This is a genomic window from Streptococcus infantis (genome assembly GCF_047463635.1).
In the GTDB taxonomy this organism is placed as follows: Bacteria; Bacillota; Bacilli; order Lactobacillales; family Streptococcaceae; genus Streptococcus; species Streptococcus infantis_W.
Genome location: NZ_JASHDL010000012.1, coordinates 1 through 57671, shown reverse-complemented (window position 1 = coordinate 57671; position 57671 = coordinate 1). Strand labels below are relative to the sequence as shown.

Annotated in this window: 51 protein-coding genes and 2 pseudogenes; 42 read left to right on the top strand and 11 right to left on the bottom strand. The window is 40.0% G+C overall.

Annotated elements, in window-relative coordinates:
• Nucleotides 1-56 precede the first annotated feature (56 nt).
• From QM867_RS07750 to dtd, 21 genes and pseudogenes are all read left to right on the top strand, one after another.
• Nucleotides 57-3119 carry a type I restriction endonuclease subunit R gene (locus QM867_RS07750; protein WP_414315492.1) on the top strand — a complete coding sequence of 1021 codons (3063 nt, stop codon included), beginning with the start codon at nucleotides 57-59 and terminating at the stop codon, nucleotides 3117-3119.
• Nucleotides 3119-4729: an HsdM family class I SAM-dependent methyltransferase gene (locus tag QM867_RS07745; RefSeq protein WP_414315491.1), complete on the top strand. Its 1611-nt coding sequence runs from the start codon at nucleotides 3119-3121 to the stop codon at nucleotides 4727-4729. Before QM867_RS07750 ends, QM867_RS07745 begins: the two co-directional genes overlap by 1 nt.
• On the top strand, nucleotides 4716-5954 hold the full coding sequence (locus QM867_RS07740; RefSeq protein ID WP_414315490.1) for a restriction endonuclease subunit S: 1239 nt from the start codon (nucleotides 4716-4718) through the stop codon (nucleotides 5952-5954). The genes QM867_RS07745 and QM867_RS07740 overlap by 14 nt, the downstream gene beginning before the upstream one ends.
• A 49-nt stretch (nucleotides 5955-6003) precedes the next feature.
• The gene (locus tag QM867_RS07735; RefSeq protein WP_414315489.1) at nucleotides 6004-6618 is read left to right on the top strand and encodes a hypothetical protein; all 615 of its coding nucleotides are present in this window, start codon (nucleotides 6004-6006) and stop codon (nucleotides 6616-6618) included.
• 145 nt (nucleotides 6619-6763) lie between these two features.
• Nucleotides 6764-7813, top strand: a complete 1050-nt coding sequence (locus QM867_RS07730; RefSeq protein ID WP_414315488.1) for a hypothetical protein — start codon at nucleotides 6764-6766, stop codon at nucleotides 7811-7813.
• Nucleotides 7794-8063: pseudogene (locus QM867_RS07725) on the top strand (HigA family addiction module antitoxin); the annotation flags it as partial. The gene QM867_RS07730 and the pseudogene QM867_RS07725, both read left to right, overlap by 20 nt.
• A 22-nt stretch (nucleotides 8064-8085) precedes the next feature.
• On the top strand, nucleotides 8086-8490 hold the full coding sequence (locus QM867_RS07720; protein ID WP_414315497.1) for a YbgA family protein: 405 nt from the start codon (nucleotides 8086-8088) through the stop codon (nucleotides 8488-8490).
• Complete coding sequence (locus QM867_RS07715; RefSeq protein WP_414315487.1) at nucleotides 8474-8839, top strand: TIGR02328 family protein; 366 nt, start codon at nucleotides 8474-8476, stop codon at nucleotides 8837-8839. The genes QM867_RS07720 and QM867_RS07715 overlap by 17 nt, the downstream gene beginning before the upstream one ends.
• A 155-nt stretch (nucleotides 8840-8994) precedes the next feature.
• Nucleotides 8995-9363: a type II toxin-antitoxin system RelE/ParE family toxin gene (locus QM867_RS07710; RefSeq protein WP_414315486.1), complete on the top strand. Its 369-nt coding sequence runs from the start codon at nucleotides 8995-8997 to the stop codon at nucleotides 9361-9363.
• Nucleotides 9353-9646: a helix-turn-helix domain-containing protein gene (locus QM867_RS07705; protein ID WP_125411667.1), complete on the top strand. Its 294-nt coding sequence runs from the start codon at nucleotides 9353-9355 to the stop codon at nucleotides 9644-9646. Before QM867_RS07710 ends, QM867_RS07705 begins: the two co-directional genes overlap by 11 nt.
• A 258-nt stretch (nucleotides 9647-9904) precedes the next feature.
• Nucleotides 9905-12154: a 5-methyltetrahydropteroyltriglutamate--homocysteine S-methyltransferase gene (metE, locus tag QM867_RS07700; protein WP_414315485.1), complete on the top strand. Its 2250-nt coding sequence runs from the start codon at nucleotides 9905-9907 to the stop codon at nucleotides 12152-12154.
• A 62-nt stretch (nucleotides 12155-12216) separates the two neighbouring features.
• Nucleotides 12217-13083, top strand: a complete 867-nt coding sequence (gene metF, locus QM867_RS07695; protein ID WP_414315484.1) for a methylenetetrahydrofolate reductase [NAD(P)H] — start codon at nucleotides 12217-12219, stop codon at nucleotides 13081-13083.
• A 374-nt stretch (nucleotides 13084-13457) separates the two neighbouring features.
• Complete coding sequence (gene pnp, locus QM867_RS07690; RefSeq protein ID WP_414315483.1) at nucleotides 13458-15671, top strand: polyribonucleotide nucleotidyltransferase; 2214 nt, start codon at nucleotides 13458-13460, stop codon at nucleotides 15669-15671.
• 15 nt (nucleotides 15672-15686) lie between these two features.
• Nucleotides 15687-16304, top strand: a complete 618-nt coding sequence (cysE, locus tag QM867_RS07685) for a serine O-acetyltransferase (RefSeq protein ID WP_414315482.1) — start codon at nucleotides 15687-15689, stop codon at nucleotides 16302-16304.
• A gap of 79 nt (nucleotides 16305-16383) precedes the next feature.
• Nucleotides 16384-17145, top strand: coding sequence for a nucleoside phosphorylase (locus QM867_RS07680; protein ID WP_414315481.1), 762 nt, complete (start codon nucleotides 16384-16386; stop codon nucleotides 17143-17145).
• A gap of 228 nt (nucleotides 17146-17373) precedes the next feature.
• Nucleotides 17374-18717, top strand: a complete 1344-nt coding sequence (gene cysS / locus QM867_RS07675; RefSeq protein WP_414315496.1) for a cysteine--tRNA ligase — start codon at nucleotides 17374-17376, stop codon at nucleotides 18715-18717.
• Nucleotides 18710-19096 carry a Mini-ribonuclease 3 gene (locus QM867_RS07670; RefSeq protein WP_414315480.1) on the top strand — a complete coding sequence of 129 codons (387 nt, stop codon included), beginning with the start codon at nucleotides 18710-18712 and terminating at the stop codon, nucleotides 19094-19096. The genes cysS and QM867_RS07670 overlap by 8 nt, the downstream gene beginning before the upstream one ends.
• Before the next feature lie 3 nt (nucleotides 19097-19099).
• Nucleotides 19100-19969, top strand: a complete 870-nt coding sequence (locus tag QM867_RS07665) for a helix-turn-helix domain-containing protein (RefSeq protein WP_414315479.1) — start codon at nucleotides 19100-19102, stop codon at nucleotides 19967-19969.
• Between the two features lie 113 nt (nucleotides 19970-20082).
• A complete protein-coding gene (locus tag QM867_RS07660; RefSeq protein WP_414315478.1) occupies nucleotides 20083-21213 on the top strand; it encodes an ABC transporter ATP-binding protein in 1131 nt (376 codons plus the stop codon).
• 144 nt (nucleotides 21214-21357) lie between these two features.
• On the top strand, nucleotides 21358-23574 hold the full coding sequence (locus QM867_RS07655; RefSeq protein ID WP_414315477.1) for a RelA/SpoT family protein: 2217 nt from the start codon (nucleotides 21358-21360) through the stop codon (nucleotides 23572-23574).
• Between the two features lie 29 nt (nucleotides 23575-23603).
• Nucleotides 23604-24047 carry a D-aminoacyl-tRNA deacylase gene (dtd, locus tag QM867_RS07650; protein WP_060955480.1) on the top strand — a complete coding sequence of 148 codons (444 nt, stop codon included), beginning with the start codon at nucleotides 23604-23606 and terminating at the stop codon, nucleotides 24045-24047.
• 563 nt (nucleotides 24048-24610) lie between these two features.
• Here dtd and QM867_RS07645 read toward each other — a convergent pair.
• The 7 genes from QM867_RS07645 to QM867_RS07615 form a co-directional block, all read right to left on the bottom strand.
• Entirely contained in the window at nucleotides 24611-25024 is a 414-nt protein-coding gene (locus tag QM867_RS07645) for a hypothetical protein (RefSeq protein WP_049503995.1), read from the bottom strand.
• 119 nt (nucleotides 25025-25143) lie between these two features.
• The gene (locus QM867_RS07640) at nucleotides 25144-25854 is read right to left on the bottom strand and encodes a nicotinamide mononucleotide transporter (RefSeq protein WP_281334652.1); all 711 of its coding nucleotides are present in this window, start codon (nucleotides 25852-25854) and stop codon (nucleotides 25144-25146) included.
• A 118-nt stretch (nucleotides 25855-25972) separates the two neighbouring features.
• Nucleotides 25973-26623: a metal-dependent transcriptional regulator gene (locus QM867_RS07635; protein ID WP_281334651.1), complete on the bottom strand. Its 651-nt coding sequence runs from the start codon at nucleotides 26621-26623 to the stop codon at nucleotides 25973-25975.
• A gap of 89 nt (nucleotides 26624-26712) precedes the next feature.
• Nucleotides 26713-27207 carry a thiol peroxidase gene (gene tpx, locus QM867_RS07630; RefSeq protein WP_414315476.1) on the bottom strand — a complete coding sequence of 165 codons (495 nt, stop codon included), beginning with the start codon at nucleotides 27205-27207 and terminating at the stop codon, nucleotides 26713-26715.
• Nucleotides 27208-27329: 122 nt separating this feature from the next.
• Nucleotides 27330-28259, bottom strand: coding sequence for a metal ABC transporter substrate-binding lipoprotein/adhesin PsaA (gene psaA / locus QM867_RS07625; protein ID WP_000733076.1), 930 nt, complete (start codon nucleotides 28257-28259; stop codon nucleotides 27330-27332).
• A 31-nt stretch (nucleotides 28260-28290) separates the two neighbouring features.
• Nucleotides 28291-29139 (bottom strand): metal ABC transporter permease, encoded by an 849-nt coding sequence (locus QM867_RS07620; protein ID WP_075231207.1) that lies wholly within the window; start codon nucleotides 29137-29139, stop codon nucleotides 28291-28293.
• On the bottom strand, nucleotides 29136-29858 hold the full coding sequence (locus tag QM867_RS07615) for a metal ABC transporter ATP-binding protein (RefSeq protein WP_075231208.1): 723 nt from the start codon (nucleotides 29856-29858) through the stop codon (nucleotides 29136-29138). Before QM867_RS07615 ends, QM867_RS07620 begins: the two co-directional genes overlap by 4 nt.
• 179 nt (nucleotides 29859-30037) lie before the next feature.
• On the opposite strand from QM867_RS07615, the gene QM867_RS07610 reads away from it, so the two are divergent.
• From QM867_RS07610 to QM867_RS07595, 4 genes are all read left to right on the top strand, one after another.
• The gene (locus QM867_RS07610; RefSeq protein ID WP_414315475.1) at nucleotides 30038-31930 is read left to right on the top strand and encodes a M13 family metallopeptidase; all 1893 of its coding nucleotides are present in this window, start codon (nucleotides 30038-30040) and stop codon (nucleotides 31928-31930) included.
• An 87-nt stretch (nucleotides 31931-32017) separates the two neighbouring features.
• Nucleotides 32018-32782: a hypothetical protein gene (locus QM867_RS07605; RefSeq protein ID WP_414315474.1), complete on the top strand. Its 765-nt coding sequence runs from the start codon at nucleotides 32018-32020 to the stop codon at nucleotides 32780-32782.
• Between the two features lie 247 nt (nucleotides 32783-33029).
• Nucleotides 33030-33653: a recombinase family protein gene (locus QM867_RS07600; RefSeq protein ID WP_248035941.1), complete on the top strand. Its 624-nt coding sequence runs from the start codon at nucleotides 33030-33032 to the stop codon at nucleotides 33651-33653.
• 302 nt (nucleotides 33654-33955) lie between these two features.
• Nucleotides 33956-37132: an LPXTG cell wall anchor domain-containing protein gene (locus QM867_RS07595; RefSeq protein WP_414315473.1), complete on the top strand. Its 3177-nt coding sequence runs from the start codon at nucleotides 33956-33958 to the stop codon at nucleotides 37130-37132.
• Nucleotides 37133-37280: 148 nt separating this feature from the next.
• Here the strand turns inward: QM867_RS07595 and QM867_RS07590 are convergent, their stop codons facing one another.
• Together QM867_RS07590 and QM867_RS07585 are read right to left on the bottom strand one after the other, a co-directional pair.
• Entirely contained in the window at nucleotides 37281-37910 is a 630-nt protein-coding gene (locus QM867_RS07590) for an MBL fold metallo-hydrolase (protein WP_414315472.1), read from the bottom strand.
• Between the two features lie 104 nt (nucleotides 37911-38014).
• Nucleotides 38015-39091, bottom strand: a complete 1077-nt coding sequence (locus tag QM867_RS07585) for a DUF2974 domain-containing protein (RefSeq protein WP_414315471.1) — start codon at nucleotides 39089-39091, stop codon at nucleotides 38015-38017.
• A 95-nt stretch (nucleotides 39092-39186) separates the two neighbouring features.
• On the opposite strand from QM867_RS07585, the gene QM867_RS07580 reads away from it, so the two are divergent.
• The 9 genes from QM867_RS07580 to QM867_RS07540 all read left to right on the top strand — a co-directional run bounded on the left by QM867_RS07580 (nucleotide 39187) and on the right by QM867_RS07540 (nucleotide 48185).
• On the top strand, nucleotides 39187-39864 hold the full coding sequence (locus QM867_RS07580; protein ID WP_000548968.1) for a response regulator transcription factor: 678 nt from the start codon (nucleotides 39187-39189) through the stop codon (nucleotides 39862-39864).
• Nucleotides 39857-40831, top strand: coding sequence for a sensor histidine kinase (locus QM867_RS07575; RefSeq protein WP_414315470.1), 975 nt, complete (start codon nucleotides 39857-39859; stop codon nucleotides 40829-40831). Before QM867_RS07580 ends, QM867_RS07575 begins: the two co-directional genes overlap by 8 nt.
• A gap of 327 nt (nucleotides 40832-41158) precedes the next feature.
• Complete coding sequence (locus QM867_RS07570) at nucleotides 41159-41917, top strand: ABC transporter ATP-binding protein (protein WP_070459777.1); 759 nt, start codon at nucleotides 41159-41161, stop codon at nucleotides 41915-41917.
• A gap of 1 nt (nucleotide 41918) precedes the next feature.
• Nucleotides 41919-43910, top strand: coding sequence for an ABC transporter permease (locus tag QM867_RS07565; protein ID WP_414315469.1), 1992 nt, complete (start codon nucleotides 41919-41921; stop codon nucleotides 43908-43910).
• 556 nt (nucleotides 43911-44466) lie between these two features.
• On the top strand, nucleotides 44467-45516 hold the full coding sequence (locus QM867_RS07560) for a DUF389 domain-containing protein (RefSeq protein WP_414315468.1): 1050 nt from the start codon (nucleotides 44467-44469) through the stop codon (nucleotides 45514-45516).
• Between the two features lie 717 nt (nucleotides 45517-46233).
• Nucleotides 46234-46536, top strand: coding sequence for a TMEM175 family protein (locus QM867_RS07555; protein ID WP_075231213.1), 303 nt, complete (start codon nucleotides 46234-46236; stop codon nucleotides 46534-46536).
• Nucleotides 46461-46802 carry a hypothetical protein gene (locus QM867_RS07550; RefSeq protein WP_000397556.1) on the top strand — a complete coding sequence of 114 codons (342 nt, stop codon included), beginning with the start codon at nucleotides 46461-46463 and terminating at the stop codon, nucleotides 46800-46802. Before QM867_RS07555 ends, QM867_RS07550 begins: the two co-directional genes overlap by 76 nt.
• A 13-nt stretch (nucleotides 46803-46815) precedes the next feature.
• Nucleotides 46816-47139: a potassium channel family protein gene (locus tag QM867_RS07545; protein WP_001253404.1), complete on the top strand. Its 324-nt coding sequence runs from the start codon at nucleotides 46816-46818 to the stop codon at nucleotides 47137-47139.
• Nucleotides 47136-48185 (top strand): DUF389 domain-containing protein, encoded by a 1050-nt coding sequence (locus QM867_RS07540; RefSeq protein WP_414315467.1) that lies wholly within the window; start codon nucleotides 47136-47138, stop codon nucleotides 48183-48185. The genes QM867_RS07545 and QM867_RS07540 overlap by 4 nt, the downstream gene beginning before the upstream one ends.
• Nucleotides 48186-48331: 146 nt before the next feature.
• On the opposite strand, the gene thrS is transcribed toward QM867_RS07540, so the two are convergent.
• Nucleotides 48332-50275, bottom strand: coding sequence for a threonine--tRNA ligase (gene thrS, locus QM867_RS07535; protein WP_414315466.1), 1944 nt, complete (start codon nucleotides 50273-50275; stop codon nucleotides 48332-48334).
• A gap of 318 nt (nucleotides 50276-50593) precedes the next feature.
• Nucleotides 50594-50968: a hypothetical protein gene (locus tag QM867_RS07530; RefSeq protein ID WP_414276336.1), complete on the bottom strand. Its 375-nt coding sequence runs from the start codon at nucleotides 50966-50968 to the stop codon at nucleotides 50594-50596.
• A gap of 205 nt (nucleotides 50969-51173) precedes the next feature.
• Here QM867_RS07530 and rpsO point away from each other — a divergent pair, with 205 nt between their 5' ends.
• The 8 genes and pseudogenes from rpsO to QM867_RS07490 all read left to right on the top strand — a co-directional run.
• Nucleotides 51174-51443, top strand: a complete 270-nt coding sequence (gene rpsO / locus QM867_RS07525) for a 30S ribosomal protein S15 (RefSeq protein WP_001018251.1) — start codon at nucleotides 51174-51176, stop codon at nucleotides 51441-51443.
• 415 nt (nucleotides 51444-51858) lie between these two features.
• The gene (locus QM867_RS07520; protein WP_414315465.1) at nucleotides 51859-52905 is read left to right on the top strand and encodes a FecCD family ABC transporter permease; all 1047 of its coding nucleotides are present in this window, start codon (nucleotides 51859-51861) and stop codon (nucleotides 52903-52905) included.
• 1 nt (nucleotide 52906) lies between these two features.
• Nucleotides 52907-53662, top strand: a complete 756-nt coding sequence (locus QM867_RS07515) for an ABC transporter ATP-binding protein (RefSeq protein ID WP_414315464.1) — start codon at nucleotides 52907-52909, stop codon at nucleotides 53660-53662.
• A 22-nt stretch (nucleotides 53663-53684) separates the two neighbouring features.
• Nucleotides 53685-54695 (top strand): ABC transporter substrate-binding protein, encoded by a 1011-nt coding sequence (locus QM867_RS07510; RefSeq protein WP_414315463.1) that lies wholly within the window; start codon nucleotides 53685-53687, stop codon nucleotides 54693-54695.
• Nucleotides 54676-55371 carry an alpha/beta hydrolase gene (locus tag QM867_RS07505; RefSeq protein ID WP_414315462.1) on the top strand — a complete coding sequence of 232 codons (696 nt, stop codon included), beginning with the start codon at nucleotides 54676-54678 and terminating at the stop codon, nucleotides 55369-55371. Before QM867_RS07510 ends, QM867_RS07505 begins: the two co-directional genes overlap by 20 nt.
• A 156-nt stretch (nucleotides 55372-55527) precedes the next feature.
• Nucleotides 55528-56871: a DEAD/DEAH box helicase gene (locus tag QM867_RS07500; RefSeq protein ID WP_414315461.1), complete on the top strand. Its 1344-nt coding sequence runs from the start codon at nucleotides 55528-55530 to the stop codon at nucleotides 56869-56871.
• 174 nt (nucleotides 56872-57045) lie between these two features.
• Nucleotides 57046-57303, top strand: coding sequence for a hypothetical protein (locus tag QM867_RS07495; protein WP_414315460.1), 258 nt, complete (start codon nucleotides 57046-57048; stop codon nucleotides 57301-57303).
• 33 nt (nucleotides 57304-57336) lie between these two features.
• Nucleotides 57337-57531: pseudogene (locus QM867_RS07490) on the top strand (IS3 family transposase); the annotation flags it as partial.
• Nucleotides 57532-57671: the final 140 nt, after the last annotated feature.

The window sequence follows — 57671 nt, the reverse complement described above, 5'->3', positions numbered from 1 at the left end:
TCTGAAAGATACTATTGGTAAATCTATACAGTTCAGACTAGCAAAAGGAAGTTTTTATGGCAAAGAGAAAAGATTTTTCTGAATTAACCAGAGTACAAATCCCAGCAGCCCTGCACCTCATACGCTTGGGCTATACTTATCTTTCTCGGAATGGGAAGGAGATTGCAGAAAGAGATCCAGATACCAACATCCTTGTATCTGTTTTTAGAGAGCAATTTCTAAAATTTAATAACTACTTGACAGAGGAAGACTTCGAGAGAGAACTTGCTAACATCAAGCTAGAGTTGGATCAAAATGATTTGGGACGGGCTTTTTACAAACGAATCAGTGGAGAAACAAGCACGACCTATATTGACTGGGAAAATCCTGAAGCTAATACCTTCCATCTAGCCCTTGAAGTTACTTGCCAAAATGGTCAGGATGAATTCCGTCCAGATATTGTTATTTTTATCAATGGTTTGCCTCTTTCTTATATCGAAGTCAAACAGCCAAATGCTGTCCGAGATGGGAAGACTGGAATCCAGTCTGAGCAAGACAGAACCAGATACCGTTTTGAAAATCGTAAGTTCCGTCGCTTCAACAATATCACCCAGTTGATAGCCCTCTCTGATAACTTGCCTTACATCAGTGGCCAAGGACAACAAAAACAGGGGTCTTACTACGGTTCAAACGCCTATTCAAAAACCAAGTTTAATGCCTTCAAGGAAGAAAGAGAAGAAGACTTCCTTCATTCCTTTACCACGCTAACTGAGGACCAAATCGATTTCGTTTTAGAAGACATGAAGCGTTTTGCCCTCAAATCCCAGCCAGAATTCACAACAAACCTAAACCCTGATACTCCTTGCAATACTTTCTTATCTTCTTTGTATCAAAAAGAACGCCTGCTCTTTATGCTTCGTTTTGGTCTGGTCTATGTCGAAGAAGAAAGCAAGGGTGGGCAGATGCAACTGCAAAAGCACGTCATGCGCTATCCTCAGTATTTTGCGACACGTGCTATCGAAGAAACGATCTCAAAAGGAGTCAAGAAGGGCGTTATCTGGCATACACAGGGTTCAGGTAAGACAGCCTTAGCTTTCTTCAATATCCGCTATCTGACCAATTATTTCTCAAAAGAGGGAATCGTTCCTCAGTTTTACTTTGTCATTGATCGCCTGGATTTAGCAGACCAGGCCTTTAAGGAATTTACCAAGAGAGGTCTAAAAGTTAAGCGTATCAACAATCCTCGAGAACTCAATCAAAAACAAGACGGTTATGATGTGGCTGTGGTCAATATCCAGAAGTTTAAGGATGATTCAGACCTGACTGACCGCTCTGGCTATGACCTCAATCGTCAAAATGTCTATTTTATTGATGAAGCCCACCGTTCTTATAATGAACGTGGTTCCTACCTGCCAAATCTCTATCAGGCTGATACCAAGGCTATTAAAATTGCCTTGACTGGAACTCCCTTGATCACATATAAGAAAGATGGTAAGACCAAGGAAAGTCATGCGACGACGCGTGATATCTTTGGGGACTACATCCATAAATATTACTACAACCAGTCTATCGATGACGGCTTCACTCTACGCCTGATGCGAGAGGATATCGAGACTTCGTATAAAGACAATCTCAGATCTATCAACGAAGAAATCCAACGTGGAGACCTATCCAAGGAAGACATCTTTGCCCATCCCCACTATGTAGAGCCTATGCTAGACTTTATCATCGAAGACTTCAATCGTGCGCGTGATCTGGTCTTTGATGACCAGACCATCGGTGGCATGATTGTTTGTGATTCGTCCAAGCAGGCGCGTGAGCTTGAAAAGCAATTAGAAGAACGTCGTCAAGCTGGCTCAACCAAGTTGACTTCTGCTCTTATCCTTCATGACGAGGGAGACAAAGAAGAGAAGAAGAACAAGGTAGACGCCTACAAGGAAGGCAAGATTGACCTCGTCATCGTCTACTCTATGCTCCTGACAGGTTTTGATGCACCTCGTCTCAAGCGCCTCTACCTAGGGCGCAAGATCAAGGCACATAATCTTTTGCAAACTCTAACACGTGTCAATCGTCCATACAAGGACTATCTCTTTGGCTATGTCATCGACTTTGCGGATATTTCTAAGGAGTTTGACAAGACCAATCGTGCCTATCTGGAAGAACTCAACCAAGAGTATGATACGGCTCTGACTGGGGAAAATGGCGAGGATGTCTTTGGTTCGCTCTTTGTGTCAGCAGATGAGATTTCTCAAGAGTTGAGCAAGACCGAGCATATCCTCATAGACTATCCAACGGACAATCTAGAGTACTTCTCCCAAGCTATCAATGACATCAAGGATAAGAAGCAGTTAATCGATCTTCGTAAGGCCTTGGAGTCTATCAAGCAGTACTACAATATCGCCCGTCTCCTAGGCTACGATCACCTGCTCCAGCAGATTGACATTGCTCAGATTGCAACCCTGCTCAATGTCCTCTCTAGACGCATGCTGACACTGTCTCTGATCGATAAACCAGATGACTTCTCTAGTCGGACTCTTTTAAATCTTGCCATGTCTGAGACCAGTTTTAGTTTTGTCAAGATTGCTGAAGAAGAACTCCGTCTAGCAGCTAATGACTTGGAAGATTTGAAACGTCGAGTTGCAAGTGGTATTAAAAACCAACGTGATGAAAAGGATCCGGAGTGGGTCTCTCTCTACGAAGAATTCCAGCGCATCATGAAAAAACATTACATCCATGGGCAAGAAGGATTCACCATGGAGAATATCAAGGAAACCCAAAAAGACTATGAGGAACTCTTTAAGTCCGTGGAGGACTATCATACTCGTATGAGACGTCTAACAATGAACTTTAATGGAGATGAGATGGCAGCTCGTTCCTACAAGCACGTGACCAACTCAACCACGGTCAGCGAGTTTCCTGCTATCTACCATGTCATTAAGGGTTCTAAAGTTAGACTAGACCGTAAAATCGGTCAAAATCAAGGAGTACTCGATAACGAGGACTTTCTTAAGAAGATGATTCGAGAAGAAGCTCGGATTGAAATGAAAACCAACCAATCTGCACGTAGTTTGACAAGAGAGGATTTTAATTATATCGTCGAGTCACTATTTGAAGGATATGAAGAGGAATACCAACACTAATGAATGAAACATACAAAGTTCAAGTCCAAGACTTGGTAGATGATTTGAAAGCTGTCTTTACCCACGCGGGACTAGGAGGAGAAGCGGGTGAATACAAACTCCTAACCCAGTCCTTCCTCTACAAATTTTTAAACGACAAGTTTTTGTATCAAGCCAAGGTCCTAGATGAGTCCAACACCTATGAAAATTTGCTAGCTATGAGTGAAGAAGACTATGACTGGCTCTTAGAGGATATCGGTACCAGCACAGCCTGGCTCAAGCCTGACCAGTTAATCGAAACGCTCCACCGTCAGCAAAATGAGCCGACTTTCTATGAGACTTTTGAGAATACTCTCAACCAAATCGCTATTGATAATAACGATATCTTCTCAGTACATACGGATGGAGATACGGCTATTCGTCTCTTTGATGAACGTTTGATTACTGATACTATCTCAGATAGCAGTAAACGGAACGAGGTCGCAAAGGCCATCATCAATCTCCTTGCACGAGTTAAGTTTGATGAAACTATCTTTTCACAAGGCTTTGACTTTTTCTCAACTCTCTTTGAGTACATGATCAAGGACTACAACAAAGACGGTGGTGGCAAGTACGCTGAGTACTATACGCCTCACTCTGTGGCTAAGATTATCGCTGATATCTTGGTGGGAAATGACCAACCATCAAACGTGCGCATCTATGACCCTTCGGCTGGTTCGGGTACCTTGCTTATGAACCTGGCTAGTCGTATCGGTGTGGATAAAACTACAGTCTATAGTCAGGATATCTCGCAAAAATCGTCTAATCTCCTCCGTCTCAATCTGATCTTGAATGGACTTCAACACTCCATTCACAATATCGTACAGGGAAATACCATCATCGCCAATCGTCATCCTGAAAAGATGGACTATATCGTGTCTAACCCTCCTTTCAAGCTGGACTTTTCAGAGTGGCGTGACCAAGTGGAGACTTTGCCAGAAGCTAGTGAGCGTTTCTTTGCAGGTGTGCCAAAGGTTCCAGCCAAGTCTAAAGATAAGATGGCGATTTACGAGCTCTTTGTTCAGCATATCATCTACTCCTTGAAACCAGATGGTCAAGCAGCTGTTGTCTTGCCGACAGGCTTTATCACGGCCCAGTCAGGAATTGACAAGACTATTCGTCAACACTTGGTGGACAATCAAATGCTGGCAGGTGTCGTTTCCATGCCGTCCAATATTTTTGCGACGACAGGTACCAACGTCTCCATCCTCTTTATCGATAAGAAAAACAAGGGTGATGTTGTCCTCATTGATGCGTCAAACCTCGGAACCAAGGTCAAGGAAGGCAAGAACCAAAAGACCGTACTATCTCCTGAGGAAGAGCAGAAGATCGTCGAGACCTTTATCAAGAAAGAAGCCGTCGAAGACTTTTCCGTCACTGTCTCTTATGAGGATATCAAGGAGAAAAACTACTCTCTTAGCGCCGGTCAATACTTTGACATCAAGATCGACTATGTAGATATCACAGCAGAAGAATTTGATGCTAAGATGACCGCCTTTCAAAACAAACTCTCAGACCTCTTCCAGCAGTCGCATGCCTTGGAGCAGGAGATTGAAGAGCAGATGAAGGGGGTTAAGTATGGTAAAGATTAAATTAGGTGACATATCGTTCATTACGAAACTAGCAGGCTTTGAACATACAAAGTATATTCAAGGAAATAATACTCATGAGAAAATTTCGGAAGATGATGTTCCGTTATTTATTGGAAAAACTGTTCAAAATGGAAAAATAGATAAGAATTTTGATTGGTACATTCCAAAAGAGTTATCAAATCAACTTGAAAGAAGTAAATTAAATAAAAAATGTTTGGTCTTACCATATGTAGGCTCTGTTGGCGACCTAGCTATTTTTGATGCTAGTTATGATGCACATCTAGGTAGTAATATTGCAAAAATTGAGTTAGCAGAAAATTGTGGTTACTCTGAAGAATTTATATATTATTTTCTAAAATCTGATTATGGACAAAAAATATTACTAAGAGATATTCAAGGTGCGATTCAAAAAAATATCACAATGAAGGCTATTAGAGAAGTTTCATTACCTGATATTTCAATTCAAGAACAAAATAATATTGTTTCAATTTTAAAGTCTTTAGATGATAAAATCCAAACCAACAACCAAATCAACCAAGAGTTGGAAGCCATGGCTAAGACTCTCTATGACTACTGGTTTGTGCAGTTTGATTTTCCAGACCAGAATGGCAAACCCTACAAATCATCAGGCGGAAAGATGGTCTATCACCCAGAACTCAAACGCGAAATCCCAGAAGGGTGGGGAGTGGAGAAGTTGGGGGATATTACAATATGCCATGACTCAAAAAGAGTTCCGTTATCAAGTAATGATAGAGAGCTTGTAAAAGGTGAAATACCGTATTATGGTGCTACTGGTATAATGGATTATGTCAATGATTATATCTTTGACGGAGATTATGTTTTAATGGCTGAAGATGGTTCTGTAATGACAGAGAAAGGAACCCCTATTTTACAACGTATTTCAGGAAAAAATTGGGTAAACAATCACGCTCATGTGCTAGAGCCAATTAAGAATCATAGTTGTAAACTCCTTATGATGCTATTGAAGGATGTTTCGGTTATGAAAATTAAAACAGGTTCAATTCAAATGAAAATTAATCAAGAAAATATGAACAAAATTGTAGTCCCTGCAATTCCGTTGAAATTATTATTTGAGATTAATCAAAAATTAGAAGTGATTGATAAACAGCAACTTAATTTAATTGAAGAGAATAAACAACTCACCCAACTTCGCGACTGGCTTTTGCCAATGCTGATGAATGGACAGGTGAAGGTGGAGCGATAGGGAATTTAAAAACTATTATATAAATGTTTATCAAGGAGGTGCGTAAGTATTGTCTTGTGTAATTGGAACCGTATTTAAAAATTTCGCAATTATCTCGGGAGATACGCGTCTTAGCAAAGATTCAGGTGAAACGGTAAGCGATAGATACTCTAAAGTGTTCAAGGTAAATCAAAATGTATTGGTAGGTTTTACTGGTTCAGGTAATGCTGTAGATGTTTTAAATAAAAATGGTATTTTTGACAAAGATGACTGTCCAAGTGCTGAAGATTATCTAGAATTTTTATGGCTTTTACTAGGTAACAGAGTGGTAAATGAACCAAATCATTGTAATATATTAGTTTTGGGGAAAAGTAAAATGAATTATGGTTTTGGTGGAAACTTTCATATGTCAGATGATGATGTTCAAAATCAGCTACATTTAACAGATCACAGAAACGTATGGGCTCCTATTATGACACCTCCAAATGTTGATTACGAGTATTACCAAGATTTAGTTAATTCAAAAGTACAAATTATTATTGCTGAACAAATAATTTCTCCGGTATTTAGTAGAGGGATTGCGATTAAGAAAATCAAAGAAATACATAGAGAAATTATTCTTGAAATTTCTAAAAAAGATAAATCAGTTAATAGTAATATTGAACAATATGTGATTAAATGGTGATGATTATTTTTTTAACCAAAATAAAGGAATGACCTGAAGCTACTTGGATAGAAGGATGAAAAAATATATATATCATGAAAAAGAACTTTCTTAATGAGTTAGTTTATACACAGAAGATGAGTTACTAAGATAAAAAGGAGAAAAATTGGACAATACTATATGGCAGGATGTGATTGTAGCTTTAATCTCTACATTTTTAATTACCTTTATTCTAACACCCATTCGAAAAAAATTTTTTCAATTATTTAAGACTACAAAAATTGAAAATATTCAAATTCGCAATGCAGTAAATGGAGGAGTGAATAGTTCGGATAATTCAATTATTAGGGATTATTTTGAAGTATCTACTCAATTTTCAACTGACAAGGATTTTAATATCAATCAGATTAAACTAAAAAATATAGAAGTAGTATTTGATTATTTTATTGATGAGTTAAACTTTCAATACGGCTTAAATCCCGACAGACAAACATTTAGTATTTTTGCAATAAATAATGGTAATAAAAGTATTGTAATAGATGGATTTATATTGAAATACGTTAAAGGATGGTGGTTTGAAAATCGATACGAAGAAATTTCTTCAGAAGAATTACCGTATATAAAAATCAAACCAAGAGAAATAAAACGTGTAGTAATGCGAAAAGTTTCTGGTGAGCAAATTTTAAAACATTTTGATCTTGTCAGTGAAAATCAGGCTTTATTACTTCAACTATTTGATAAAAATAGTAAGAGATTGATTTCTTATCCCGCGCCTTTCGATAAAGAAAATAAGAAGTTTCTTACGAGGCCGATGGGAGCAGCAGGCGTCGATAGTAATAATGAAAAGAATGTATTTAATATTTCAGAGCCCTATCAAAAAATGTACACTTTACAAACCAAAAATCATATTAGTAAAGAAAATCCAATATTGAGTTTTTTCATCTCGCTTGATCAGACTGCTAGTTTAAAATTTGACCTTGAAATTTATCAGAATAATAAGCTGGTGAAGTTTAAGAGGAAAGATCAGAGGACTCAATATGTTCATGTTTTTAGACCAAATTATCAATTATATGCGCTTGACCCAACAGGGCTTCATGGAAATGTCTATAAGTTATTAGATGAAAAATCAATAGAAGTTCTTGAGTATAAAGAGGTTGAACAGTATTATCCCAATATTTTGTATAAAGGAAAATGTGATGAGAAAGACAATAGTTGAAAATATTGATCTGATTGCTTTCCACCCAGGTCAATATATTGGAGAGCTAATTGAAGATTATAACATGACCCAGAAAGAATTTGCGGAGAAGTTGGGGGTATCGCCAAAGATGATCAGAAACTTAGTGAAAGGTGAGCAGTCAATTAGTAATGAGATTGCTCAGAAGTTAGAGAAACTTACCAATATTTCTATGAAAACTTGGCTCAATCTTCAAAATGCTTACGATGTAAAAATGGCAGAGTTCTTAGAGTAAACATGGTATAATGTCAGATATGAATAATAACAACCAACGTGCCCTTTGTCAGCAACTCTGGGCGGAAAATAAATACCTTGTTTTGAGCCATTCTAGCAATATTTACAAGGACATTCGCCAGTATCTAAAGCAAGAAGTGGTGGAGGTGAGTCAGGTTCAAGAGATGATTGACCGTGCCTGCCAGATTCCAGAACACAGGGGTCAGGTTTGCAATGCTTTTCAGCATATTTGGGGCTATTTCAAAAAGAAAGCTAGCCTTGACGAGCGCAAGGACTATATGCTCTTGCTGGATCGCTATCGCTTTGGTCAAGCTTCCAAGCAAGACTTGATTGCTAAGACGAGAGAGTTGCTTGAACGTTACCCAAATAGCTATCTTCAAAATTCTACTTTGCTGAAAGGAGACTCCCATGAGACTTTGGCATGAGGCCTTGATTTCACAACTTCCCCGTCCTCAGCTCTTAGGGCAACATCGAGAGTGCTGTGCCCTTCGTGGCAATGGCTGGGGCAAAAAGCATGCGACGGTTGACTATGTCTTTACCCACTCGCCTTATCGTCTCTATGCCTATCATCGTTTGATTATGGAGGAGATGGCTGGCCGTGGCTACAATGTCAGTCCAGAGTGGCTGGACAAGAACTACCGTGGCAAGACCTGCCCTCCTTATGAAAACTTAGCTGAGGAGAAGTTGAAAAGTCCCATCTATAGCGAGCATGACCATGCCTACTATGAGGAGTGTCTGGCTAATCTCCGAGAGAAGGGGATAGAGCTGGAGTAAGAGTCAGGATTAGCTCCACTTTATAACTCTTTTCGTAATTTTTTCGAATAATAAAAATGAGACCTTTAGAACGATTCTAAGGTCTTCTTTTATAAGTATTTGGATTTACTTTTAATAACTTTTAAGTTATAATTGAATTAAAAAGAGGTTGCTTGGTGCACACAATTTACTTCTATAAGGACAAAAATGGAAATGAGCCAGTTTTGGATTATATGAGAGAATTGGCTTGTCAGAAAAGTAAGGATAGTCGTATTAAACTCAATAAACTAAACGACTATATCGAGTTGCTTAGTCAGCATGGGACTAAAGCTGGTGAACCCTACATCAAACATTTAGAAGATGAGATATGGGAATTAAGACCTCTTAGGGATAGGATTTTATTTGTAGCTTGCGTTGATGGGAGTTTTGTTCTTTTACATCATTTTGTCAAAAAAACTCAGAAAACTCCTAGGAGAGAAATTGAAAAAGCTAAGCGTGAACTGAAGGACTTAAAAGAAAAAAGAGGGTTAAGTGATGAAAAATAGTGCCATTGGGAGTAACTGGAAGGATGTTCGTTCAGAGCTTTTTACCAAGGAAGAAATTCTTGAAAGTGATATGCGAGTGGCTATCATGGGTGAGTTGATTGAAGCTAGACATGAGCAAGGAATCAGTCAGAAAAAGCTAGAAGAACTTAGTGGAGTAAGCCAGCCTGTCATAGCTAGGATGGAAACAGGAAAGACCAGTCCTCAGTTAGACACGGTCTTGAAAGTTTTAGCCAGTTTAGGAAAGACACTAGCAGTCGTCCCACTTGAACAGGGAAAGAGTTGATTAAACTGACCTATAGTCTTTTCTAATAACAAGCCATAGTCAGCTCTCGGTTCACTAATATTTTGTTCTAAACGTATATATTTAAAAACTCTATTAACCATTGTCTATCAAGGATTTGGGGGATCTTCTCCAAATCTTTTTTTGTACTTCAAATAACGATATAGTTTCAAACTATATCAAAGCCTAATTTTTTACAATTATACAGACGCTTTCTTTTCTGTTAAGATAGTTTCAACAACAATTTTTGGAGGACAAAACATGTCAACTACAATTATCGGTTTCCCACGTTTGGGTGAATTCCGCGAATTAAAATTTACAACTGAAAAATACTTTAGAAAAGAAATCTCAGAAGAAGAACTCTTGGCTGCGGCTAAAGAATTGCGTGCAAAACACTGGAACATCGTCAAAGAAAAAGGCATCACTGAAATCCCATCAAATGACTTTTCTCACTATGACAACTTCCTTGATGCTGCTTTCCTTTTCAACGTAGTTCCTGCATCAGTACAAAACTTGGAATTGTCAGATCTTGAACGCTACTTTGCTTTGGGACGTGGATACCAAGGAGAAAAAGGGGATGTTCGTGCCCTTCCGATGAAGAAATGGTTCAACACAAACTACCACTATATCGTTCCTAAATTTGAAAAAGATACTCAAGTAAAATTGGCTGGTCACAAGATTTTTGATGAGTTCCAAGAAGCTAAAGAACTTGGTCTTAACACTCGTCCAGTCCTTGTAGGTCCATTCACTTTCCTTCAATTGTCAGACTTTGAAGAAGGCGTGAAAGCAGAAGACTTCGTAGATAGCTTAGTAGCTGCTTACCAAGAGGTTTTTGCAAAATTGGCTGAACTTGGTGCAACTCGTATCCAACTCGACGAAGCTGCTCTTGTCAAAGATTTGACAGAAGAAGAAAAAGCTCTCTTCTTGAACATCTACAACAAACTATTGGCTGATAAAAAAGGTCTTGAAGTCTTGCTTCAAACTTACTTCGGAGACGTTCGTGACGTTTACGCTGACCTTGTGAAATTGCCAGTAGATGCGATCGGTCTTGACTTCGTTGAAGGTAAGAAAACTCTTGAACTCGTTAAAGGTGGATTCCCAGCTGACAAGACTCTTTATGCAGGTATTGTTAATGGTAAGAACATCTGGCGCAACAACTACGAAAAGAGCTTAGCTATTCTTGAGCAAATCCCAGCTGAAAATATCGTTTTGACAAGCTCATGTTCACTTCTTCATGTGCCATTTACAACTGCTAATGAAGAATTTGAACCAGCTATCTTGAACCACTTTGCTTTTGCAGTTGAAAAATTGGAAGAACTTCGTGACTTGGATGCTATCCGCAACGGTCAAGGAGCAGAAGCTCTTGCAGCTAATAAAGAACTCTTTGCAACTGAACGCGTTGGTGAAAATGCTGAACTTCGTGCACGTATCGCTGGATTGACTGACGCAGACTACACTCGTTTGCCAGCCTTTGCAGAACGTGAAGCAATCCAAGAAGAAGCTTTCAAACTTCCAGCTCTTCCAACAACAACAATCGGTTCATTCCCTCAAACTAAGGAAGTTCGTGCTAAACGTTTGGCCTTCCGTAAGGGTGAATTGTCACAAGAAGAATACGATGCCTTCCTTGCTGAAACCATCGACGAATGGATCAAATGGCAAGAAGAAGTTGGATTTGACGTGCTTGTACACGGTGAATTCGAGCGTAATGACATGGTTGAGTACTTCGGTCAAAACTTGTCAGGTTACCTCTTCTCTAAGAACGGTTGGGTACAATCATACGGTATGCGTGGGGTTAAACCACCAATCATCTGGGGAGATGTTACTCGTCTCAACCCAATCACTGTTAAATGGTCTAGCTACGCACAAAGCCGTACTGACAAACCTGTTAAAGGTATGTTGACTGGACCTGTTACCATCCTTAACTGGTCATTCCCACGTGAAGACATCTCTATCAAGGATTCTACTCTTCAAATCGCTCTTGCTATCAAGGATGAAGTTCTTGACCTTGAAGCTGCAGGCGTGAAAATCATCCAAATCGACGAGGCTGCTCTTCGTGAGAAATTGCCACTCCGTCGTAGCGACTGGTATGAAGACTACCTTGACTGGGCTATTCCAGCCTTCCGCTTGGTACACTCAACAGTAGCACCAGACACACAAATCCACACTCACATGTGTTACTCAGAATTTACAGATATCATCCCAGCTATCGACAACTTGGATGCAGACGTTATCTCATTTGAAGCTAGCCGTTCAAACCTTGAAATCTTGGACGAACTCAAAGCGAAAAACTTCCAAACAGAAGTTGGACCTGGGGTTTACGATATCCACTCACCTCGTGTGCCTAATGAAGGCGAAATCGACCACACCATCGAAGCAATTCTTGCTAAAGTACCAAGCAGAAAAGTTTGGATTAACCCTGACTGTGGTTTGAAAACACGTGGTATTCCAGAAACTAAAGAAAGCTTGATCCGCCTTGTAGAAGCTGCTAAAGCTGCGCGTGAGAAATTGTAAGAAAAGACATTTCTCCATACATGGTTGATCAGTAAGAAATCAACTAGAAAAGGTTCATACATATGTCACGTCAAACACCGTCCCTCTCATTTGAAGTTTTCCCTCCAAACCCAGCAGTAGGCAATGACAAAATTATTGCAGCCCTGAAAGATATGCAGGACTTGGCCCCACACTTCATCAGTGTGACTGCCAGCAATAATAAATTTAATATCAAAGAGACGACGGTTCGTTTGGCTGATTATATCCAAAATGACTTGGAGATTCCAACCATTGCTCACTTGCCAGCTATTTATCTGACTAAGGATAAGGTGGCTGAGACCATTGCAGATTTGGATAAGGTGGGAGTACAGAAAATCTTGGCCCTTCGTGGAGATATCATTCCAGGTGTTGAGCCACAGAAGGATTTCCGTTATGCGACAGACTTGATTGAGTTCATCAAGGAACAGGCTCCACACTTTGATATCATTGGTGCTTGTTATCCTGAAGGACACCCTGATTCGCCAAACCAAATCTCAGATATCCAAAATCTTAAGAAAAAAGTGGATGCAGGATGCTCTAGTCTAGTAACGCAACTCTTCTTTGACAATGAGCGTTTCTATGATTTCCAAGACAAGTGTACCTTGGCTGGAATTGATGTGCCTATTCATGCGGGTATCATGCCAATCCTCAACCGTAACCAAGCTCTTCGTCTTTTGAAGACTTGTGAGAATATCCATCTCCCACGTAAGTTTAAAGCCATCTTAGACAAGTATGAGAATGACCCTGAGTCACTCAGAGCAGCAGGACTTGCCTATGCCGTGGACCAAATAGTGGACTTGGTAACTCAGGACGTAGCAGGTGTACATCTCTACACTATGAACAATGCAGAAACTGCCCAATACATCCATCAAGCAACCCATGCCTTGTTCAATCACCAGTCTTTAGGATAATAAAAAGCAAACCATTCTTCTCAAGTGAGGGGAATGGTTCCTTTTTAATGGTACAGACCGCACTTTTTAAGAAAAATATGATAAAATAGACTCTGTACGTACTTGATACAAAGATGAGGGTATTAAAATAATACAATGCATTTAAACTGCAAGGCTTAGCATCAAATCTTTCTGATGACTAACGGTAGGAAAGAGCGACACGAGCGAGTCAAATCGATATTATTTGACGAGAGAGTTAGTAAAGCATTTAGCTAATCGCATGATAGCGATTAGCGTGAAAGGTTTAGATGCTTTAGTATCAAACCTTTCTAATGATTTGTATCTTGATCTTTGTAGGCAAGGCGTATAATTTTATCAATCCAAAGGGGATTAAAATGACAAAACATGTGTTTCAAACGACTTTTGCGGGTCGTGAGTTGATCGTAGAGACTGGTCAGGTTGCTAAGCAAGCAAATGGCTCTGTTGTCGTGCGTTATAGTGAGTCAACTGTCTTGACTGCTGCTGTTATGTCTAAGAAGATGGCAACTGGGGATTTCTTCCCGCTTCAAGTTAACTACGAAGAAAAAATGTATGCAGCTGGGAAGTTTCCTGGTGGCTTTATGAAACGTGAAGGACGCCCTTCAACTGATGCAACTTTGACAGCGCGTTTGATTGACCGTCCAATCCGTCCAATGTTTGCGGAAGGTTTCCGTAATGAAGTGCAAGTGATCAATACGGTTCTTTCTTACGATGAAAATGCATCTGCACCAATGGCAGCTATGTTTGGTTCATCATTGGCCTTGTCTATCTCAGATATTCCGTTTGACGGGCCAATCGCTGGGGTACAAGTAGGTTATGTTGATGGTCAAATCATCATCAACCCTACTCAAGAACAAGCAGAGCAATCGCTTCTTGAATTGACAGTAGCAGGTACTAAGCACGCTATCAATATGGTAGAGTCTGGTGCCAAAGAATTGTCAGAAGAAATCATGTTGGAAGCTCTTCTCAAAGGACATGAAGCTGTCAAAGAATTGATTGCCTTCCAGGAAGCAATCGTTGCGGCAGTTGGTAAAGAAAAAGCAGAAGTAGAATTGCTTCATGTGGATGCTGAATTGCAGGCTGAAATCATCGCAGCCTACAACAGCGACCTCCAAAAAGCAGTCCAAGTAGAAGAAAAATTGGCTCGTGAAGCTGCAACTCAAGCAGTTAAGGACCAAGTTACTGCCGTTTACGAAGAAAAATATGCGGATCACGAAGAATTTGACCGTATCATGCGTGATGTAGCTGAAATCTTGGAACAAATGGAACACGCAGAAGTACGCCGTTTGATCACAGAAGACAAGGTTCGTCCTGACGGCCGTAAGGTTGATGAAATCCGTCCTTTGGATGCGGTTGTTGATTTCCTTCCTCGCGTACATGGTTCTGGTCTCTTCACTCGTGGACAAACGCAAGCTCTTTCTATCTTGACTTTGGCGCCTATGGGTGAAACTCAAATCATCGATGGTTTGGATCCAGAGTACAAGAAACGCTTTATGCACCACTATAACTTCCCACAATACTCTGTTGGGGAAACTGGACGTTACGGTGCTCCAGGTCGCCGTGAAATTGGTCACGGTGCTCTTGGTGAGCGTGCTCTTGCTCAAGTATTGCCAAGCTTGGAAGAATTCCCATATGCGATTCGTTTGGTAGCAGAGGTTTTGGAATCAAATGGTTCTTCTTCTCAAGCCTCTATCTGTGCGGGAACACTTGCCCTTATGGCTGGTGGTGTGCCAATCAAGGCGCCAGTAGCTGGTATTGCTATGGGACTTATCTCAGATGGAAACAACTATACAGTATTGACAGATATCCAAGGTTTGGAAGACCACTTTGGAGACATGGACTTCAAGGTTGCAGGTACGCGTGACGGGATTACAGCCCTTCAAATGGATATCAAGATCCAAGGGATCACTGCAGAAATCTTGACTGAAGCTCTTGCCCAAGCCAAGAAAGCTCGTTTTGAAATCCTTGACGTCATCGAAGCTACTATTCCAGAAGTTCGTCCAGAATTGGCTCCAACTGCACCGAAAATTGATACCATCAAGATTGATGTGGATAAGATCAAGATTGTCATCGGTAAGGGTGGAGAAACCATCGATAAGATCATCGCTGAAACAGGCGTTAAGATTGACATCGATGAAGAAGGTAACGTATCTATCTACTCTAGCGACCAAGATGCCATTAACCGAACCAAAGAAATCATCGCTGGCTTGGTTCGTGAAGCGAAAGTGGATGAAGTTTACCATGCTAAGGTTGTTCGTATCGAGAAATTTGGTGCCTTTGTTAATCTCTTTGATAAGACAGATGCCCTTGTTCATATCTCTGAGATGGCTTGGACGCGTACCAATAATGTGGAAGACTTGGTAGCAATCGGGGATGAAGTTGATGTTAAGGTTATCAAGATTGATGAAAAAGGACGTGTGGATGCTTCTATGAAAGCCCTTCTTCCTCGTCCGCCAAAACCTGAACGTGATGAAAAAGGTGAAAAATCAGAGCGTCCTCACCGCCCACGTCACCACAAGGACCACAAACCTAAGAAAGAAACTACAGAAACACAAAAAGACTCAGAATAAGAAAAGGAGAATTGTATGGGATGGTGGCGTGAAACCATTGATATCGTAAAAGAAAATGATCCAGCGGCTCGCACCACTTTGGAGATTCTTTTGACCTATCCTGGTGTCAAAGCCTTGGCTGCCCACCGTCTCTCTCATTTTCTCTGGAAGAATGGCTTTAAGCTCTTAGCTCGTATGCATAGCCAGTTTTGGCGTTTTTGGACGCAGATTGAGATCCATCCTGGAGCTCAGATCGAATCAGGTGTCTTTATCGACCACGGTTCTGGCCTTGTGATTGGGGAGACGGCTATCGTTGAAAAAGGCGTTCTTCTCTATCATGGGGTAACTCTAGGTGGGACAGGGAAGGATGTTGGCAAACGCCATCCGACAGTACGTAAGGGAGCTCTCATATCTGCACATGCCCAAGTTATCGGGCCGGTAGAAATCGGTGAAAATGCCAAAGTCGGTGCTGCAGCAGTTGTTGTGGCAGATGTACCTAGCGATGTGACGGTTGTCGGTATTCCTGCTAAGATTGTTCGAGTGCATGGGCAAAAGGATGAACCAACCATTCATGAAGTTGAAGGAAAACGGGAATACTACGTCAATAAACTCGAGCAAGCGAGAGATGCTAGTCATAGATCGTCTGGGCTGTAACATTTGATTTCGTCCGTTTGAAAAGATTGGCTTTGTCAAACAAACTCAAGTGGTTTATCTGAATACGAAAGAGTAATAAATGCTATTAGAAGAATTTGAAAATGTACCTGCTATTATAGAGCCAACTGATCGAAGCCTTCTTAGTGGTGGAGAAATCTGTGATACCATTATCTTGTCTTTTAATGGAGAAATCCTTGAACGAGTAAAGCAGATAGACGGAGTTTATGAAGGTGGTTATCTCACCAACCTAAATGGTAAATTTCCATGGTATATCTATGAAGTAGATGGACTTAAACTTGCAGTTGCTATGGCTACTATTGGAGCTCCAATGGCTGTGGGTCTCTTGGAAGAACTCAAAGCGAGAGGCTTTAAAAACTTTATCGTTTTGGGTTCTTGCGGAGTTCTTGATCAGTCTATTCAAGCAGATAAGATCATCCTACCAAGCTCGGCTTTACGTGATGAGGGTACAAGTTACCATTACGCTCCTGCAAGTGATGAGATAGCTTATGACGAAAATTTGCTCTTAACCATGGAGAACGCTTTGAACAAATCTGGAATTGAGCACATTCGGACCAAGGCTTGGACGACAGATGCCTTCTATCGTGAAACAGCTGCAAAGGTAAAACGAAGACTAGCAGCAGGAGCGACAGTTGTAGATATGGAAGCTTCGGCTATCATGGCCTGGGCCCGATATCGACAAGCCAAGGTTTATCAGTTTTTCTACACGGCTGATTATGTTGATCATCACAAGCATGAATGGGATTCCAGACGTGGAGAAAGAAAAGCAGATGCTATGACTTTCTTTGAGATAGCCCTAGTTATTGCGCAAGAGTTAGTTTAGACTAGTCTTTACGATAAATTCGAAACAAGAAAGGAAGGGAGCCTAACGGAAAACATAGCAATAAAACTTCCGTAGAGACTCCCTTCATCTTTTTACTGTATTCTTCTTTTATGTTTAGAAAGGAGCAAGGAAATCCGATTTGTGACAGGCAATCGGACTAAAATTTAGTTGAACAGTTAGTTATGAAAATATCTGTTTATGATTTTTAGCTTTCCTGACTATTATTTTATGATTAAAATTTACGACACCATGACCCGCAGCTTGCGGAATTTTGTGCCTATTACCGAAAAGACGGTCAAGATGTATGTCTGTGGGCCAACTGTATACAATTATATCCACGTGGGGAATGCCCGTTCGACAGTAGCCTTCGATACCATTCGTCGCTACTTTGAGTACCGTGGTTATGAGGTCGCCTATATTTCCAACTTTACCGATGTAGATGACAAGATTATTAACCGCGCCAAGGAAGAAGGCATCACACCTCAGGAAGTAGCGGACAAGTACATTGCTGCCTTTCGTGAGGACGTGACGGCTTTGGGGGTGAAACCTGCTACTCGTCATCCTCGTGTAGTCGAATTTATGGCTGATATCATCCGCTTTGTTGCTGATTTGATTGAAAAAGGCTATGCATATGAGAGTCAAGGGGATGTTTACTTCCGTGTGGAAAAATCTCATAACTATGCTAAGTTAGCTAATAAAACACTAGAAGACTTGGAACTAGGTGCTTCAGGTCGTACCGATGAAGAAACGGCTCGTAAGGAAAATCCTGTAGACTTTGCTCTTTGGAAATCTGCTAAACCAGGTGAGATTTCTTGGGACAGTCCTTGGGGACCTGGACGTCCAGGCTGGCATATCGAATGTTCGGTCATGTCAACGGAGATTTTGGGTGATACCATCGATATTCACGGTGGTGGAGCTGACCTTGAGTTTCCTCACCATACCAACGAAATTGCCCAGTCTGAAGCTAAAACAGGCAAGACCTTTGCCAACTACTGGATGCACAATGGTTTTGTCAATATCGACAATGTCAAGATGTCTAAGTCTTTGGGTAACTTCATTACGGTACACGATGCCCTCGAAACGATCGACGGTCAAGTATTGCGTTTCTTCTTTGCGACTCAGCACTACCGTAAGCCTATCAATTTTACGGAAAAAGCAGTGCGTGATGCTGAGACCAATCTCAAGTATCTGAAGAACACTTATGAACAACCATTTACTGGAACTGTAGATGCGGGGGAGTTGCTAGCTTTTAAAGATAAGTTCGTGGCTGCCATGGATGAGGATTTTAATACGGCTAATGGAATCACAGTTGTCTTTGAAATGGCGAAATGGATTAACTCAGGAAACTATGATGCAGCTGTCAAGGAAGCTCTTGCGGCCATGTTGGAAGTCTTTGGTATTGCCTTTGTCGAGGAAGTTTTGGATGAAGAGATTGAAGCCTTGATCCAAAAACGCCAAGAAGCGCGTGCAAATAAAGACTTTGCAACAGCTGACCAAATTCGTGACCAACTAGCTGCACAAGGGATTAAGCTACTTGATACCAAGGATGGAGTGAGGTGGACACGTGATTGATGTCAATCTCATTAACGGGATTGCTCTAGCCTTTGAAGGAGATGCGGTTTACTCTATGTATATTCGTCGCCATCTCATTCTCAAAGGCATGACCAAACCCAATAAACTTCACCAAGAGGCAACCAAGTATGTGTCGGCCAAGGCTCAGGCACACTTGATTTCCCTCATGCTGGAAGAAGAAGTCCTAACGGAAAAAGAGGAAGAAATCTATAAACGTGGTCGTAATACCAATAGTCATACTAAGGCAAAGAACGCAGATGTAGTGACCTACCGTATGTCCACAGGTTTTGAAGCAGTCATGGGCTATCTCCATATGACAGACAATGTGGAGCGATTAGAAGCTTTGATCTCTTGGTGCATCCAAAAAGTGGAGGAATAGCACATGATTGCAAAAGAACTACTGGATTGGTTTCCTGATGGTAAAATCTTAGATCAGCCAGTTGATAAAGAGGGTTATCTAAGTCTACCTCTGTCAAATTATCAGTGGCTTTTGCTGGAGGAAGCTAGTCTTAGCGAGCGTGAAAAACAACTGGTAGCTCTCTTAACCAAACAGGAACAAACCATTTCCCTCAATCCTTGGTATACTTATCTGATCGAAGGTAAGGGACAGGCACCGCAAAACTTTAAAAAGTTGCAACTTATCTATTGTCACCTATCCTATTTTCAAAAAGAAAATCTATCTTCTTGGCTAGAAATGATGCGGACTCTTTTTCCAAACTTCCTGACTATGATTCAGGTGGGAGCCAAGGATTACATTTTTGTTCTTCAACAGGACAAGTACTCTTCAGTTCGTTCTATCCTTACAGATACTATCGAAGCTGTAGAATATGACTTTGGCGTTCGTCTATCGATCATGCTGGGACAGGTCTGGACTCAGAATGCCCACCAAACCTTAGCGGACTTGATTAAGGCAGAGCGTGAGCTCTTTAAGACTTGGTGGCGTCAAGGTCATCAAGGAGTTCATACTTTTTCTCAACTTTATCTTTGGAGTTTGGGAGAAAGACAGGTTGATCTTAGAATTATAAAGGATTTTCTTCGCCAGCAGATTCTAGATCAAGATCAGATTCAGGAAATTATTTTGTCTCTTTGGGACAATAGTGCGGTTCTGACAAAAACAGCCCAGCAGTTGTATTTGCACCGTAATTCTCTCCAATACAAGATTGATAAATGGGCTGAACTGACAGGCTTAGAATTAAAAGATTTGACAGATTTGACCCTCTGTTATCAACTGATCTTACCAGATATCTTATAAAGTTTTGTGCAAGTTGCACAGAACTTTTTTTGTTTTTTGGTCAACTTGCCATAGATTAGTTAAGCGTTTTCATCTATAATAAAACTATCAAATGACAAAAGGAGTTCTCCACAATGGTAGAATTAAATCTTAAAAATATTTACAAAAAATATCCAAACAGCGAACACTATTCAGTTGAAGATTTCAACTTGAACATCAAAGACAAAGAGTTCATCGTTTTCGTAGGACCTTCAGGATGTGGTAAATCAACTACCCTCCGTATGATTGCTGGTCTTGAAGACATCACAGAAGGTACTGCATCTATCGATGGCGTGGTTGTCAACGACGTAGCTCCAAAAGACCGTGACATCGCCATGGTATTCCAAAACTACGCTCTTTACCCACACATGACTGTTTATGACAACATGGCTTTCGGTTTGAAATTGCGTAAATACAGCAAGGAAGACATCGACAAACGTGTACAAGAAGCAGCTGAAATCCTTGGATTGAAAGAATTCTTGGAACGTAAACCTGCTGACCTTTCTGGTGGTCAACGTCAACGTGTTGCCATGGGGCGTGCGATCGTCCGTGACGCAAAAGTATTCTTGATGGACGAGCCTTTGTCAAACTTGGATGCGAAACTTCGTGTATCAATGCGTGCTGAAATCGCTAAAATCCACCGTCGTATCGGAGCTACAACTATCTACGTAACTCACGACCAAACAGAAGCGATGACGCTTGCAGACCGTATCGTTATCATGTCAGCTACTAAGAACCCTGCTGGAACAGGTACTATCGGACGTGTTGAACAAATCGGTACTCCTCAAGAAGTTTACAAAAACCCAGTTAACAAATTCGTAGCAGGATTTATCGGAAGCCCAGCTATGAACTTCATCAACGTTAAATTGAACGGTGACCACATCGCTGCTGACGGCTTTAACTTGAAAGTTCCAGAAGGTGCTTTGAAAGTTCTTCGTGAAAAAGGCTACGAAGGTAAAGAATTGATCTTCGGTATCCGTCCAGAAGATGTGAATGCAGAACCTGCTTTCCTTGAAACATTCCCAGAATCAGTTGTGAAAGCAACGATCTCTGTATCAGAATTGCTAGGTTCAGAATCTCACCTATACTGCCAAGTTGGTAAAGATGAATTCGTTGCTAAGGTTGACGCACGTGACTACTTGCAAGCTGGTGCAACAGTTGAACTTGGATTTGACTTGAACAAAGCTCACTTCTTCGACGTAGAAACTGAAAGAACAGTTTACTAAGATAGATTTTAAATGTGTTAGCACTGCTAGAGTTTTCTAGTAGTGCTTTTTTGCTAAGATAAGCAAACTCTTACAGAAGAGGATTTTCTAGTTTTCATATCCTCAAAAAAGTGTTAAAATGGTAGGAAGAATTGGAGAGTATGCATGCCCAAAGAAGTAATTTATTCAGGCGATGAAGTCGTCGCTTTAACGCAAAAATATTTATCGAAAGAAGATGTGGCTTTTGTCCATAAGGCCTTGGTTTATGCTGTTGAATGCCATAGTGGCCAGTATCGTAAATCAGGTGAGCCCTACATTATTCATCCTATTCAGGTCGCAGGTATTTTGGCTAAGCTCAAGCTAGACGCTGTCACTGTTGCCTGTGGTTTTTTGCATGACGTGGTTGAAGATACGGAAACGACCTTGGATGACTTAGAGCGTGAGTTTGGTCATGATGTTCGAGTGATTGTGGACGGTGTTACCAAACTTGGTAAGGTTGAGTACAAGTCTATCGAAGAGCAGCTGGCTGAAAACCACCGCAAGATGCTCATGGCTATGTCAGAGGATATCCGTGTTATCTTGGTCAAACTGTCTGACCGATTGCATAACATGAGAACCCTTAATCACCTTCGTAAAGATAAGCAGGAACGAATTTCCAGAGAAACCATGGAAATCTATGCTCCGCTTGCCCATCGTTTGGGGATTTCAAGTGTTAAGTGGGAACTAGAAGACCTATCCTTCCGTTATTTAAATCCGACTGAGTTTTACAAGATTAGTCACATGATGAAGGAAAAACGTCAAGAACGTGAAGCCTTGGTAGATGAGGTTGTGACAAAACTTGAGGAATATTCATCAGAACGCCACCTTACAGGAAAAATCTATGGTCGTCCCAAGCATATCTATTCGATTTATCGTAAGATGCAGGACAAGAAGAAACGCTTTGAAGAGATCTACGACCTGATTGCCATTCGTTGTATCCTAGATACTCAGAGTGATGTCTATGCTATGTTGGGATATGTCCATGAGCTTTGGAAACCAATGCCTGGACGCTTTAAGGACTACATTGCCAACCGTAAGGCCAATGGTTACCAGTCCATCCATACAACTGTTTATGGACCAAAGGGACCTATTGAGTTCCAGATTCGAACCAAGGAAATGCATGAGGTTGCTGAGTACGGGGTTGCTGCTCACTGGGCTTATAAAAAAGGTATTAAGGGGCAGGTTAATGGCAAGGAATCTGCTATCGGTATGAACTGGATCAAGGAGATGATGGAGCTTCAAGACCAGTCCGATGATGCCAAGGATTTCGTAGAGACGGTTAAAGAGAATTACCTAGCAGAAGAAATCTACGTCTTTACTCCAGATGGGGCGGTTCGTTCACTTCCAAAAGATTCAGGTCCGATTGACTTTGCCTATGAAATTCATACAAAGATTGGGGAAAAAGCGACTGGAGCCAAGGTTAATGGTCGTATGGTTCCCTTGACGACCAAGTTAAAAACGGGTGACCAGGTTGAAATCATCACCAATCCAAATTCATTTGGACCAAGTCGTGACTGGCTCAATATGGTCAAGACCAGCAAGGCACGCAATAAAATTCGTCAGTTCTTTAAAAACCAAGACAAAGAATTGTCCATCAATAAAGGTCGTGAATTGCTGATTAATCAGCTCCAAGAAAACGGCTATGTGGCTAATAAATTTATGGACAAACGTCACATGGATGAAGTCCTTCAAAAAACCAGCTACAAGACAGAAGAAGCGCTATTTGCGGCTATTGGTTTTGGAGAAATCGGAGCCATCACTGTCTTTAACCGTTTGACGGAGAAGGAACGTCGTGAAGAAGAACGTGCCAAGGCTAAGGCAGAGGCTGAAGAATTGGTTAAGGGTGGCGAAGTCAAAGTAGAGAACAAGGACACGCTTAAGGTTAAGCATGAGGGTGGAGTAGTCATCCAAGGTGCTTCTGGGCTCTTGATCCGGATTGCCAAATGTTGTAACCCTGTTCCAGGTGATGATATCGTTGGTTATATTACCAAAGGTCGTGGTGTTGCCATCCACCGTGTAGACTGTATGAACCTTCGTTCACAGGAAAACTACGAACAACGTCTACTCGATGTTGAATGGGAAGACCAATTCTCAAGCAAGGAATATATGGCGCATATTGACATCTACGGACTCAACCGTTCTGGTCTTTTGAATGATATCTTGCAAGTCCTATCCAATACAACTAAGAATATCTCAACGGTTAACGCCCAGCCAACCAAGGATATGAAATTTGCTAATATCCATGTATCTTTTGGAATTTCAAATCTTTCAACGTTGACTACGGTAGTTGATAAGATCAAGAGTGTACCAGAAGTCTATTCAGTTAAACGAACAAATGGCTAAATTGGTTGAGATAGTCAGAAAGGATTTCTATGAGAATTATCGTTCAGCGCGTCAAGGAAGCTCAGGTCTCAATTGAAGGGCAGGTTCATGGTCAAATCAAGCAGGGGCTCTTGCTCTTAGTGGGTGTTGGACCTGAGGATCAGCAAGAGGATTTGGAGTATGCAGTCAGAAAACTTGTCAATATGCGAATTTTCTCAGATGCTGAAGGCAAGATGAATCTGTCTGTTAAGGATATCCAAGGCCAAATCCTCTCCATCTCTCAGTTTACTTTGTTTGCAGATACCAAAAAGGGAAATCGTCCAGCCTTTACAGGCGCTGCTAAACCGGATATGGCGGAAGCTTTCTATCAAGAATTTAACCAAGAACTAGCCAAGGAAGTTCCTGTTGAGACAGGAGTCTTTGGAGCAGATATGCAGGTGGAACTAGTCAATGATGGCCCAGTAACCATCATCCTTGACACCAAAAATAGATAAAAAAAACCAAGCTCGTGGGCTTGGTTTTTCTTATCTATCACAAAATATTCCAAAATGAAATGGGTTCTTGATAGGCTTCGGGGAAGTCTCTTTTCAGGCTTTGGCAGGTGCGATAGGAAGGGATGAGATATCCTATGATGAGGAGACTTCCCTGAAGGAAAAGTGGGATACCACTTAAAAACAGCAAGGAGAGAATTATCAGGTTATCCCATAGGAGGATTTGTAAGGCAAAACGCCAGAATCTCGGTCTAATCTGGGAATAGAGTTGACTAAAGTGGTCACAAAGTTGGTTGGAAAGATAGGTAAACAGCACAGGGTGAAAGAAGATGAGCCAACCGCTATAAATCAAAATCCAATCCCAGGTAATACTCTTCGAAAATCAAATTCAAACCACGTCAGCTTCACCTTGCCGTACTCAAGTAAGCTTCCTAGTTTGCTCTTTGATTTTCATTGAGTATAAGTCCCTCTTTAAATGTCAAAAATGCCAGCATGATTCCATCGATGATGAGGAGTTGAATGGTTTTGATGTAGATGATTTTTTTCATGATAAAACCTTTTTTTCCTTAGAGACACTCCCACAAAGAGATATGTTTGTCATAAAAGTCTGGATAGTTTTCTCTTAGGTGGCTAGCCGTTATATAATAAAAAGTAGAATGACAGGAAGTAAAGACTGGAGTAAGAGAGTAAAAATGTTGAGGGCCAGTGATGGCTAAAAAGACAAATAATAGTAGGTCAGTGGAGAGAATCTCTAAGTAGTAAAGGCGAATTTTTTTGTTCATCTGAGGATAAATCTCAGAGAAATGTTTTTTGAGTCGATTGACCAAGCGAAATAGCAGTAGTCCTTGAGCAAGGATGAAAATGAAGCAAAAAATCAGGCCTCTCTCCAAAGAAAGTTCGTATCGAGGTCTGAAAGTTACCAACAGTAGCAAATCGCTGACTACGATGGCTGTAAAATGGATTCTAAAGAGATTTTTCATAAGATGACCTCCCTCTTTTATCTAGCTTCATTCTACTCCAAAAGAATGGGAGTTACAAGTAAAATGATAAAAAATTTTAGTAAGGAGATTCTGTTAGATTTCTTTATTTGATTTCCCTCTTATTGTTCCACTTCTTCATCATTCCAGACAAATAAAGCTCCAATTGCATTGAGGATATAAAAGATGTATTTACCGATATTGGCGAAATTTCCTTGAATGCCAGCCTTTGTCAGCTGAACGAAATTGTAAATCAACCAAAATCCCCACTGAGTTGTCAGTTTCAATGCGTTCAAAGCATTGGCAATGAGGGACAGTGCGAAGGCAATAGTTGTTACGTAAGCAAGGAGATTCATCTTGCCCCCATAGCCGATATAGTTGGTCACAAAGGCAAAGAGGAAGGCGATGATTGAAATGATGATGGCAGCTAATTTTAGCTGTTTTTGGTTCATTTGGTTGGGTCTGCCTTCTTGCGAAACTTCCCATTTCTTAATAGCAAAGGTATAAATGAGGAAGGTGACGGGATAGGTGATAATGGCTGCCTTATTTCCAAGGATATAATCAATAGTACCAGACAAAATCGTATTGACTATGCCAAAGTAATTTCCCCATTTGCTTAATTTTCCCGTGAAACGAGTGGACAACATGGAAATCCCAACGTTGGTTACGGAAATCAATCCAAAGGGCACAAGAGCAGTCCATGGGCCCCAGTCTACGAATTTATCGAGACGGGAGTTGAGGTAACCAGATGTGATCGCAATTCCAACGACCAGAGCAACCCCAAAGAGGTCAAACCATTTGGATGTCGCAAAAATTTTTAGTGATTTTTTCATAGGTTAAAATATCTTTCTTTTTTTTACAAACATTCTACAACAAAACGATAGTAACATCAAATGCTAGAAATAAAACCCTGAAAATTAAGCTTTCAGGGTTGGTAGGGGACTTGAGAAATTAGTTCAGTTTTTCAACATAGAGTTGTTTGGCGATTTCGAGGCTGACTTGAAGTTCTTCATGGTTGTGAATCAGAGTAAAGGTATTAGAGAAGCCATCGAACTGCTTGACTTGGAGTTGTTCTCCAATATGGATGGTATGTTTTTCCAAATATTGGAGAAGTTCAAAGCTATCATGAACTCTTGTCAAAAGATAGGTTCCAGCTGCCTTGATATCAGAGAGTGGTAGGTTATTAACCTCAACTAGAAGCTCACCCTTGGCAGGAATGGTTCCACCATGGGGACAGGTCTTTGGAAAGCCTAACATACTTTCCAGTCGCTCCACAAAAAGGTCTGAAACTGTATGCTCTAATACCTCAGCCTCATCGTGAATTTGATTGCTGGTATAGTCTAGATGGTGAACCAGAAAAACCTCAATGAGTCTGTGCTTTCGGTAAAGGTCAGATACAAGTTTTAAGCCAATATCCGTTAGTATATAGCCATTTTCTTTATTTTTTAATATAAGATTTTCGGATTGCATGCGCTTGATCATCTCAGTTACCGCAGGAGGTGATACCTGCATCCGAGCAGCAATTTCCTTATTGGTAATCTTAGGAACTTCCATGCCAATCTCATAAATACATTTTAAGTAATCTTCTTTATTTGGTGTCATTCGCATTTCCTTGTTTATTATCTCCATCTAGTATACCAAAAAAAGCTAGATTTCTCTAGCTTTCTGTCTTGTTATAAGTGGGCTTTCTTTTAGTCAAGCGACTTTGCTGCTTCAATGGCTGCTTCAAAGTTTGGTTCGGAATTGATATTATCAACATACTCAACATAACGGATAATATTGTCAGTATCGAGAACAAAGACCGCGCGTGCCAATAGGTGCCATTCATTGATTAAGAGGGCGTAATCACGTCCAAAGGAATGGTCGAAATAGTCTGAGAGCATGATGGCATTTTCAATACCTTCAGCACCGCACCAACGTTTTTGAGCAAAAGGAAGGTCCATAGAAACAGTCAAGACGACTGTGTTGTCCAAGCTAGCCAATTCTTGGTTAAAGCGACGAGTCTGAAGTGAGCAGATACCAGTGTCGATAGAAGGAATGACACTCAAAATCTTTTTCTTACCTTCAAAGTCAGCCAGTGATTTTTTAGAAAGGTCAGTTGTTGTTAGAGAAAAGTCAAGAGCCTTGTCTCCTACTTGCAGTTGTTTTCCCGTAAAAGTAACAGGGTTTCCAAGGAATGTAGTCATAAGCTACTCCAATCTTTTTTATTTCATTTTAGCTGAAACGGTCAGAATTTTCCAATGATTTGACTGAAAATATGGGCATAGAAAAAACGCCAGCTCACGTGAGAATGACGTTTTTCAGAGGATTATTTTGCCAAACCTTCAGCAATCTTGTCAAGGTTGTATTTCATCATGTTGTAGTAGCTATCGCCTTCTTTACCTTGTTCTGCGATAGAGTCAGTAAAGATTTGAGCGTAGATTGGGATGTTTGTGTCTTGTGAAACGGTCTTCATTGGACGGTCATCCACACTTGATTCTACAAAGAGGGAAGGAGTTTTTGTTTGGCGAAGTTTTTCAACCAAGGTCTTGATTTGGTCAGGAGTTCCTTCTTCTTCAGTATTGATTTCCCAGATATAGGCACTTGGGACACCGTAGGCTTTAGAGAAGTATTTGAAACATCCTTCGCTGGTTACGATCAATTTTTTCTCAGCAGGGATGTTGTTAAATTTCTCTTTAGCTTCCTTGTCAAGTTTGTCTAGCTTATCAGTATATTCTTTGAGATTTTTTTCGTAGAATTCCTTGTTGCTAGGGTCTTTAGCGCTCAATTGTTTTGCGATGTTTTTAGCAAAGATCATACCGTTTTCAAGGTTAAGCCAAGCGTGTGGATCTTCTTTGCCTTTTTCGTTTTGACCTTCAAGGTAGATAACATCAACGCCTTCGCTGACTGCAAAGTAGTCTTTGTTTTCAGTTTTCTTAGCATTTTCTACCAATTTTGTAAACCAAGCATTGCCACCAGTTTCAAGGTTGATACCGTTGTAGAAAATCAAATCAGCTTGAGAAGTTTTCTTGACATCTTCAGGAAGTGGTTCGTATTCGTGTGGGTCTTGACCAACAGGAACGATACTGTGAAGATCAATCTTATCACCAGCAATATTTTTAGTAATATCAGCGATGATTGAGTTTGTAGCAACAACTTTTAGTTTTTGACCAGAAGCTGCATCTTTTTTTCCGCTAGCACATGCTACAAGAGCAATGACAGAAAGAAAGAGAACGAGTAATGTACCTAATTTTTTCATTAGATCCTCCAATTTAGTGGGGTTCTGCCCCTTATTTTAACAAATGTTTATTTTTCAGTTTCAAATATCGTTGTTTTGGAGCGATAAAGAAGCTAATAAGAAAGAAACTAGCGGCTGTAAGCACGATACTAGAACCTGCCGCAACGTTAAAGCTATAGCCGATAAAGAGTCCCAAAACTGAAGCAGTCGCTCCAAAGGTTGAGGAAAGGAAAATCATACTTTTCAGGCTATTAGCATAGAGATAAGCAGTTGCTGCTGGGGTAATCAGCATGGCTACAATCAGGATAGTTCCGACACTTTGCATAGCTGTCACAGACACGAGAGTTAGGAGTACCATGAGTAAGTAGTGATAGAAATTGACAGGCATTCCCATGGCCTTAGCCAAGAGTTCATCAAAGGAAGTGATCAAGAGTTGCTTGAAGAAAATCCAGATTAACAAGAGAATGGCTACCCCTACACCCATAGTAATAAACATATCCGTATCTTGGACGGCTAGGATATTACCAAAAAGGATATGGAAAAGGTCAGTTGAACTTTTAGCGACACTAATCAAGATGATACCGAGGGCTAAGAAAGAAGAAAAGGTAATGCCGATGGCGGTATCGCTTTTGATAATCGAGTTCCCCTTGATGTAGGTAATGATGATGGCAGCTAGCAATCCAAAGACAATGGCTCCGATAAAGAAGTCAAGGCCCAAGATGAAGGAGAGGGCTACACCTGGCAAGACAGCATGTGAAATGGCATCTCCCATGAGTGACATCCCGCGTAGAATGATGAAACATCCCACAGCTCCAGCTACGACCCCGACGACAATAGCTGTTATCAAGGCATTTTGTAGGAAATGGAATTTTTGCAATCCATCGATAAATTCTGCAATCATAGGTCACCTCCATTGAAAAAGAGTCGATTACCGTAAGCTTCTTTTAGATTGGCTTCGGTAAAAGTTTCTTTGGTCGGACCAAAGGCAATCACTTCTCGATTGACAAGCAAGACTTGATCGAAGTAGTGGGGAACCTTGCTGAGGTCGTGGTGGACGATGAGAACCGTCTTCCCAGCTTTTTTCAGATCTCTCAGCGTATTCATGATGATTTCCTCACTGACTGAGTCAATCCCAACAAAGGGTTCATCCAAGAGGATATAGTCGGCTTCCTGCACCAAACATCTGGCAATCAAGACCCGCTGGAATTGACCTCCAGACAGTTGACTGATTTGCCGTTCAGCGTAGTCAGCTAGGTCGACGATTTCAAGGGCCTCTTGCACTTTCTTCCAATGTTTAGCATTTAAACTTCGAAAGAGAGGAATAGAGGGAAATAGTCCTAACGAGACGCATTCCTTGACCTTGATGGGAAAGTTGTAGTCGATATTGATTTTTTGTTCGACATAGGCGATTCGATGTAAGGATTTTTTAACTTCCTTGTCATCGAGAAATGCCTGACCTTGATGTGGGATAATTCCCAGCATACCTTTTAATAAGGTTGATTTTCCAGCACCGTTTGGACCAATAATTCCGGTAATAGTTGGTCCTTGGAGCACTAGTGAAATATCCTTCAGTGCCAACGTTTCTTTGTAGGAGACACTGAGGTTTTCGATACGTATCATACAGTTATATTCCTCCTATCTTTTAATATACATTAAAATAAAAATTAAGTCAAGTTAATTTTTGTAAATATTTAAAATATTAACTAGAAAACAATCAGGAGAAGACGGTATTTTTAATTGCATTCCCCAGGGATTTTTGCTAAGCTAGGAATAAGTGAAAATAGGAAAGCGAGAACAAGATGACACGTTATCAAGATGATTTTTATGATGCTATAAATGGTGAATGGGAAAAGACTGCCGTTATTCCAGCCGATAAATCGAGAACAGGTGGTTTTATCGACCTTGACGAAGAAATCGAAGAGTTGATGCTAACGACAACCGACAAATGGTTGGCAGGTGAAGATGTGCCAGAAGATGCTATCTTGGCAAACTTTGTTAAGTACCATAGTATGGTCAGAGATTTTGAAAAACGAGAAGCTGATGGAATTGAGCCAGTCCTTCCTTTGCTTAAGGAATACCAAGATTTGGAAAGTTTTGCGGATTTCGCAAGTAAACTAGCTGCATTTGAATTAGCTGGTAAACCAAACTTCCTTCCATTTGGAGTATCACCAGACTTTATGGATGCTAGAACCAATGTTCTTTGGGCTAGTGCTCCAGGAACAATCTTGCCTGACACAACCTACTATGCGGAGGACCATCCACAGCGTGAGGAATTGTTGAACCTTTGGAAAGAAAGTACTTCTAATCTCCTCAAAGCCTATAACTTCTCAGATGAAGAAATCGAAGATCTTTTAGAGAAACGATTGGAATTGGACCGCCGTATCGCAGCTGTCGTACTTTCAAACGAAGAGAGTTCAGAGTATGCCAAACTTTACCATCCGTATTCTTATGAAGATTTCAAAAAGTTTGCCCCTGCACTTCCTTTAGATGACTTTTTCCAAGCTGTTCTTGGTCAAGTTCCTGATAAGGTCATTGTAGATGAAGAGCGTTTCTGGCAAGCAGCAGAGCAATTCTATAGTGAAGAAACTTGGCCTTTACTCAAGGCAACTTTGATCTTGAGTGTGGTTAATCTTTCAACTAGCTATCTAACAGATGAGATTCGTATCTTGTCAGGTGCCTACGGACGAGCTCTTTCAGGAGTTCCAGAGGCTCAAGACAAACGTAAGGCAGCTTACCATTTAGCTCAAGGACCATTCAAACAAGCCCTCGGCCTTTGGTATGCCCACGAAAAATTCTCTCCAGAAGCTAAAGCTGATGTGGAGAAAAAAGTTGCGACCATGATTGACGTTTATAAGGAACGTTTAGCTAAAAATGACTGGCTAACTCCTGAAACACGAGAAAAAGCTATCGTCAAACTCAATGTCATCAAGCCTTATATCGGTTATCCAGAGGAGCTACCAGCCCGCTACAAGGATAAGGTTGTAGATGAATCTGCTAGCCTCTTTGAGAATGCCCTAGCCTTTGCGCGTGTGGAAATCAAGCACAGTTGGAGCAAGTGGAATCAGCCAGTTGACTACAAGGAGTGGGGCATGCCTGCTCATATGGTCAATGCCTACTACAATCCACAAAAGAACTTGATTGTCTTCCCAGCTGCTATCTTACAGGCACCTTTCTATGACTTACATCAGTCATCTTCTGCCAACTACGGTGGGATCGGTGCAGTCATTGCACACGAAATCTCTCACGCTTTTGATACCAATGGAGCTTCCTTTGATGAAAATGGTAGCCTTAAGGACTGGTGGACAGAGAGCGACTATGCAGCCTTTAAAGAGAAAACGCAGAAGGTTATCGACCAGTTTGATGGTCAAGAATCTTACGGCGCAACTATTAACGGTAAATTAACTGTATCAGAAAACGTTGCCGACCTAGGAGGAATTGCTGCTGCCCTTGAAGCTGCTAAGAGAGAACCAGACTTCTCAGCTGAAGAATTCTTCCATAACTTTGCGCGTATCTGGCGTATGAAAGGCCGTCCAGAGTTGATGAAACTCATGGCAAGTGTCGACGTGCACGCACCAGCTAAACTCCGTGTCAATGTCCAAGTGCCAAACTTTGATGACTTCTTTACGACCTATGATGTCAAAGAAGGCGACGGCATGTGGCGTTCACCAGAAGACCGTGTGATTATTTGGTAAAATGATTTCTCAACCAAGTATAACTTGGAGTTAATGACTCATGCTTGAAGTTTATCCATCTGAAAATGCAATGCTATCGAGGTTAATATGAAGAAATATTTAATGATGCTTTCAGCTATTCTTTCAATTTCAGTTTTGGCATCTTGTGGTCTCAATAAAAATAGGAGCAATACAGAACCTTCATCTGCACTATCATCTGTTTCCAAAGACGATAAGACTAGTTCATCAACAGGAGAAAAGACTGAAAATACAAGCGACTCGTCAACCAAGGCGTCACAATCGACTGTTGAAAAGAAGAAGGAAACTGGACACGATGTATACACAGAAGTGATTGAACGTTATAATCACTTTACAGACCTTTTAAAGCAAGGTAATAGAGAAGATTTATACCAGGAAAATAAACAACACAAGATTGCTTCAGAAGAATATAGCCTGATTTTCTCTCGAATGGATTATCAAAATGCACCAGACTTTAAATATGCCCTTCTTGATTTGAATAAGGATGGGCAAGATGAGTTACTTATTGGCGATGAAAAATTTGTTTCAGCCATTTATTATTTAGAAAATCAAAAGCCTAACTTACTTCACACAGCTTATGTAGCTTCTGTGGGAGGTTTTCGCTCAGGATTTGTCATTTACGAAAATGGTCAAGTCTCTTATGCAGACTGGCAGTCAACTCGTCCAGAAATGAACCTTTCTCTATATTCGTTCGATAAAAATGGAGTAGAGAAAGTTAAAGAAGCGACTCTTCAAATTGGTGTCAATGAGAAAGCAGAGCAAGTTTTAGATATCTCTTCTGAAAAGCTTGATTTGGCTAACATCGATTGGAAAGAATTGAATCCAGCTAATTAGTTTTGAATTATTTTTCTAGTCAATGTTGATTCTACCGAGCAAGGATTGCTCTAGAAATAGAAACTAAAAAAACAAGGATGATGACCTGCTCCCCTACAGTTTCTAGTGAATTTTATTTTTTCGCTGTCCATTATAAGGGGAGCATATCATTTAGTGTGTAGTTCATAGAGATTATGAAATTGAGGTCTTTTCTCATTCTGAAATCCATAGTAAAATATCCTTCTGTATCAAAAACAGGAGGATTTTTATGTTTCAGACCACCATCAATATAGGCTATGCTCGCGTTTCTACCCACAAGCAAGACCTAGGCTTGGAGGTGCAAATGGAGGCTCTCAAGCACTGCGACCAGCTCTTTATCGAACGTGAATCTGGTTCAAACAATGCACGTCCAGAACTCGAAAAAGCCTTAAAATTGGCTTCGGACCTTTCGCAGGATGGTAAGCAGGTCATTTTCACTATCTATAAGTTAGATCGCCTGACTCGCTCCATGTTTAAATTGCTAGAACTGATCGAACGATTTAATGCTTCGGATATTCAGCTAGTCAGTTTGCATGAAAAACTGGAAACCGACTCGCTCATCGGTAGGTTACTTTGCGTCATTTTGGGATTTGTGGCAGAAAGTGAACTGGAAAATCTGCGATTTCGAACCCGTGAAGGACTTCGTAAAGCCAAGGAAAATGGTGTCAAACTAGGTGCCAAGCGAATGTCAAGAGATAAGGAAGAGAGAATTATTGAGCTGTATTTGGCAGGGGAATCAAGCATCAGAACAATAGCAAAAACAGAACGAATTTCGACCTCAACCATCTATAAAGTGTTGGAACGAAACAAGGTGGCTATCAATCGTAAAAATGTTTCGCAAAATTCTTGCTAAAAATAAGATAAAATGCTACAATGATGGCGTAAATATGTTTCGATTAACGACCGTTAAACGATACACTTAAAAAACAAAAAAATACAAATCCAACACAGGCTCAAATCCTTGTTAAATTCGTATTTTCTGAAATATTCACATTGTTATTTTGAATGTTTCGCAAAACGGTCGTTATGTGATACACCAAAACCCTTGTCGCTCAAGTGGTTGAGGTTTTCTTCGAAACACTAATATCAAAAAAATTAGGATTTTGTAGTATTTACACACCTTCAAAAGTAATCTACATTCCTAAGGAGGAAATTATGAAAACAAATAAACTTGTTAAACTCAGTATTGCAACCTTTGCGGTTGCGGTGTTGGGTGTAGTGCCAGCTTTTACAGCTCAAGCAGACACACATGTGGCAGAACAGCCAAATACAGCTCAGGCAGATACACATGTGGCAGAACAGCCAAATACAGCTTCAAAACCAGTAGAAAATGGCAAACCAAGTGATTCAGAAAAACCAGAGGTTAAACCGGTTGAAGAAGTGAAACCTGAAGCTAAGTCAACAGCAAACGCAGCCGAGACTCAGCCATCTGATGCCCCAAGGGAAGATGCAACCTTAAAAGAAGAAAAACATCTTCCTATCCGATATGTAATCGAACTAGATTTTCATGATATAAGGACTGGGGAGAAAGTAGAACCTACTAAAACGTTGACAGGAACTGTTAACGTTGGTGAAGATTTAACAATTGCAGCTCCAACATTTGAAGGCTATAGGCTTCAAAGAGCTTACCCCAAAATACTGAATATTAGTTATGATAACCTGAATGATATTTCTAGATCGAAAGATGAGAGATTTATTCTTACCAAAGAGGGCGATACAATCGTGGCACATTGTCAGCTTGAATATGAGACACTTCCGCTAGAGAAGCCTAATAGGAGCGAACGGACTCTTCATATTAGCTTTAGCTATACTGGAACTCCTAAACTTTGGCCCGATGGTACACTCCCACTTCATCGCAAGGCTCATTCCATTGATGATGGAAAACGAAATATAACAGTTACTATTAAGCCAGGTGAGAGTTTTACTTTACCTAAGGGTGATATAGATGGCTATATTTTGGAAGAGATAACGGATGTTAGACACGAAGAGGGAAGATGGGGAGCAACTACTGGTAATTCTTATAAACCTGGAGAAACTGTACCTTACGAGAAATTCAACTTTTATCCTGGTGTTGTTGACGGTGTAGAAAGTGATCATATTTCAGTTAATTATTTTTATTATCGACCAGCGGGCTATATTGGATATGAAAAACCATCTCAACCTACGGAGAAACCAGCACCAAAAGCTGACGAAAATCAAGAGCCCATCAAATATCGTATCGATTATTTCGATGCAGATACGGGAGAGAGGCTATCTCGAGAAATTGGAGTTTTAAACCCTGGTGAAACTATCAATATCCATAAAAATATTGATGGCTATGAGGTAGTTACGAATCGTCGTTGGATGTCTGGTTATAATGTGGACTACCGGTTAATGGATAGATATTTTGGGTCTTCGTCTGGATATCGATATATGTTTCTAGAATATAAGAAGGTAAATGCGGATGCCAAGCCTTCAGAGACTCCGAAACCAGAAGTAAAACCGGAAACGAAGCCTTCTGAGACACCAAAACCAGAAGTTAAACCAGAACCAACGCCAAAAGCTGACGAAAAACAAGAGCCCATCAACTATCTTATCGAATATTTCGATGCAGAAACGGGAGAGGAGATATCTCGAGAATATGGAGTATTAAATTCTGGTGAAACTGTTAATATCCATAAAAATATCGATGGCTATGAGGTAGTTTCGAATGATAGCTGGATGCCTGGATATAATGTGGACTACAGGATAATGAGTAGATATTTTGGTGGTCAAACGTTTGAACGTTACATGTTTCTAGATTATAAGAAGGTAAAGGCGGATGCCAAGCCTTCAGAAACACCAAAACCAGCGCCAAAAGATGAAGAAAAGCAGGAGCCCCTCAAATACCGTATCGATTATTTCGATGCAGATACGGGAGAGAGGATATCTCGAGAAATTGGAGTTTTAAACCCAGGAGAGACCATCAATATTTATAAAGATATTGAGGGCTATGAGGTAGTTTCGTATGCTAGCTGGATGCCTGGTTATAAAGTGGACTACCGGATAATGAATACATATTTTGGTGGTACTTTGGATGACAATTACATGTATCTAAAGTATAAGAAGGTAAACGCGGATGCCAAGCCTTCAGAGACTCCGAAACCAGAAGTAAAACCGGAAACTAAACCTTCAGAAACACCAAAACCAGAAGTTAAGCCGGAAACTAAGCCTTCAGAGACTCCGAAACCAGAAGTTAAGCCGGAAACTAAACCATCAGAGACTCCGAAACCAGAAGTTAAGCCGGAAACTAAACCTTCTGAGACACCGAAACCAGAAGTTAAGCCGGAAACTAAGCCTTCAGAGACTCCGAAACCAGAAGTTAAGCCGGAAACTAAACCATCAGAGACTCCGAAACCAGAAGTTAAGCCGGAAACTAAACCTTCAGATACTTCAAAACCAGAAGTAAAACCTGAAACTAAACCATCAGAGACTCCGAAACCAGAAGTTAAGCCGGAAACTAAACCTTCTGATACTTCAAAACCAGAGGTAAAACCGGCACCTAAGCCTTCAGATACTTCAAAACCAGAAGTTAAGCCGGAAACTAAACCTTCTGATACTTCAAAACCAGAAGTAAAACCGGAAACTAAACCTTCAGAGACACCAAAACCAGAAGTAAAACCGGCACCTAAGCCTTCAGAGACACCAAAACCAGTTACACCAGCTGTTCCAGATCAACCACAATCTGCTAAACCAGAGAAACCAGTAACTCCAAGCACTAGCCGAATCCTTGCGAATGAAATTGGAAGTGTTCAAGTACGTGCTTCAGAGGAAACACTCAAAAACGTCAGCTACATCAAGGTAGAAGAAACTAAGTCAAATTCACTTACGGCGAAAAACTACAAGGCCTACGATATTCGTCTATACGACGCCAATGGTAAGGCTGTCCAGCCAAATGGCATGGTTCTAGTGAGCCTTTCTGCAGAAAAGCCAGTTGAAAATGTCTACTATGTTTCTCCAGATGGCGCTTTGCAAGCATTAGACTTCAAGCAAGATGCGGATAAGGTAACTTTCGAAACCAATCACTTTAGTATCTATGCTATGACTTTTAAAAATATGTCAGTAAATCACAATGGCGGTAGTATCCAAACGCCAGTTGCAGGTAGTGAAAACCCAACAATCCCTACGCAAAACAGCAATGGTGCAGATGGAACACAACCACAATCCAAACCATTGAAAACTAAGGGAGAAGGTGGAGAGAAAACAAGAAAAACTTTACCAAATACTGGTGAAAATAGCTCAATTCTCACTACACTATTTGGAGTATTGACTCTAAATGCTGGATTGTTTAGCTATCGCAAGAAAGAAAAATAATCACAACCTATAATTTATCCATCAATTATTTGAGGAAAAATTTAGAAAATCTTTTCATGATAAAACGCATATTATCAAGGTTTCTCAACACCTGATAATATGCGTTTTTCTGATTTTAAAGACTTTTTGATCAGCCTCTTTTCTCTTGCTAGAAAAATGGATTGAAAGTTTTTTCGTGGGCAATAGTCGTAGCTGGACCATGGCCAGGATAGACATCGTAGTTCGGGAGAGTAAAGAGCTGGGTTTGGATACTATGAAGGAGTTGTTCCATGCTACCTGTAGGTAGGTCTGTTCGTCCAATAGTTTCTCGGAAGAGAGCATCACCCGTTAAGACCAAGTGCCCATCTGGAAAAACAAATGAAACTCCTCCGATAGAGTGGCCTGGAGTTGGTAATACAGTGAAGCGGAACTCCTCAATCTGGTATTCTTCATGAAAGACAAAGGTATGTTCAGCTGGTTTACATACGACATCTGCCATATCGTCGTGTCGAGGAAGACCAGAAAGATTATCAACAGGAGTATAGAGCCAAGATGCTTCACTTTCTGCCACATAAACTGGAGGATTTCCATAAGTATCTCTGACCAAGTCAAGACTCATAATATGGTCGTAGTGAGTGTGGGTCAGAAGAATGGCACAGACCGGTTTATTGATGGTTTCGATAGTCTTGCGAATGGCCTCCCAATGGCTACCAGGATCGACTACAATCAGGTGTTGCTCCCCTTCAAGATAATAAGTGTTTTCATAGGCGACAGGATTCACAGTTTTATGGATTTTCATAGGATTTCCTCTTTCAAAGATTTACAGTTTCTAGTATAACACAGAAGAATAAAATAAGGAATCAAGAAGAAAGTCCCTCCATAAAAGAAGGGACTTTTAACTTTTTAAAAATGATTTTTCCAGGCTTGGAAGCGTGCATCCAGTAGGAGTTGTGTCAGATTTTTTAAGATTTCGACTTGCTCAGGCTCTAGTGTCTGGGCTTGAGAAACAAGTTGTCGAACATGTTCAATCGCATTTTTTGAGGATAGTTCATTAATAGAGCTAATTCCGGACTCTAGGATGGTTCCAAAGAAGAGATCGAAGTAGAGCTCCAATTCCTCATCAGGAACACTGTCCACCCATTCTTTGAGAGTGTCTTTGATTTGGAGACTCTCGCTACTGATGGCCTCTAGTTGGACAAAGTGATTATCCTCAGTTTGCCAACTAAAGGTGCTGTGTTGAGCGATGCCACCAAGTGCCGTAGACTTGATGACGGTAGGAGTATCAGGAACTTCTAGCATCATGCCGATGACAGAACCTTGTGGGACGAAACGGTGAATTTTTGGAATAACATCTTGATAACCAGTGGTTTCAGTCAGATGAGCCTGCAAACCAGGGGCATCATAGGTATAAACTGCAGATATCTTGTCTTGCAATTCAGACTGGATTTGACTGGCAGCATAGACAGCCAGATTCCCACCTTTAGAATGTCCAGCTACAATCACTTTCTGTTTTGGATGTTGGGTAAAGAATTCTTCCAAGTATTCAAGAGCATGTTTTTGGGCAGGTATTTCCTTCATGTAGGTCAAATGGAAATCTTCCTTCCAACCAATAATACTATCGTCAGTACCTCGAAAGACAATCAGATAAGTATCTAGATTCAGACGATAGGTCATAGCAGCGAACTGTTTCTGTTGCTCCGTATCAATTTCGTTTACAAAGTTAGAGAGTTTGCTATTTTTAAAACGTTTGTGTTGTGATAACTGATCGAGGAGCTGAAGTCGTTCTTTATTGGTCAACATGGTACTTTCTCGAGGGACGCGTGTTGCGACATCTAGTAAGCGATTATCTGACTCGTCTAGTAAGTTATCAAAAGAAAGATAGGTCAGCTCAGTTAGAGCTAGTATATCCAGTTCATTTAAGGGAAGATCATAAAAAGAATCGTATTGAACGTCAGTTAGGTAGTCGAAAATATTGGACATGGGAACTCCTTTCTTTACTTTTATCTTATCAGATTTGCATCAATTTCGCTAGTAGTGAGGAGAATTTTGCTATAATATAGAAAAAGGAGGAGCAGATGCATAAGATTTTACTAGTAGAAGATGATCCAGTTATCCGTCAACAAGTTGGGAAAATGCTCTCCGAATGGGGATTTGAGGTAGTCATGGTAGAAGACTTCATGGAGGTTCTAACACTATTTGTTCAGTCTGAACCTCATCTGGTTCTCATGGATATCGGCTTGCCTCTCTTTAATGGTTATCACTGGTGCCAGGAAATTCGCAAGATTTCTAAAGTTCCCATTATGTTTCTGTCTTCGAGAGACCAGGCTATGGACATCGTGATGGCCATTAATATGGGGGCGGATGACTTTGTAACCAAGCCTTTTGATCAGCAGGTCCTCTTAGCCAAGGTACAGGGATTATTGCGACGCTCTTATGAGTTTGGACGGGATGAAAGTCTCTTAGAGTATGCTGGAGTTATCCTCAATACCAAGTCTATGGATGTGCATGTCAATGGAAAAGCTATCAGCCTAACAAAGAATGAATTTCAAATTTTACGGGTTTTATTTGAACATGCAGGAAATATCGTAGCGCGTGATGATTTGATGCGGGAACTCTGGAACAGTGACTTTTTTATCGATGACAATACCTTATCTGTTAATGTCGCTCGCTTGCGCAAGAAACTGGAGGAAGAAGGTTTGATTGGTTTTATCGAAACTAAGAAAGGGATAGGGTATGGATTGAAACATGCTTGATATTAAAAGTTTTTTTCTAGCTTATATCCGTTCGCGTAGCCGTTTTTTTGCTTTTATTCTATCGCTTACAGGTTTGCTTTTTCTCTTTGAAATCTTGTTTGATAAGCAAGGGCCCTACTTTAACTATTTCTTCTTTCTATCTACATTTTTGACATTTTTGTTTTTGGTATTTGATTTCTTGATAGAATTGCAACGTTATCGTAAGGAATTGCTCTATGGGGAAAGAAAAGCTAAGTCACCAATGGAAGTCCTTCTAACTGAAAAATTGGAGAAAAGTGAATCTGAACTCTATCAAAAGAAATCAGATGCTGAAAACCGCTATAATGATTTGGTGGACTACTATACACTCTGGGTTCATCAGATAAAAACACCAATTGCAGCCAGTAAACTCCTAGTGAGCGAGGTGGCGGATCGCCAACTGAAACAACAGTTGGAGCAGGAAATTTTTAAGATTGATTCCTATACCAATCTCGTACTCCAATATCTACGCTTAGAAAGCTTCCATGATGATTTGGTGTTGAAGAAAGAAAATATAGAAGATCTGGTCAAGGAAGTCATTCGCAAATATGCCCTTTTCTTTATCCAGAAAGGTCTAAGTGTCGATCTGCATGACTTGGATAGAAGCATTGTGACGGATAAGAAGTGGCTGTTGGTAGTCATTGAACAAATCCTTTCAAATAGCCTCAAATACACAAATGAAGGTGGAATTGAAGTCTATATGGATGGTCAAGAACTTTGCATCAAGGATACTGGGATTGGCATTAAAAACAGTGATCAATTGCGAGTTTTTGAACGCGGATTTTCAGGCTACAATGGTCGCATGACCCAGCAGTCGTCTGGACTTGGGCTCTACCTGACCCAAAAAATTAGCCAAGAATTAGGTCATCAAATCCGTATCGAATCTGAACTTGGTCAAGGAACAACCGTGCGAATTAAGTTTGCGGAAGTGAACTTGATTGTTGAGTAAAAAGAAATGCTAAGAGCTTGGAAGAAACCTTTCAAGCTCTTCTTTAGACCTTGATATGGTGAGAAAAACGGCTTCAATTAGATAAAAAATGTAATCTTACAAAAATGTAAGATTAAAGGCCTCTTTTGTAAGGTTATGTTATGGCAAGCTCTCTTTATTTGGAGTAAACTTATAGCATAAAGATAAAGGAGCAAAACTATGAAAAATATTTTACAAAAGAAACATACAAGTAAACCAAGTCCAAAAGAGATTGAGCGAGTTCAGCTCGGTTGCGCTATTATGCAGGCTCAATTTCAACTAATGGGATATTAAAAAGGAGAAGTTAAAATGACACTATTAGATGTAAAACACGTTCAAAAGATTTATAAAACTCGCTTTCAAGGCAACCAAGTAGAAGCCCTGAAAGATATTCACTTTACCGTTGAAAAAGGTGACTACGTTGCCATTATGGGTGAGTCTGGTTCTGGGAAATCAACTCTCCTCAATATTCTCGCCATGCTTGACAAACCAACTCGTGGTCAGGTCTTCCTAAACGGAACAGACACAGCTACCATTAAAAATACAGAAGCATCAAGCTTCCGTCGTGAAAAGTTAGGCTTTGTCTTCCAAGACTTCAATTTGTTAGATACGCTTTCTGTTAAAGACAATATCTTACTCCCTTTGGTATTGTCTAGAAAGCCTATTACAGAAATGATGAAAAAATTAGTCGTGACGGCTGAAAATCTTGGCATCAATCAATTGCAGGAGAAGTATCCTTATGAAATCTCTGGGGGGCAAAAACAACGGGTAGCAGTAGCACGCGCCATCATTACAGAACCAGAAATTCTCCTTGCTGACGAGCCAACAGGAGCCCTAGACTCTAAATCATCTGCAGCTCTTCTTGATATTTTTGATCAGATCAATGAACAAGGACAAACCATTCTCATGGTAACCCACTCAACAGCTGCAGCAAGTCGTGCTAAACGTGTCCTCTTCATCAAGGACGGTATTCTCTACAATCAAATCTACCGTGGTGAAAAGACTGATCGTCAGATGTTCCAAGAAATCTCTGACACCTTGACTGTCATGGCAAGTGAGGTGAACTAGTATGTTTCGATTAACCAATAAGTTGGCCATCTCCAACTTAATCAAAAACCGCAAACTCTATTATCCTTTTGCACTAGCAGTTCTCCTTGCAGTTACTATCAGCTACCTATTTTATTCATTAACTTTTAATCCTAAAATGGTAGAAATGCGGGGTGGATCTTCTATTCAATTTACCCTACAACTAGGTCTCATCGTAGTAACACTTGCATCTGCCATTATCGTCCTTTATGCCAACAGTTTTGTCATGAAAAATCGTTCCAAAGAACTGGGTATATATGGCATGTTGGGACTAGAAAAGCGACATTTGATTGGTATGACCTTCAAGGAACTCCTGATTTTTGGTCTAGTAACAGTCACTGCTGGGATTGGGATTGGTGCCCTCTTTGATAATCTGATTTTCGCTTTATTGCTCAAACTTTCAAAGATGAAAGTGGAGTTAGTAGCCACATTCCAATGGTCCGTAGTCCTTTCCATCCTTCTGGTATTTGGTTTTATCTTTTTAGTCATTGTCTTCCTAAATGCTATCCGCATTATCCGTATGGATGCTCTCCAACTATCTCGTGAGAAAGCAAAAGGTGAGAAGAAGGGTCGTTTCCTAGTGTTTCAGACAATCTTGGGACTACTCTCTTTAGGTAGTGGCTATTATCTAGCTCAAAGCGTAACAAATGCTCTATTAGCTATTTCTACCTTCTTTTTAGCTGTAATACTGGTCATTTTAGGAACCTATCTCTTGTTCAATGCTGGGATTACAGTTTTCTTGAAAATGCTCAAGAAAAACAAGAAATATTACTACAAACCTAATAATCTCATCTCTGTTTCTAACCTCATTTTCCGTATGAAGAAAAATGCGGTTGGTTTAGCGACTATTGCCATCCTTTCCACCATGGTTTTGGTCACCATGTCAGCAGCAACCAGTATCTACAATGGTTCTGAAAATATTAAAAAACTCCTGTATCCTCACGATATGTCAATTTCAGGACAAAATGTAGAAGTTGAGGATTTAGACAAGCTTTTGACTCAATACGCTAGCGAAAAGAACCTAACAATCAGTACTAAGGATGTTCTTAGCTATGCAAGTTTCGGCCTTTCTAGTCAAGATGGTACCAAATTAACCACCTTTGAAAAAGGTCAAAATAGTGTTATGCCCAAGACAGTTTTCCTAGTCTTTGATCAAAAGGATTATGAAAAAATGACTGGACAAAAGTTGAACCTTACGAATAATGAGGTGGGACTATTCGCTAAGAACGATGGCCTTAAAGGTCAAAAAGCATTCAGTCTTAACAATCATAACTATACGATCAAGCAAGAAATTCAGCAAGATTTCCTCAGAGACCATGTTGCTAACCAGTATGTACTTTTGATCTCAGATTATAACTACCTTGTTGTCTCAAATTTGCAGGACTTTTTAGATAAATACCAGAATTCTGCTATCTACACTCAGCTATATGGTGGAATGGATGTGACGGCAAGTAAAGAGGAACAACTCAAACTTGCAGATGATTTTGAAAACTACTCTGATAATTTCAGTCACAATCTCAAGAACGAGAATGGTATGGTTTACGGTGCAAACATTGCGAGTGAGTCAACTGTCGAAATGAACGCTCTCTTTGGTGGAGTCCTCTTTATCGGTATTTTTCTCTCTATCATCTTTATGGTAGGTACTGTACTCGTTATCTACTATAAACAAATTTCAGAAGGTTATGAAGACCGTGAACGCTTTGTCATCCTGCAAAAAGTTGGCTTGGATCAAAAACAAATCAAGCAAACCATTAATAAACAAGTCTTGACTGTTTTCTTCCTACCTCTGGCCTTTGCCTTTCTTCATCTGGCCTTTGCTTATCATATGCTGAGCCTGATTCTCAAGGTCGTTGGTGTTGTTGATTCAGCCATGATGTTAAGCGTAACTCTTTCTATCTGTGGTATCTTTGCTTTAGTCTATGTACTAATCTTTATGATTACTTCAAGAAGCTATCGCAAAATTGTTCAAATATAAAAATAAAGGATATAATGTAAAGTCTGAAAGTTATTTTGACGGAGGAATCCTAGATTATATTGAATACTCTATTTTAGTAGCTATAATTTACGAGTTTACCTTGAGGATCACAACACCTTAGGAGATTTGCATGATACATAATTGGAAAACCAAACACACTCATCATGTTTAAACATTAAAACGTTATCTTCTTTCAGAGGAGATAACGTTTTTTCTTCTTCGGATAAGGAAACAAAAATTTCTACCTTTCTCTATCTCTTAAATTGATTGATTTCTTCAGAGAAAGGCTGTAAAATTTTTGATATAATGTTAAATATGGACTGATGGATATTTAATACTCTTCGAAAATCAAATTCAAACCACGTCAGCGTCGCCTTACCGTACTCAAGTACAGCCTGCGGCTAGCTTCCTAGTTTGCTCTTTGATTTTCATTGAGTATAAAGGATAATTTTCAAAAGAATGACAGGTGAGAATTAAAAATATGTAAGATTGGACAGATGTCTCTCTACCATCATCCATGCAGAAACAAGATTATATGAAATAAAAGGAGTAACCAATGTCCGGAAACTATTCAACACGTGAATTCCGCGAGAAACTATATGATGACCTTCATGTTCGATTAAGAGATACATTGATTTTGATGTGTGCGATTTTTATTGCCTCTATAGGTCTAAATATGAATTCAACAGCTGTCATTATTGGAGCCATGCTGATTTCCCCTCTTATGACACCGATTGTTGGACTGGGATTCGGTTTAGCTATTTTTGATACGCGTTTAATCAAGCAATCTCTAGAGGTTTTATTTACTCAAGTATTGGTCAGTTTGCTTGTCTCGACACTGTATTTCTGGATTTCCCCCTTATCTTATGCAAGTAGCGAGTTGATTGCACGAACCTCTCCAACCATTTGGGATGTTCTCATTGCTATCGCGGGTGGGATTGCTGGTGTGATCGGTTCAAGGAAAAAAGAAGCAAACAATATCGTACCAGGAGTAGCCATTGCAACAGCTCTGATGCCACCTATCTGCACTGCAGGATATGGTTTAGCTAATGGAAATGTACGATTTTTATTTGGGGCTCTTTATCTTTTCTTGATCAACTGTGTCTTTATCATGCTAATCAACATTGTTGGAACAAGAATTTTTATGAGAAAATCTCCCTTAAGTTCATTTAATGAGCTAAACATTAAAATGAAAATTGGGTTGATATCCTTGATTGTATTATTGGTCCTTCCAGCCAGCTATTCAGCAGTCACTCTGACGATGGATCAAGCGCGAAAAGAAGGGATCAAACAGTTTGTAGAAAATGAGTTCGCCAATCATACGGTCATTAATCAAGTCTACAAGTCAAGTAGCAATGAATTAGTCTTGACGGTTGTTGGAGATCCGATTTCAGAAGAAGAATTAGAAACACTCCACCAAAAACAAGCCTCTTACGGTATTCAATCTGTTCAATTGAAAGTGAATCAAGTTCAGAACTCGCCAACATTAGATAGTGAAGCGACCAAGGAATTTTATGAAAACATTGACAAGTATATTGATCAAAAACTCTCTGAAAAAGATTCACAAAACGATCTCGTAAAAGAAAATGAAGCAGACAAGGATTGAGGACAATGAACTGAATCGGTTTTTACGCCGTGTTTTTCTTGTATCTTCCTCTTTCTTACTTATAGCAGGTTGTTTTTGCTTGAATAAGAAATAAATTAGAAGTTCTATCATCTAAGAAAAATGATGAAAAAAATCATTTAACTAATGGTGTGAACGTTTAGTGTTTATCAGCTCCATTCTCTGTAATTTTGGGGGTAAAATCCACACCATTTAGATAAAATTAGTTGAATTTGATTGGAAAAACGCTTTTATAAAAGCGGAGAAAAGTCTTGATATTACGCTGTTTTTAGTCCAACTGAAATTCATACTTTCCAAACCAGGCTTGAAAAAAGCTCGTAAAGCATCACAATTTAGTAAACGTTAAAACTTATTTAAACTTATTGAAAGCATTTCGTATCAAAAATACGGGATGCTTTTTCTGTTCACCCCAAATTTTTGTAACTAGGTGATACTTGAAATTAATACAAATTTGGTTGTTTTTGATAAATCTAAGCAACACTAAATGATGAAGTGAAAGGGGATGAATCTTTGATAGTATTCATTTATTGTGAAATATGATATACTTATTAATTAGATGGATGAATACTTCTAGAGTTAAATATAGCATAATAGGGACAGACTTTTTGGTTTATTTTTGTTTGTAGTCGGATTATGAAAGAATATCCAATATTATGCGATAAGATAGAATGTTACAAAAAAGAAAGGGGATGCAATCCGATGAAGAAAGACAGATTAATTGTATTGACAGATGCTGTTCTAGCAATTATTATGACCATCTTGATTTTAGAGTTAGAAAAACCAACAACACCAAGTCTTGAAGCTTTTTGGGATTTACGGCAAAATTTCTTTGCTTGTTTTCTTTTCTTTTTCTGGTTGGGATCGTTATGGATGGCACTAAACACATTATGGGAAAAGGTTGAGAAAATTTCCTCAGAAATTATTTGGTGGAATTTGTTTCTACTCTTGGAGCGGCAGGAGTTCTCTTTGGAGAATTTCATGCCATCCAAGATACCAGTCTGAATGATGTGGTGGACCGGATCTATATAAATGTCAAGGATTTACCGTTTCAGTCCTTGGGAGCTTTAGCTAATATCCTGTCTGATGTTAAGAAGGGACTGATTCAAGACAGTCATATCTGGTCTTTCTTCCAGTCATTTTTCAAACAATATCAGTTGATAATCAGCTTAAATCAGATCTATCAGTTTGTCTATCTTTCTCTGATGGAGATCATGTCCTATCTTCACTTTGATTATTGGAAAAAACGGCTCGGTCAGGAGCTAGTATGAATAAGGAGAACAAATGAGACGTTTAAAAATGTTATGGCATATTATACAGGTTACGGGTTTTACTCGGTTTGCTCTGAGTTTTGTGACCTTTGTTTTTGGGTCAGGAGGCGTGCTTTTCCTAGTTGAACCTGCTATCACAAATTACGGAGACGGTCTTTGGTATGCTTTTGTGACTTCGACGACTGTCGGCTACGGGGATCTCCTAGCTGTGACCTTGATTGGAAGGATTACCAGTGTCTTCTTGACGATTTATGGGCTCATATTTTTTGGCTGTTTATCAGCTGTTATTATTAATTATTATACCGATTTAAATAAGGAAAGAGGAGAGGACAAATGACTGCCAATTATTCAACACGGGAATACCGTGAGAAATTATATGATGATCTTCATGTTCGATTAAGAGATACAGTGATTTTGATGTGTGCGATTTTTATTGCCTCTATCGGTCTAAATATGAATTCAACAGCTGTTATTATTGGAGCCATGTTAATTTCACCTCTCATGACACCGATTGTTGGACTGGGATTCGGTTTAGCTATTTTTGATACGCGTTTAATCAAGCAATCTCTAGAGGTTTTATTTACTCAAGTATTGGTCAGTTTGCTTGTCTCGACACTGTATTTCTGGATTTCCCCCTTATCTTATGCAAGTAGCGAGTTGATTGCACGAACCTCTCCAACCATTTGGGATGTTCTCATTGCTATCGCGGGTGGGATAGCAGGTGTAATTGGGTCAAGGAAAAAAGAAGCAAACAATATCGTGCCAGGAGTAGCCATTGCAACAGCTCTGATGCCACCTATCTGTACTGCAGGATATGGTTTAGCTAACGGAAATGTACGATTTTTATTTGGGGCTCTCTATCTTTTCTTGATCAACTGTGTCTTTATCATGCTAGCCAACATTATTGGAACAAGAATTTTGATGAGAAAATCTCCCTTAAGTTCATTTAAAGAGCTAAATATTAAAATGAGAATTGGCTTGATCTCCTTGATTGTATTATTGATTCTTCCAGCTAGTTATTCAGCAGTCACTCTGACGATAGATCAAGCGCGAAAAGAAGGAATCAAACAGTTTGTAGGAAAAGAGTTCGCCAATCATACGGTCATTAATCAAGTCTACAAGTCAAGTAGCAATGAATTAGTCTTGACAGTTGTTGGAGATCCGATTTCAGAAGAAGAATTAGAAACCATTCGCCAAAAACAAGCCTCTTACGGTATTCAATCTGTTCAATTGAAAGTCAAGCAATTCAACAATTCGACAAAATTAGATAGTGAGACGATCAAGGAATTTTACGAAAACATTGACAAGTATATCGATCAAAAACTCTCTGAAAAAGATTCACAAGATGACATCGTAAAAGAAATTGAGGCAGACAAGGATTGAGGATATTGACCTTATCTAACTCATGAAAGCAAATCTTGTGTGGTGGTTTGACCAATCACTACTAGCTCGGATTAAATAAAGAAGCAACAACGTTTTCAGTTGTTGCTTCTTTATTTAGCTGGAATTTTTATCCCAGGTTTTATCGTTTATTTTTCAACTCGTGATTTGTTAGCGATGTCTGTAAGAATCAATTCTACAAATGCATCTACCGGCATAGTTTCAGTTTCTTTTTGACCATAACGGCGAACGTTTACAGCCTTCTCTTCCATTTCCTTGTCTCCAACGATTAATTGGTAAGGAATCTTTTGAGTTTGAGACGCACGAATCTTGAACTGCATTTTTTCATTGCGCTCATCCACGTCTGCACGGACACCACGGTCACGAAGTTTCTTCGCTACCTCCCAAGCGTAGTCAACGTGTTTCTCGTTAGATACTGGGATGAGGGTTACTTGGTGTGGTGCAAGCCATGTTGGGAAGGCACCCTTGTAGTTCTCAATCAAGATAGCTGTGAAGCGTTCCATCGTTGAGATAACCCCACGGTGGATCATAACTGGGCGATGTTCTTCACCATCAGCTCCGATATATTTAAGGTCGAAGCGTTCTGGGAGCAAGAAGTCAAGCTGGATTGTAGAAAGAGTTTCTTCTTTACCAAGAGCTGTCTTCACTTGGATATCCAATTTTGGTCCGTAGAAGGCTGCTTCCCCTTCAGCTTCAAAGTAGTCAAGTCCCATGTCATCCATAGCTGATTTCAACATACGTTGAGCATTTTCCCACATTTCATCATTATCAAAATATTTGTGAGTATCTTGAGGATCACGATATGATAAACGGAAACGATAGTCAGTCAAGTTGAAATCTTCGTAAACATCTATAATCAATTGAAGCGTACGTTGGAACTCATCTTTAATTTGTTCAGGTGTTACGAAAGTGTGACCGTCATTAAGTGACATTTCACGTACACGTTGAAGCCCTGTGAGAGCACCAGATTTTTCATAGCGGTGCATCATACCGATTTCAGCAATACGGATTGGCAATTCACGGTAAGAGTGAACGTGGTGTTTAAAGACTTCGATATGGTGAGGACAGTTCATTGGACGAAGAACGAATTCTTCCCCATCACCCATATCCATAGTTGGGAACATATCTTCACGGTAGTGATCCCAGTGACCAGAAGTCTTGTAAAGTTCTACTGAGGCAATTGGTGGAGTGTAGACGTGTTGGTAACCAGCAGCGATTTCCTTGTCGACGATGTAGCGTTCCAATTCACGACGGATAGTAGCCCCATTTGGCAACCAGAATGGAAGCCCTTGACCAACCTCTTGAGAAATCATGAAGAGATCAAGCTCTTTACCAAGTTTACGGTGGTCACGTTCTTTGGCTTCTTCACGCATTTGAAGGTAGTTTTTCAAGTCTTTCTTGTCGAACCAAGCTGTACCGTAAATACGTTGCATCATAGCATTGTCGCTATTTCCACGCCAGTAGGCACCAGCTACATGGAGAAGGTGGAAGATTTGGATGCGGCCTGTTGATGGGACGTGTGGGCCACGGCAAAGGTCCACGTATTCACCTTGACGGTAGATGGTCAAGCCACCCTCGTCTTCTGAGTGCTCCTCAATCAATTCCAATTTATATGGGTCGTTCTTGAAGATTTCACGCGCCTCGTCTTTAGTCACTTCCTCACGAATAGATGGGAAGTTTTCTTTAACGATTTTTTGCATTTCTTCTTCGATACGAGGAAGATCTTCGTTAGAGATTTGACCAGCTTGGTTATCAGTATCGTAGTAGAAACCATCTTCGATAGCTGGACCAACCCCCAAGTGAATGTCTGGGAAAAGGCGACGAGCGGCTTGTGCAAACAAGTGTGCAGCTGAGTGACGCAAGATGTCAAGAGCGTCTTCGTGATCAGGTGTCACGATTTCAATGCTTCCATCTTCAGTGATCGCACGAGTAGTGTCGATGAGTTTGCCGTTGAATTTACCAGCAAGAGTTTTTTTAGCTAGAGAATTGCTGATGGATTGAGCAATTTCAAAAGTTGTAACGCCAGATTCGAATTCACGAACAGCGCCATCTGGGAAAGTAATTTGAATCATGATTTTCTCCTTATATTGGTTATCCATTATTTATAAAGCAGAGGTGTTTCCCTATTTTGCAGTCTTAAATCAAGAAAAACAAAAAGCGACATCCTAAAAAGGACGTCGCAACGTGGTTCCACCTTCATTTATGTTCCTCAAAAAAGAGGGACACCTCTGATTGGCTCTAACGTGGCCACCGTTTTATGTTTGCATAAAAGTCAGTAGAGTAGTATCAGTTTAGGCTTCCTATGCGTTCTCAGCAACCACGCACTCTCTGGTAGAAAGGGGCTAAGTGACTTGTCTCTATGCATTATTATAGCATGATTGTGAGATTTTTCAAGGATTTTGTGAAAGTTTTTTCCTTTTCAGTTTTTGCACTAGATTCTTAATAGCTACACCGACAGCCATACCCGCGAGGGCAAAGATTTCATAGGCTAGGAAGTAGAGAAGGATAAATTCTCCGAAAGTAATGATGGTAAAGCAAAAGAGCAAGCCAACTTCAATTAACCACCAAACTGAGAACTTGAAACGATAAGAGTAGAATAGTGATACTATGAAAGTCACCAGTGGAGAGAAGATAATAACGTTGCCGATGGTGAGCTCCTTCAAGATATAGTTTTCAGTAATAGTCCATAATAACAGCTCATAAAGTGGCCAATAAAAGAAAAATATGACCAGATAGTAGGGGAGATATTGCGAGAATTTACGCATGGTAATCACCTCTCTTTTCAAGATGTCAACTTAGATATCCTTCCTATAACTATTATAGCACTTTTGCGGTAAGAATAGTAAATCAGTTGACAAAGAACTTAGTTCTTGGTAGAATAAGAAATGTCGTAAAGACAAATAACTTCTTCTTGGTTACAGGCATGCCAACCTGTCACTCGGATGAAGCCAAATAAAAAGGAGAAACATCATGGCAATCTCAAAAGAGAAAAAAAATGAAATCATTGCACAATATGCACGTCACGAAGGTGATACAGGTTCAGTAGAGGTTCAAGTTGCTGTCCTTACATGGGAAATCAACCACCTTAACGAACACATCAAACAACACAAAAAAGACCACGCTACTTACCGTGGATTGATGAAGAAAATCGGTCGCCGTCGTAACTTGCTTGCATACTTGCGTAAAAACGACGTTAACCGTTACCGTGAGTTGATCAACTCTCTTGGACTTCGTCGCTAATTCAAGATACAAAGGCCGTCAAAAGCACACAGCAAAAATAGGAAAATTGACGAAGAAACTTCAGTTTCTAGGAGATTTTATCTTTTTTGCCAAGTGCTTAGGCTGTGTTCAATTGAGCACATCTTGAAATAAGGCTACTCTAGTTGAGTAGCTTTTTATTTTTGTCACCTTACCTCGATATACTCAAGTATAATCTTCGGTTACGGTTCCTAGCACTGTAAGGTAAAATAAACCAGCTATGTCTCCCTTGGGGGAGATTTTTTAGTTTCATTAGAATTTTAGCCTGAGCTCAATCAGCTCTTTAGTTTCAACAGTCTTTTTATCTGTATCTTTCTAGCCTTGTTCCAGATTTGGAAATGTGGTATACTATTTATGAAAATTGTCTAAATTTTTAATTTTATTAAGGGAGGGTTTCATGATTTCCAAATCTTCTGGAAGCCATCAAAACCTGCGATATGTTTTTCTCCTAGCTCTGTTGCTCGGAGCTTTGGGTGTCTCTCTATTTTTAGCTGTTTCTATGGGGTCTGTTCAGATTAGCTTGAGTGATACTTATAGAATTATTTTAAGTAAGATGGGGGCTCCTCTGGATATAGGAGACCTTTCGAAGTCTACACTTGCTATTGTTTGGAATATGAGATTACCACGGGTTTTTCTTGGTTTGATAGTTGGTGCAGGCCTTTCCATGTGTGGTAGCGTCATGCAGTCAACGGTCAATAATCCAATCGCAGAACCCTATGTGTTAGGAATTTCAGCTGGGGCAACCTTTGGTGCGACCTTGAGCATCATTCTCGGGTTTAAGGTCATGATTGGTCTTGGCTCTTTCCTTGGAGCGCTTGTGGCAACAGTTGCAGTCCTTCTGATTGCTTCCATGCAAGGCAGGATGACAACTTCAAGCCTGATTTTATCAGGGACAGTTGTGAATGCACTATTTTTGGCTTTTTCAAACTTTATTATCTCAATTGGCGCTAATGCTGATAGTGTCATGACCATCAAGTTTTGGACCATGGGTTCTTTAGCGGGAACCTCCTGGGCTCACTTAACTTTGCCAACAGTAGTAGTGGGAATAGCTTTCTTATTTTTCTCTACCCAATACCGTGTTTTTAATGCCATGATGATGGGTGATGAGGCAGCCTTGACCTTGGGAATTCCCCTACGTTTTTATTGGTATCTCTATGTGATGATTGTGGCTGTGCTGACAGCTATCTTGGTATCTACCTGCGGGATTATCGGCTTCGTTGGTCTGATTACACCTCATCTAGCCCGAAGTTTGGTAGGGACAAATTACAGAAGACTTTTTCCGATAGCTACTTTGCTCGGCGCCCTTTTTGTTGTTTGGGCAGATGTCCTTGCTCGTGTCTTGATTCAAAATGCTGAACTGCCGATTGGGATTTTCACAGCCCTAGTAGGTGCCCCTTTCTTTATCTACATGGTTGGAAGTAGACGAGGGGAGGTGAAGGTCTGATATGGACTTAATGTGCCAGGATATTCACTTTGGAATCGGAGAAAAAAAGATTCTCAAAGGAGTCTCGCTCAAACTGGAGGGCAAGCAATTTCATACCATTTTGGGACCCAATGGAAGTGGGAAAACTAGCTTGTTGAAACTCCTCTATCGACAGGAAAAGCCTGATCAGGGCTTGATTTCTCTAGATGGAAAACCACTGGAACAAATGAGCCTTAAGGAAACGGCAAAACAGATGGCCGTCATCACCCAGTTCAACCAACTCCAGTTTGATTGTACGGTTGAGGAGATTGTCATGCTAGGCAGAACTCCTCATCTCTCTTTCTTACAAAAGGAAAAAGAAAAAGACTTTGCCTTGGTTGAGGATGCTCTGGTCAAGGTAGATATGTTCGAAAAGAGAAATCGACTCTACTCTTCTTTGTCAGGAGGAGAGAAGCAGCGGTCTTTGTTGGCACGTGCCTTGGCACAAGAACCGACTCTTCTGCTCTTAGACGAACCAACCAATCATTTAGATATCAAGTACCAGCTAGACTTGCTAACCATTGTCAAACATCTCAATATCAATGTACTAGCAGTATTACATGATATTCAGCTAGCTTGTCGCTATTCAGACTATCTCTACCTAATGAAAGAAGGAGAGATTGTTTACCAAGGGACTCCAAAAGAGACCATCACACCCGAGTCTTTGCAAGCTGTCTATGACGTCCAAAGTCAGATTATTTGGACAGAAGATCAGCAAGCCATGATTCACTATTTATAAAAAATGAAAAGGAAAACAAAACATGAAAAAATCACTTAGTATATTGCTCCTAACAGTAGCTACCTTAACTTTAGCAGCTTGTGGTAACGCATCTAAAGAAACATCAAGTGCACCAGCTACAACAGAAGCTAGTCAAAAAGCTAATACAGAAACCAGCTATCCTGTAACCATCAAAACTTATGATGCCAAAGGAAACGAAGTCGAACAAGTCTTTGAAAAGGCACCTGAAAAGGTCATCACCAACAATCTTTCAACAACTGAAATCCTACTTGAACTTGGTTTGAAGGATAAAATTGCCGGCATGCTCAATCCTGATAATGCCGTAACTGGTAAATACAAGGAAGCGATTGAAGCTATCCCTCATATTGGCGATAAAAAATCAGTCTCACAAGAAACGGTTCTATCTTATGAACCAGACGCTTTAATGGGACGTAACATGATGTTCTCTGAAAAGTCAATGGGAACCATCAGTGCTTGGAATGAAAATAAAATCCCTGTTTATACGCAAAAAGCCTCACTTTCAAATATCCAACAGGATTTGGGAAATATCGTAGAAGACGTGAAGAATCTTGGTACCATTTTCAATGTTCAAGACAAGGCTAATCAATACGCAGAGCAATTGCAAGCTAAAATCGATGCGGTTAAAAAAGCCAACCCAGAAACACAGGGTGAAAAGAAAAAAGCTCTGATTATGGTTGCTTACAATGACGAAACCTTTGGTGCCTACAAGTCAGCCCTTCAAGAAAGTTTGCTCAACCAACTTGGTTACACAAATGTCGCAACAGGAACTTCTGGCTTGACCTTGGAAAACTTAGTATCAATGGATCCAGAGTTGATAATCTATGTAACCAGCGACCGCAATCAAAAGTTGGATGAAAAAGCAGTGGATTTGATGAAGGCAAATGCTGTTTTGGAAAATGTACCAGCAATCAAGAATCAAAAAATCATGACCATCTCTTACGATGAATTGATGGACTACGGTCCCTCAGTGATTGATTCCCTTGAAAAAATCAATGACTTTATCAAGAAATAAGGAGTTTAACTGGGAAGGGATTCGTGTTAGAGTCAGTCTTCCTTCAAACTATGACTCTAAACAAGCCTACCCAGTTGTGCTCTTAAACGATGGGGAACTGGATTATTTATCAGACCTGTCCCAATCTGTGATTTTAGTGGGTTTGGTTCCAGAAAACCGTCTGGATGACTTTACACCTTGGAAAGCTAGTTCTTTGAAAGAAGGGGCTCCAGATTTTGGTGGAAAGGTAGATGCCTACCATCAAAAGCTCTTTCAAGGAATTCTAACAGCTCTAAAAAAAGACTACTTGATAGATGAAAGCAGGATTGCTTATGGTGGCTATTCACTGGGCGGTCTTGCAGCTGTTTATAGTCTCTATAGTAGTCATCTTTCTGCGACCTGTATCTTTTCTATCTGTGGTTCTTTCTGGTATCCAGAATTTATAGACTTTTGCAGGGAACATACTTTGATGCAGAGCCAAAGCCTGATTTATCTGCAAAATGGTCAGATTGAAGGTTCCAATCATTCCAATCGCCTGTCTAAGGCTCCTCTTTTTGCAAGGGAACTTCATGATCTGATTTCAGAAGCAGTTCCCTCAACATATTCCACCTTTGATGCTTATGGGCATCATGAAGCTCTTGAGCAACGCTATCATCAGTTTTGTGATTGGCTAATGAAAGAATGGGAGCTTAAATAAAAAAGCGATACTCTCTGTTTATGATGGACAGAGAGTATTTTTCTTGCCTTTAATCGGGTATGTTTTTACATTTCGGAGTGATTATCCAAACCGAAAGTTTAACTGAAATGCAGCAAAATGTGGTATAATGAGTAGATAGATAGAATCGAGGATATTATGTCATTTACGAAATTTAAATTTAAAAAATATATAGAAGAAGCTTTGGAGGAGTTGAAGTTTACGACTCCTACTGAGGTGCAGGATAAGTTAATTCCCATTGTTTTGGCAGGTCGTGACTTGGTCGGTGAATCAAAAACAGGTTCAGGAAAGACTCATACTTTCTTGCTTCCAATTTTCCAACAGTTGGATGAAGAGAGCGATAGCGTGCAGGCAGTTATCACAGCTCCAAGTCGTGAATTAGCGACTCAGATTTACCAAGCTGCTCGTCAAATTGCAGGCCACTCGGATGTAGAAGTACGTGTCGTTAACTACGTTGGTGGAACAGACAAGGCGCGCCAAATTGACAAACTGGCAAGCAATCAGCCCCATATTGTTATCGGAACACCAGGTCGTATCTATGATTTGGTAAAATCAGGCGATTTGGCTATCCACAAGGCTAAGACCTTTGTAGTCGATGAAGCTGATATGACCTTGGATATGGGATTCCTAGAGACGGTTGATAAGATTGCAGGAAGTCTTCCAAAAGATTTGCAGTTCATGGTCTTTTCAGCGACTATCCCACAAAAACTGCAACCATTCTTGAAAAAATACTTGTCTAATCCAGTTATGGAAAAGATCAAGACTAAAACAGTTATCTCGGATACCATTGATAACTGGTTGATTTCGACTAAAGGTCGTGATAAGAATGCCCAGATTTATGAATTGACTCAAGTCATGCAGCCTTATCTAGCCATGATTTTTGTCAATACAAAAACTCGTGCGGATGAATTGCATACATACTTAACAGCCCAAGGCTTGAAAGTAGCTAAGATTCATGGAGATATTGCACCTCGTGAACGCAAGCGAATTATGAATCAGGTCAAAAATCTTGATTTTGAATATATTGTAGCAACTGACTTGGCTGCGCGTGGGATTGATATTGAAGGTGTCAGCCATGTCATCAATGATGCCATTCCACAAGACTTGTCTTTCTTTGTTCACCGTGTCGGACGAACTGGACGTAATGGTTTACCAGGAACAGCCATTACACTTTACCAGCCTAGTGATGACTCAGATATTCGTGAGTTGGAAAAACTAGGAATCAAGTTTACTCCTAAGATGGTTAAAGACGGAGAGTTCCAAGATACTTATGACCGTGACCGCCGTGCTAATCGTGAGAAGAAACAGGAAAAACTGGACATCGAAATGATTGGCTTGGTTAAAAAGAAAAAGAAAAAAGTCAAACCAGGTTATAAGAAAAAAATCCAGTGGGCCGTCGATGAAAAACGCCGTAAAACCAAGCGAGTAGAAGGTCGTGCTCGCGGACGTGCAGAGCGAAAAGCCAAACGCCAAACATTTTAAAAATAAGACAGTAGAACCAAGTCGGTTTTACTGTTTTTTTATAGTTCTACACTGGGATTGTCAGAATTCATAAGTGGATGATATTGGAAAACTTAAAGTTTAATCAGAACATTCTTTTAATTTTTTGAAGTTTATAGTATATTTAAATTAAAAGTTGATTGTAGGAGAAGGTAAATGAAAGATTTTATTGCTGGGATTGGTGAAATAAATGTTATTGCTTATTTGATATATGTGTGTACCGGTCTCTCTCCTCTCTTTCATATATTGGTCATCGGTTCAGAATTGAGTACTGGAAAAATAGTTTTAACCATCTTAGGTATACTTTACGTTATCTTTTTAACGATTGCTAGAATCTATCGAAAGTTTTCTACTAAGAATCATCATGAAATATTAAAATCCCATCAGAAATTTGAACTGCACCCCAAAAGTTAGACAGAAAAAATCTAACTTTTGGGGTGTTTTATTATGAAATTGAATTATGAAGATAAAGTTCAGATTTATGAACTAAGAAAGCAAGGACAAAGCTTCAAAAAGCTTTCGAAAAGATTTGGTGTGGATATTTCTGGTCTAAAATACATGATGAAATTAATTGACCGTTATGGCATAGATATCGTCAAGAAAGGGATGAATCGTTATTATTCTCCAGAACTAAAACAACAAACGAATTAAAGTCAAACTAAAACATACTAAGATTAGTAGTGAGGAAATCTCCGACGGGAGAAAGTACTCACTACTTTTTCGTTATGTTAAAGTAGTGGTGTCTTGTTAAGTCGATAAGTCCTTTGGCGCTAGACGTCGTA

Bases quoted from the DNA above. Each gene is read 5' to 3' on its own strand.
- QM867_RS07750 (WP_414315492.1), top strand. From the start codon at position 57: ATGGCAAAGAGAAAAGATTTTTCTGAATTAACCAGAGTACAAATCCCA.
- QM867_RS07745 (WP_414315491.1), top strand. From the start codon at position 3,119: ATGAATGAAACATACAAAGTTCAAGTCCAAGACTTGGTAGATGATTTG.
- QM867_RS07740 (WP_414315490.1), top strand. From the start codon at position 4,716: ATGGTAAAGATTAAATTAGGTGACATATCGTTCATTACGAAACTAGCA.
- QM867_RS07720 (WP_414315497.1), top strand. From the start codon at position 8,086: ATGAATAATAACAACCAACGTGCCCTTTGTCAGCAACTCTGGGCGGAA.
- QM867_RS07715 (WP_414315487.1), top strand. From the start codon at position 8,474: ATGAGACTTTGGCATGAGGCCTTGATTTCACAACTTCCCCGTCCTCAG.
- QM867_RS07705 (WP_125411667.1), top strand. From the start codon at position 9,353: ATGAAAAATAGTGCCATTGGGAGTAACTGGAAGGATGTTCGTTCAGAG.
- metE (WP_414315485.1), top strand. From the start codon at position 9,905: ATGTCAACTACAATTATCGGTTTCCCACGTTTGGGTGAATTCCGCGAA.
- metF (WP_414315484.1), top strand. From the start codon at position 12,217: ATGTCACGTCAAACACCGTCCCTCTCATTTGAAGTTTTCCCTCCAAAC.
- pnp (WP_414315483.1), top strand. From the start codon at position 13,458: ATGACAAAACATGTGTTTCAAACGACTTTTGCGGGTCGTGAGTTGATC.
- cysE (WP_414315482.1), top strand. From the start codon at position 15,687: ATGGGATGGTGGCGTGAAACCATTGATATCGTAAAAGAAAATGATCCA.
- QM867_RS07680 (WP_414315481.1), top strand. From the start codon at position 16,384: ATGCTATTAGAAGAATTTGAAAATGTACCTGCTATTATAGAGCCAACT.
- cysS (WP_414315496.1), top strand. From the start codon at position 17,374: ATGATTAAAATTTACGACACCATGACCCGCAGCTTGCGGAATTTTGTG.
- QM867_RS07665 (WP_414315479.1), top strand. From the start codon at position 19,100: ATGATTGCAAAAGAACTACTGGATTGGTTTCCTGATGGTAAAATCTTA.
- QM867_RS07660 (WP_414315478.1), top strand. From the start codon at position 20,083: ATGGTAGAATTAAATCTTAAAAATATTTACAAAAAATATCCAAACAGC.
- QM867_RS07655 (WP_414315477.1), top strand. From the start codon at position 21,358: ATGCCCAAAGAAGTAATTTATTCAGGCGATGAAGTCGTCGCTTTAACG.
- dtd (WP_060955480.1), top strand. From the start codon at position 23,604: ATGAGAATTATCGTTCAGCGCGTCAAGGAAGCTCAGGTCTCAATTGAA.
- QM867_RS07645 (WP_049503995.1), bottom strand. From the start codon at position 25,024: ATGAAAAATCTCTTTAGAATCCATTTTACAGCCATCGTAGTCAGCGAT.
- QM867_RS07640 (WP_281334652.1), bottom strand. From the start codon at position 25,854: ATGAAAAAATCACTAAAAATTTTTGCGACATCCAAATGGTTTGACCTC.
- QM867_RS07635 (WP_281334651.1), bottom strand. From the start codon at position 26,623: ATGACACCAAATAAAGAAGATTACTTAAAATGTATTTATGAGATTGGC.
- tpx (WP_414315476.1), bottom strand. From the start codon at position 27,207: ATGACTACATTCCTTGGAAACCCTGTTACTTTTACGGGAAAACAACTG.
- psaA (WP_000733076.1), bottom strand. From the start codon at position 28,259: ATGAAAAAATTAGGTACATTACTCGTTCTCTTTCTTTCTGTCATTGCT.
- QM867_RS07620 (WP_075231207.1), bottom strand. From the start codon at position 29,139: ATGATTGCAGAATTTATCGATGGATTGCAAAAATTCCATTTCCTACAA.
- QM867_RS07615 (WP_075231208.1), bottom strand. From the start codon at position 29,858: ATGATACGTATCGAAAACCTCAGTGTCTCCTACAAAGAAACGTTGGCA.
- QM867_RS07610 (WP_414315475.1), top strand. From the start codon at position 30,038: ATGACACGTTATCAAGATGATTTTTATGATGCTATAAATGGTGAATGG.
- QM867_RS07605 (WP_414315474.1), top strand. From the start codon at position 32,018: ATGAAGAAATATTTAATGATGCTTTCAGCTATTCTTTCAATTTCAGTT.
- QM867_RS07600 (WP_248035941.1), top strand. From the start codon at position 33,030: ATGTTTCAGACCACCATCAATATAGGCTATGCTCGCGTTTCTACCCAC.
- QM867_RS07595 (WP_414315473.1), top strand. From the start codon at position 33,956: ATGAAAACAAATAAACTTGTTAAACTCAGTATTGCAACCTTTGCGGTT.
- QM867_RS07590 (WP_414315472.1), bottom strand. From the start codon at position 37,910: ATGAAAATCCATAAAACTGTGAATCCTGTCGCCTATGAAAACACTTAT.
- QM867_RS07585 (WP_414315471.1), bottom strand. From the start codon at position 39,091: ATGTCCAATATTTTCGACTACCTAACTGACGTTCAATACGATTCTTTT.
- QM867_RS07580 (WP_000548968.1), top strand. From the start codon at position 39,187: ATGCATAAGATTTTACTAGTAGAAGATGATCCAGTTATCCGTCAACAA.
- QM867_RS07575 (WP_414315470.1), top strand. From the start codon at position 39,857: ATGCTTGATATTAAAAGTTTTTTTCTAGCTTATATCCGTTCGCGTAGC.
- QM867_RS07570 (WP_070459777.1), top strand. From the start codon at position 41,159: ATGACACTATTAGATGTAAAACACGTTCAAAAGATTTATAAAACTCGC.
- QM867_RS07565 (WP_414315469.1), top strand. From the start codon at position 41,919: ATGTTTCGATTAACCAATAAGTTGGCCATCTCCAACTTAATCAAAAAC.
- QM867_RS07560 (WP_414315468.1), top strand. From the start codon at position 44,467: ATGTCCGGAAACTATTCAACACGTGAATTCCGCGAGAAACTATATGAT.
- QM867_RS07555 (WP_075231213.1), top strand. From the start codon at position 46,234: ATGAAGAAAGACAGATTAATTGTATTGACAGATGCTGTTCTAGCAATT.
- QM867_RS07545 (WP_001253404.1), top strand. From the start codon at position 46,816: ATGAGACGTTTAAAAATGTTATGGCATATTATACAGGTTACGGGTTTT.
- QM867_RS07540 (WP_414315467.1), top strand. From the start codon at position 47,136: ATGACTGCCAATTATTCAACACGGGAATACCGTGAGAAATTATATGAT.
- thrS (WP_414315466.1), bottom strand. From the start codon at position 50,275: ATGATTCAAATTACTTTCCCAGATGGCGCTGTTCGTGAATTCGAATCT.
- QM867_RS07530 (WP_414276336.1), bottom strand. From the start codon at position 50,968: ATGCGTAAATTCTCGCAATATCTCCCCTACTATCTGGTCATATTTTTC.
- rpsO (WP_001018251.1), top strand. From the start codon at position 51,174: ATGGCAATCTCAAAAGAGAAAAAAAATGAAATCATTGCACAATATGCA.
- QM867_RS07520 (WP_414315465.1), top strand. From the start codon at position 51,859: ATGATTTCCAAATCTTCTGGAAGCCATCAAAACCTGCGATATGTTTTT.
- QM867_RS07515 (WP_414315464.1), top strand. From the start codon at position 52,907: ATGGACTTAATGTGCCAGGATATTCACTTTGGAATCGGAGAAAAAAAG.
- QM867_RS07510 (WP_414315463.1), top strand. From the start codon at position 53,685: ATGAAAAAATCACTTAGTATATTGCTCCTAACAGTAGCTACCTTAACT.
- QM867_RS07505 (WP_414315462.1), top strand. From the start codon at position 54,676: ATGACTTTATCAAGAAATAAGGAGTTTAACTGGGAAGGGATTCGTGTT.
- QM867_RS07500 (WP_414315461.1), top strand. From the start codon at position 55,528: ATGTCATTTACGAAATTTAAATTTAAAAAATATATAGAAGAAGCTTTG.
- QM867_RS07495 (WP_414315460.1), top strand. From the start codon at position 57,046: ATGAAAGATTTTATTGCTGGGATTGGTGAAATAAATGTTATTGCTTAT.